The organism is Clostridium sp. (genome assembly GCF_051650885.1).
In the GTDB taxonomy this organism is placed as follows: Bacteria; Bacillota; Clostridia; order Clostridiales; family Clostridiaceae; genus Clostridium.
The window spans coordinates 1-57,671 of record NZ_JBOFRG010000301.1; the positions used below are offsets into that span (position 1 = coordinate 1).

Below are 57,671 nucleotides of genomic sequence, written 5' to 3' on the forward strand. Positions count from 1 at the left end.
AATTAGAAATCTCTCCTTTTACAGAGAGATTATTTAATATAAAATCATTTTCAGTGATTTTCTTTATATAATTATTAACCTCAGATACATCTAAAACTTTAATTTTCATATCTTTCTAAAGCCTCACAACTATTTTTAACTAACAATGCTGTAGTCAATGCTCCAACCCCACCTGGTACTGGTGTAATTAATTTTGCATTATTTTTAACAACTTCAAAATCTACATCTCCAGTTATTTTTCCATTTAAGCTTGAAGTTCCAACATCTATTATAATAGCATCTTTCTTTATATATTCATTAGTTATAAATTTAGGTTTTCCTATTGCCACTACTAAAACATCTGCCCTTTTACAGACTTCTTTTAAATCCTTTGTTTTTGAGTGACACACAGTTACCGTTGCATTTTTATTTAGTAATAATTGCAGAAGTGGTTTACCTACTATATTACTTCTTCCGATTATTACAACTTCTTTTCCTTCTAATTCTATATTGTATTTTTCTAATAGAGTTATAACAGACAGTGGCGTACATGGAATAAATGTGTCATCACCTAAATATAATTTTCCTACTGATTCATATGTTAAACAATCAATATCTTTTTTAGCTGAAATCTTATTTACTACATTTTTTTCATTTATTCCTTTTGGCAAAGGTAATAAAAGCACAATTCCACTTATACTTTTTTCATTATTTAAAAATTCAATTTTCTCTATAATGTCTTTTTCTTTTACATCTTTGCTCATTTGTATTTTTAGAAATTCTACACCTAATGAAGTAGCTACTTTTTCTTGACTATTTTGATAATATTTAGACCCCATATCATCTCCAACTAATATAGATGCTATTTTAGGAACAATTTTATTATTTTTCATTCTCAATTGTACATATTCTTCTATTTCATTTTTAATCTCTAGTGCTACTTTTTTCCCATCTATTATATTCTCCATTAAATACCACTCCTATTTTTCGTTTAATATTTTATCAAGAACTCCATTTACAAATGTTTTTGATTTATAATCAGAATACTTTTTAGTTAAATCGATTGCTTCATTTAAGGCAACTTTAGCAGGAACATCTTCTCTAAATTTCATTTCATATGTACCTAGTCTTAAAATTGCTAAGTTAACTTTAGAAATTCTATTTAATTTCCAGTTTTGAAGATTTTTTTCTAATAATTCATCTATGTAAGCCTTATTTTCTTCGATTCCTCTTAATACATCTTTAATGTAATCTAAATCTAACTCTTCAATATTCCCTTCATAATTATCAACAAATGTTTCTACTGCTTCGACATGACTATCCCCACTTAACATCATACTAAATACTAATTCCATTGCTTTTTCTCTTGATAATTTTCTACTCATTTCTTCCTCCTAGATTAGGCTACTTTTGTAGCACGCTTTTTGTTATATATTAAACAAGGAAACACCCTCTGTATAACAGAGGGTGATACTACTTTTCTTTTACTTCCTTGTCATGTTCTTTTTCAATGTAAATATTTTGTACATAAACATCTACAGTGCTTACTTCAAGACCTGTCATTGCTTCAACAGTTCTTTTAACATTCTCCTGAACTTGACCTATTACGTCTAATATTTTCACCCCATACTTTACAGTAACTGCAAGCTCTATTTTTGCTCTCTCTTCTTCTAGTGTAACTTTAACAGCTTTCCCAGAAGATTTCTTTTTTCCTTTAAGCATTTGTGAAATATTACTTGTTACTCCATGTTGAAATTCTAAAACTCCATCTATTTCTTCAGCAGCAATTCCTGCTATAACACTAACAACCTCATCAGAAATTTTTACTACTCCAACATTATTGTCATTTAATTTTTCCATGAAACCAAACCTCCTAAGTTCTGAAATTTCAAAACTATTTATCTTATGTTTATTATAACAAATATAAATTTACATTACAATGTATTATTTTTTTACCTCTATTGTTAAGTTTGTTATTCCAGCTATGTTTTGAACAACTTCTTTTATCTCTCTGCTTTGTTCTTGATTTATGCTTTCACCTTTTACATATATTTTAGCTTTATCACCTTCAATATAACAAAGCGCTTCTTTAAATCCTTTATTTTTAATATTAATTTCTATTCTATTTTCACTATCCTTAACTTTTGTTTTGTTTAATAATTCATTTTGTGCATTTTTCTTTACATCTGCTGCTGTATTTTTATCTTCTACTACAGCTGTTAAATTTGCGATAACTTCAGCATCTACTCTATTTCTCTCACTTATTGCACTATAGAAAAAATCTTCCTCAGTTTCTTTATTTACTTCTTTATCTGTATTTTTCTCTCCCTCTATTGCAGCAGCTGCTAAATCTTCTGGTGATCTTAACCCTTCTGAATTTAATTTAATTGATAAAAGCCCCACACAGATTACTAACCCCGCTAATGTAAAAATAATTCCAAATTGTTTTGATGACATTTTTATTCCTCCTTTTATTTTACTTATTAATTTATATGCTTATCTCCCATAGGATATACATTTACTTTATCAAAAGATAAATTATATAAATCAGAAACTGCTTTTTCAATATTATATTTTGTTTTACTATTCTCAGCACCCTCTGCTATTATCATTATCCCTTGTACTTTTGGCTTATATATTTTTGTTACAAATGGCTCATTCCCTCCATCACCACTTGACATAACTACTTTGCTCCCATCATTCTTTTGTTCATTTGTTCTTTTTCCCCCACTACTATCCTCTTCTTCTGTAACTGTAGTTTGTGTATTATTATCATATGCTGGAACTTTAACTTCCCCACTTTCAAAAGTAATAACAACATCCACCTTCCCAACACCATCCATTTTTTCTAAAATAGATACTAATTGCTCTTTTTGTTCTTTTTCATATGCGTCTTTGCTTAATACTGTGTCACTTTCATTTGCTTCTTTAGCATTCACATTTAAAGCACCATTTCCCACATCTTTCTTTCCTTCTTTTTTATCTAAGAATACTGATCCAACTAAAACTATTATCCCAAGCACTATTACGATAATAAGTAAATTATTAAATTTCTTATCTTTCATCATTTTTTTTAATTCATCTTTAACCTTTTTCAAATCCACTTTATACCCCTCCTTCATCTACCACTTTAATTTTCTCTTCTTTTATATCTAGTTCTTTAGATAAATACTTTCTGATGTTTTCATACTTTTTATCAGTTTTTACTTCACTTTTTTTATCTATTGTCACCTTTTCAACCTCTTTTATTTTTTTTACATCCCCTCCATCTCTTACATAAACAACTATACTTTTTATATTAAATTCTATTTTTTCAAAATCTACTTCGCATTCTATTTCATTTGAAAATTTATATTCATCAAATTCTTTTTCTAAAATACTATCTACATTCTTTGAAAGATTTTTTTCAAAGGCTTCTTTTTTCATATTATTTACATCATTAACTTTGTTTTTATCTTTTTCTTCCTTTATATTTTTGTTATCATAACTAACAATAGTTTGAATTATTGCATCTTCACCATTAGTTAAAAACTTTACGATAGGTGTTAAAATAACTCCTATTAACATAGTTCCTAATATAAACTTGCTATATTTTTTCATACTGTTATCTGGAAGTATTAATTCAACTGCTGTTATCAATACAATTGTACTAACTAATGTAATTACAAATTCTTTTATAATTTCCATAATACTATCCTCCAACTATAAATTTTCCAGCTGATGCCATTATACCTAGTAAAATAAAGAACATAATGCTTATACTAATTAAGCATGATGTTAAAAGCATTAAAGAATCTCCAGCCATAGCTAATGAACTTGTTATTCTTTTATCACTTATAGGCTCTATTAAAGATGCTGATATTTTATATATAAATGTCATTACAACTAATTTTACTATTGGATATATCAATATTAAAACTAATACTACTAGACCTATTCCTGTAATTGCATTTTTAATTATTAAGGAATATCCTGCCACTGAAGTAATGGCATCTGAAAAAGCTTTTCCCACAATTGGAATAAAGTTATCTATAGCAAATTTCGTTGTTTTTAATGCTACTGCATCCATTGTATCTGCAGTTATTCCTCTTATAGTAAGCATTGCTATAAATACTGTTATTATTATTCCTTGTATCCACAATACACTTTGACTTACAAGCTTACATAAATTATCTATTTTATGCTCATTTGATAAATTATTTACAAATTTCAATACAAAGCTCATTAATATAAGTGGTATAATTACAAATTTATATACTTGGGGTATCAAAACTACAGACCCTAACACAATTGGATCCATTGTGGCTGCTTGTACAAACCCACCCGCTATAGCTATCATTGTAACTAATATTGGTAGCAATGCACTCATAAAATCTGTTATACTCTTGATTGCTTCTAAGGCTACATCTATTGATATTAAAAAACTTCTTGATAAAATTATAATAAGCACTGAATAACACGCATAAAAAGCTATATTTGACACACTCTCATTTTTAAATGCATCTTCTAAATTTTTAAGAAGTGCACACAATATGGCTATTGCTACAACTGATATTACGAGTTTTAAAACAACCTTTACTTCTTTAAATAATAAATTTACTATCACTAAACCTAAGTCTTTTATTGTTAAGTTCCCTTGCCCTGTTTCTATATAGCTTTGAATAAATCCTTCTGGATCTAACTCATTTAAAAGTTCGTTATCAGTTTTCATATTATTTATATATTCATATAGTTTATTCAAATTCTTTTCTGACTCTTCTTTTATTTCTTCAGTTGACTCTATTTTTTCCCCTTCATTTGCAAAAGCAACTTCTATATTCACACTTATATGGAACGCCCCTAAAAGCATTACCAACAAAAAAATTTTCTTTAATTTTTTCATTCCACTATTTTTAAAATAGAATCTAGCACAGCCATTAATATTGGTATTGCTAAAAGAAGAATCCCTACTTTTCCTGCTAATTCTATTTTTCCTCCTATTGAATTTGCCCCTGCATCCTTACAAATTTCACTTGCAAAAGAAGTTAGAAATGCTATTGCAATTATTTTCATAATTATTCCTATATAAACAATATCCATTCCTGCTTTATTAGCTACATCTTTAAAGAATGTTATTACTTCTCCTAATTGCAAGATAACTATTCCTAAGATAGCTATTCCTGCAATTAATGAGATAAGTATTGCTATATCATCCCTCTTCCCCTTAAAGAAAAGAAACATAAAAAGAGCTACAAATGCAAATGCCACTATTTTTATTATTAGCATATCTTCCTCCTATAACATAAATGTAGTTTTTACAGTTTGAAATAATTCTCCAATCATACTTGCAGCCATAATCAACATAATTACTATCCCTATTAAATTGGTTATCATTGCTACATCATCTTTGCCACTACTTTTCAAAACTTTATCTAATACCACCATTAAAATTCCAATTCCACCTAATTTAAATAATAAACTTACATCTAACATATTTTCCTCCTAATTAAATTAAAAATATCACTAACATTGCTCCTATCAAAACTCCTAAATAACTGTACATTTTTGAATTTTTTTTTGATATTTCATCTGCTTCCTTAATATTTTTTTCTACATTTATTTTTGCCATTTCAAATATTTTTTCTTGACCATAGATTCCAGATTCTCCAAGTCCTCTTAAAAAATCCCCTATTACTTTTTCATCATCTTCTTCAAAATAAAAATTGTTTTTTTCATTTATATACACTTCTTTGAATGCATGATATACACTCTGTTTTTCACCTAATTTAAGTTCAGTAGATACTTTAGATAACACTAGCGAAAATGAATCTTCACTTTTTATGCTTATTTCAGCTAATGCTTCTGGAATTGCTGTATTTTTATATAACACTTCATTTTGTAGCATCACAATATACTTGTTAACATCTACTAAATTTCTATATCTTTTAAAGTATCTTCTTCCAATTTGAAATCCTGTGTAACTGCAAAAAATAAAAACTAAAATGAGCCACAAATACTTAAACACTTAAAATCGTCTCCTAACCTTACATAAACTTTATCAATTAAAAATTTATTTTTCTCACTCTTTAATGTAATTACTCTATCTATTATTCTTTCATTTAAAAGTGCTGCTATCTCTTTTTTCTTGTATATATCATCTAAGTCACTTCCATGAACTGAAAATACTAATTTCACTCCCGAATTAAAGGCATTTTTTATTTCTTTAACCTCATCTTCTCTTCCTATTTCATCGCATATTATAACCTCTGGTGATAATGACCTTACTGCCATAAGTATGCCCTCTTTTTTATAGCAGTTATCTAAAATATCAGTTCTTATTCCCACATTCATTTGTGGAATTCCCTCAAAGGATGCCCCAATTTCACTCCTCTCATCTATAACTACAACCTTTTTCCCTTTTAATCTAAAGTCTATATCTCCATTAGAAATCACTCTAGATAAATCTCTTAGTATTGTAGTTTTCCCACATTTAGGAGGTGAAACAATTATTGTATTTAACACCTCATTATCTACTACTATATGTGGTAATATCTTTTTACCACAGCCTAATATTTCTCTTGTTATTCTAATATTTATAGAACTTATGTTCTTTATAGTTCTAACCTTATCTCCATCCATAACACATTCACCTGCAAGCCCTACTCTATGCCCACCTTTAATTGTTATAAACCCTCGCTTTATCTCTTCTTCAAAAGCATATAGTGAATATGATGATATTCTTTTCAATATATATCTAATCTCATCTGCTTTTACAAAATAATCTAAAACTGCTTCTCCATCACCTTTATATACTATAAGAGGCTTATTAATTTTTAACCGTATCTCCTGAATATGTTCTCTTTTGTAATCTTTTAATTTTTCTCTAATTCCCTCTGGAAATATTGTCATAATCTCTTCTTTGTTATACAAACTCCATACAACCTCCTCTCCTGTAAATTTGTTTTTTATATTTTCTTATATAATTAATATTTCAATAGTTATGTAAATATTACTTTTTTTAAATTTATTTTCAAAAAAAAGAAACCTAATTTTAAATTAGGCTTCTTTTTACTTAAATATATTCTTTTTACAGTAAGGACACTTTACTTCCTCATTTTTTTCAATTACATCTTTTTCTATAAAAATTGGCTTCTGACAATGAGTACACTTAACTTCTTCATATTCGTCAGATACATCTTCTAAGTCTTCAAATGTTACTTCTTCAAATAATTCATCCTGAATTCCTGATATATCAGTATCCATAAATCTTATGTTTTCATCCATAGCTTCTTGATTAACTAGTATTTCCTCAACTTTATCTACTAATTTCTCTAAAACATCTGCGAACTTTAAACTTATATCATCATCTTTTTTTGATATCTCTTCTTTTATAAGCTTAATATCCTCTCTTATTTCTTTCATTCTTTTTCACTTCCTTATTAATAAAAATTGCTAAGTTCATACGAACTTAGCAATAAATACAACTTATTAAACTCTTTCCATGTAATCGCCAGTTCTAGTATCTACTCTAATTGTGTCACCTTCGTTTACAAACATAGGTACATTTACAATAGCTCCTGTCTCAAGTGTTGCTGGTTTTAAAGCGTTTGTTGCAGTATTTCCTTTAACTCCTGGCTCAGCGTGAGTTATTAATAACTCAACAAAGTTTGGTGCTTCTACTGAGAATGCATCACCTTTGTAGAATTTGATTATAGCAAACATATTTTCTTTTAAATATTTTATTGCCTCTTCTACTTTTTCAAGATTTAATGGAATTTGCTCGTAAGTTTCTCCATCCATGAAATAGTATAATTCACCATCATTATAAAGGTATTGCATTTCTTTTCTTTCAATTACAGCTTCTTGGAATTTAGCTGTTGGGTTAAAAGTTGTATCTGTAACAGATCCTGATATAACATTTCTTAATTTTGTTCTAACAAAAGCTGCTCCCTTTCCTGGTTTAACATGTAAAAAATCTACAACTGTAAAAACTTGTCCTTCGTTCTCAAAAGTTGTACCTTTTCTTAAATCTCCTGCTGATATCATAAAATATCCCTCCAAAAGTATAAATTCAAATCCAATAACATATTATATATCAATTATAATCATATTTTGGTTTCTTCTGACATAACAATGATATTTTATCAAAATCCTAACTTAATTGCAATTCCTAAGTAAGTTAATTTACTAGATATTTTTCTTTTTGATAATTAATCGTTAGTTTTGTAACTACTTATCTAATTATATTATCCCTTCTTTTCTTATTTTTTATACCTCTATTTTATCTCAATATTTACTTTTAATAATTCTTCTGAAAAAGAGATATCATAATCTATTATTTTATATTGCTCAATACTATTTATTTTATTTATAATATTATCTTTATGTCCAGTAATTTCAACTTCCCCAATAGTTTCATTTAAATTATTTTTTATCTCTAGAACCTTTATACCCTCATACCTCGCTAAAGTTTCATACATATCCGATACTTCACCTTTTTGCATTACCTCTACATATTCTACTTTTTTCTTATCATTTTTTATTATATATAATACTTGTAAAAACATTATCCCCATTAATATTATGCATATTTTATCTTTAGTCCCCATATTTTAGTCCTCTAACTTTTAACTTTGCAAGTTCTTCTTTTTCTAATTGTATATTATCTATTTCAAATTTATTTAACATTTCATTAATATTTTCTTTACTCACAATTATCTCACCTCTCCCTTTATCTATTCTTGCTTTTTCTACATTCTCATCTAGCTGTTCAATCCAACGAATCAAATTTTCTTTTTCATTATATTCAATTTGGATTTCTTCCTCTTTGTCTTTTTTATTAAATATAGCAACTACTCTAAAGGATATAATAATATTAATTACTAAAATAATTATTAATATACTATTCTCTTTTTTATCCTTTTCTTTTTTCTTCTTTATATAATTTTCTTTTGATATAAACTGCTTATATAACTTATCATTGATCACTAAATAATCTTTCCCCTTTCCCTAGTTATTACAAGTTTTCCCTCCTTAAAATTTTCTTCATTTATATCTGTATAAACTATGTTATTATCCACCCTTATATTATATTTTCTATCCATAAATCCAATCTTATAGCTTCCCTCTTCTTTCAAAATCTCTTTAATAAATATTTCTATAGGTAATACCTTCAAATTAACAAATCTTTCTGTTATTTTTTCTATTAACTCATTTGTTTTTATTGCATAAACTATAAATGAATTTTCCCCTCTTATTTTTTCAAAGTGTATTAAATACTGGCTATTATATTTCAAAAGCTCATCTTCTATAAATTTGTGCACTACCTCTATATTTTTTGTTTTCACTTTTTTAATGATTATATTTTTATTTAATATAACAAAAACCACTCTTTCTTTTTCTTTAATTACTTTACATAACTTTTCATATGTTGTTTTTTCTCGACCTAAAATCACCTCATTTTCCTTAATCAATACAATCTTTCTTTTAAACATTTTTCTTTACTCCTTTTTGTGGAATTAATATTATTTTTTCACTATCAAAATCACAAAATTCCTTTTCACATTCACACACCTTCATTTTCTCTCTATAAACCTTTATTTTTTGTACCTTTTTTGTATCTTTATTTCTATACCCTATCTCTGCAACTTTTCCTTTGTAGCTTATCTTTAAATTTTCCACCCTATATAAGCTCGCTAGTTCCAATTCTATTTCCTTATTTTTATATTCATATACCTTTTCTTCTTCCATATCTGTCATATTAGAATATTCTTGTAATACTTTTATTATTTTTTCTCTTTTTTCTTCAAATTCAATCCCACTTCTATATATAATTAAATCCTCCGTTCCATATATGCTATATTTTATCAGCTTAAAAATCCCACAAAAAAACACCAAACTCATGACTAAAAACACACTTGCTACCACCGTAATATTACCTTTCTTTTTATATGCATACATAAATTTTTTCTCCTTTTATACTAATCACTATATAAAGTGAATTTTCTTTTTTTACAATATTAAATTCATCAATATTATGAGAAAGAAGTGTTTCATATCCATTTATATTTCCTTCTTCTTCTCTAAAATATTTTAAGTATAATTTTTCATCAACAACATAAAGTTCATCCTTTACTGGTGATAAAGCATTCCCTAACCTTCTGTATATTTGTAATCTATTTTTTTCAATTCCATAATATAAGTTATTTTCTTCTATTAAATGCTTTTTTATATTTATCTCTACTCCCTTAGCAACATTCCTATTAAACACTTTTTCATTAGCCATCTTGGTTAAGTTCTCTATTTCTATAACCCCTTTCCCAATAAGAAGTATTATACTTAAACTTATACTCATACACACTAAGACTTCAATTAATGTATATCCCTTGCTCTTCCATCCATTTTTCTTTTTCAAATTCCTTTTCATAATCTCCCTTTATATATATAATTTTAAGCTTTAATCCTGTATTTAAATTTCCTTCTTTTTTTACTTCAATATCTTTAACCTTTTCACTAGCCATCTCTAGTATATCTTTACTTAATATTTCTTCTTGAAAAGATGTATTTGTATCGAAATATATACTTCCATTCCCTTTAAATTTCTCATTCAACTCACAAAGATTTGTTTCATATTTTAATTCCTTTTCTATTATTTCCAAAATATTTTCTACACTCTCTATATTTTTTTCTTCATTAATTATAAATACAAATTTATTAATCCCTATTCCTACAAGTACTAACGCCATTGATATTATTCCAAGTGCCACCATTACCTCAATTATTGAATTACCTTTTTTCTTCTCCATTCACATATATCCTTATCGTATTATTTCCAACTCCAATACGCATCTCATAGCTATTATTAGATTCTCTGCCTCGCCATTCTAAAGTCATAGATTTTAGATTCCCATTATTATCAATACTTAAATTTAAATGTTGCTCGTATCTAATTTCTTTTGGTACTTTTATTATTTTTTCTCCTTTTTTATCTCCATGTATATCAAATGAAATTTCCATAATCCCTTCGTTATTTTTAAAATCTCTTATTTCTCCTGGTTTATCTAGTGCTATGCACTTTTCTCTACCATAATTTATAAGACTGTATATCTCATTTAAAAATCCTTCTTCTATTGCTCTTATTCTATAGTCTTGTATATATTTAGTTCCAATGTCAATTGTAATTACACCTACTGCTAAAATGCTACAAACTACCATCATTTCTATTACTGTAAATCCTTTTTTCATCAATTTATAACTCCATAAACACTTTTAATTATTGGTACTATAAAAGTTACTACAAATAATAAGAAGAAAACTCCTACTGTAAGAATTGCTATAGGTTGTATACTATTCATCAACCTTTTTTCTATTTTCTTATTTTCCTCATCTAATTCTTGAACAAGCTTCTTTAATCTTTTATCTAAACTACCACTTTCTTCGCCTATATTAATTATGGCTAATGAATATTCACTTATTTTATTTGATTTTCTTAAAGCCTTTTCTATTGTCATTCCTTTTTCAAGTTCATCTCTAAAAATCACATAGGCTTCTTTCATTTCTTTATCTTCAGTCTCAATTAAATATTCGACTCCTACTTTAATATTTATTCCACTTTCAACTAAAACACTTATACTTACAAGAATTCTGTATTCTCTTCTTTTTTTTAAAATTTTAATTTTTTCCTTAAGAAAATTTTTTATTTCATCTTTTTTCAAATAAAATACACTTCCTGGTAATATAATCATTATCATTACTATATACATCAAACCTATTATTTTATTTTCATTTAAAAATTCTGATACGTTCAGTCCAACTTTTGTTATAACTGGTAATTCTTCAAAATTAGAAATCAAGTCCCCAACCATTGGAATAAGAAATAAAAACGTAGCTATTATTCCAAAAAATAAAAATATACAGATAAAAAGTGGGTATATTAAACTTTCTATAGTTTTTTGTTTGTACTCTTCTTTACTTTTATAATATTTCCCTAAACTCTCTAAAACCTTTTCAAGATTTCCTGTTTCTTCTCCAAGCTTTATCATTCTTATAAAAAAGCTTGGATATAATTCTCTTGACATAGAAAAGCTTTCACTAATGCCATTTCCTTTCTCTATACTTTTTTTTGCTAGTTTCAAACTTTCTTTATATCTTTTCTTTAATGGTAATTCCTCTAATAGTTCGAATGCTTTTACTATTCCAATACCATCTCTATATAATTTTGATAAATTATATGCTATTATCCAAAGGCTCTTATAAGATATTTTTCTATCCACTTATCCATCTTGCTCCTCTATAAACTCTAAATAATCTGAATATGCAATTTCTCCATTTTCTAAATATTCTAATGCCACTTCCTTCATCTCTAAATTAGAATAGTACTCTTTATTTTCTTCTAATTTAGAAAATTTAAAATCTCTATCTAATTTGTACACTTGTGATACTAAAACTCTTCCTTTATTACCAGTATATCCACAATCTATACAACCTTCTTTTTCATAAACTTTAATAATTCTATTATTAATTTTTATTTCTAATTTTCTTTTACACTTATCACATAATTTTCTAATAAGTTTTTGAGATACTATTCCAACTAAAGCTTGCCTTAATATTCCTTCTTCAATTCCTAAATCTTTTAATCTATAAAAAACCTCTAGTGCTGATATAGAATGTAGCGTTGAATATACTTTATGTCCTGTTATTGCTGACCTTACCGCTATTTTAGCTGTATCTTTATCTCTAATTTCACCAATCATTATAATATCTGGATCTTGTCTTAAAACCGATTTTAGAGAAGTTGTAAAATCTAATCCAATTTCTTTATTTAATTGAAGCTGTGTTATTCCTTCAATAGTTACCTCAACGGGGTCTTCTATAGTGGTTATATTAACACTTTCTTTTTTACTAACTTCTAAAATAGAATAAAGAGTTGTTGATTTACCAGACCCTGTTGGTCCATTTATAATTACCAATCCGTTTTTCTTTTTTACTATTTTATCTAAGACTTCTATTTGTTTTTTTACATTTATTAAATCTTTATAGTCTCCTTCTATAAGTGTATCTTTTAAAATTCTTATTACGACTTTTTCTCCATTAATAGTATTAACTATAGATACTCTTAGATTTATTTCTTTATCTAGAATTTCAAATTTAAGTTTTCCATCTTGAGCTCGTCTTTTTTCTGCAATATCTAAATTGCTTTTTATCTTTATTCTAGATAGAAATTTATTATAGTTTTCTTTAGATATTTTATATCTTAAGTTTAACAATCCATCGATTCTGTATTTTATGTTGACTCCTGTTTTCTCTATTTCACAATGTATATCGCTTGCTTCATCAAGAATAGCTCTTCCAATGATTTCATCTTCTAAATTTTCATTATCTATAAATATTATTTTACTTAAATTTTCAAACTCATTTTTTTCTATAAATTCTATTTCTATTTCATCAAAAATAAGTTCTAACTTTCTTTTAACTTCTTCATTCATTTCTTTACACAATATAATTACTTTTTTATTTCTTTCAATTGGAATCACTTCTAGTTCTCTACATTTCTCTAAAGTTAATTTTTCAACGTATTTAAAATTTATAAGTTTTATTTTTTCTCTCATAATCCCCTCCTATCTAAATTCTTGTCATTTAGATAAAAAATATACAAAAAAAAGACTAATTTTCTTAGTCTTTTTTTACAAATTCATATATTCCTTCTTTTTCTGTTATTAATTTTATTTCATTTTCTTTGTATTCATACACATTGTTTGTGTTATGCTCATTTCCAATAAATAAAATTCCCTCTTCCTTTGTTTTGCTTAAGCCTTTTTTCATATCTATTTTTCTAGGAAAATCATATACTAATCGTTCACTTATACCATCTTTATTTAATTTATATAAAGATTCACCATTTCCTCTTATATTTCCTAATAAAAAATATTCTTCTTTATTTTCTTCAATATCATAAACAAATTTAACTTCATTGCTTATCATTTCTGTATTTTTATTTTTTATATCAAATTCCTTTAATGATTTTTCTTCGTCTTTTTGCTCTAAAAAAATCACTTTATCTTTTATAACTTTTAAAAACTCTATATATCCTTCTTTTAATTCATATACAAGTGTTTCTCTTTCTTCCTTTAGATTATATGTAAATATCCCATTTTTATTGTCTTCTGATATTCCATAATAAACTAATGTATAGTCATCAATAAAATCAAAAAATGTTCCTGATACTCTAACCTTTGAATTTATTTCTTTTTCTCTATCATTTTCCACATCAATTATCTTTAAATTATATCCATCTTCATATACCATATATGCTAAATATGAACCATTAGCTGACAAATTTAAGCTATTATACTTTCCATCTGGAATTTCTACTTTTTTATTATTATATAAAATATAGTGTTTTCCCTCTTCAAATATTAACTGGCTTTTTAAAGTATCTTCTAGTACAACAACATTATCATTGTTTTTAGTATATTTTCTATCCTTTAAATTCAGATTATAATATTCATCTTTGTCTTTTTCAATTATAGCTCCATCTAAAACTTCTATTTTTTGAAAACTCTCTATCTTCTCTTTTTCTGCACATCCAAATAATGCAATACTACATATAGCCCCTAAAGCTAAAAATACAATTTTTCTTTTCTTCATTTTTAGTTCCTTCTATAATAGCTCCCCCTTGCATATATATTCTGCTGGTCCTATCATATATATTCCTTCTTCTTTTAATTCAATCTTCAATTTCCCACCTGGTAAGCTAACTTCAACATTATTATCTACTAATCCTAATGTATTTAGCATTTTTGCACTTGCACAAGCTCCTGTTCCACACGCAAGCGTCTCTCCTGCACCACGTTCCCAAGTTCTAACTACAATCTTTTCTCTATCTATTATTTTTATGAAATTTACATTTGTTCCTTCTTTAAATAAATCTAATTTTTCTATATTTTGTCCAAATTCTGTAGAAAACTTATCTTCATTATCTATTACTATAGTATGAGGTACACCAACTAAAACTGAATTTAGCTCAATGTCCTTTTCTTTTACAGTTACCTTATAATTAATAAGCCTATCTATAGAATCCTTTAGCTTTATATCTTTTCCATCAAAAGATTCTTTCCCCATAAATACTCTTATTCCTATAACTTCCTCATTCTCTATAGTAAGAATAATATCTTTTCTACCATCTCCAGTTTCTACTGAAAATTCCTTAGCCTGTACTATTCCTTTATCGTAAACGTATTTACTAAAGCATCTTATAGCATTTCCACACATATTAGGTATTGAACCATCACTATTTACTATAAGCATTTGTCTATCACATTCTTCTGATTTTCTAATTAAAACTAATCCATCAGCTCCAATTCCAAATCTTCTATGACAAACTTTTTTCGAAAGTTCACTTTCATTTTTTATTTTATTTTCTAAATCTTCTATTATTATAAAATCATTTCCTATTCCATGCATTTTTACAAAATTCATTTTCATCCCTCACAGTACTTTTATTGATAAATCATTCTATCTAATGTTATACTATCTTTACATATTCAAATAAGAAAGAAGGATAATATTATGGCATTAGATGGAATTTTTTTAAATAGTTTAGTTTCTAATTTAAAAGAATGTTTAATAGATGGAAAAATAGATAAAATAAATCAACCTGAAAAAGATGAGATAATTTTAACTGTACGTAAAAATCGTAAAAATTTAAAATTATTAATTTCTGCTTCTCCTAGGTTTTCTAGAATTCACCTTACTAACATTCAAAAGGATAACCCTTTAACTGCACCACTTTTTACAATGGTTCTTAGAAAATACCTTATTTCAGGTACAATCTTAGATATTACTCAAATAGAAGGAGATAGAATAGTTGAAATTCTTATATCCTCTAATGACGAACTTGGATTTAATAGCCAATATTCACTTATTGTAGAAATTATGGGACGACACTCAAATATTACTCTTGTTAGAAAAAGAGATAATAAGGTTATGGAGTCTATAAAACATATAACTCCTGATATAAATACTTTTAGGGTTTTATATCCAGGAACTTCATATGTATATCCCCCAAAATCTCAAAAATTAAATCCTTATAATTTTACTTTAGATGAATTTACTCCATTTGTAAATACTTTAGAAAACTTAAATGAAAACTTTTTTTCAGATATTTTTGCAGGAGTTAGTAAGCCTTTATCACATGAGCTTACAAAAAGATTATTAATTTCAAATATAGACTTTAAAGATATAAATTTATTATTTAATTTTTGTATAAATATATTTTTAGAACTTCAAAATTCTAAAGAATTTTATATCTTTACTGATTCAAATGGAAACTTTAAAGATTTCCATTCTATAAAATTTGAAGGATTTAATTATATTCCTTATGATGATGCTGGAGTTTTAATTGAAGATTTTTATTTCAAAAAAGATAAGCAAGATAGGCTTCATAATAAATCAAATGATTTATCGAGATTTATATCTACTAATATTGAAAGATGTTTAAAAAAAGAAAGAATCTTAACTAAACAAATAGAAGATTCGAAAGAAAAAGAAAAGTTCAAAATATATGGTGATCTTTTAACATCTTATATTTATTCAATAAAGGAAGGAATGAAAGAAATTACACTTCAAAACTTTTACTCTGAAAGCTTAGAAGATATAACGATTCCTTTAAAGATAAACAAATCTCCTTCTCAAAATGTTCAAAATTATTATAAAAAATATAATAAGATGAAAAAAGGAGAGGAAGAGGCTTTAATTCAACTTCAAAAAAATGAGGCAGAATTAGGTTATTTAAATTCAGTTTTAACAAACCTTCACAATATTGAAGATTATGGAGAAATTGATGAAATTAAATCTGAGCTTATGGAAACAGGATATTTAAAATTTAAAAAATTAAAAAAGACTAACAATAAAAAATCTAAACCTCTTCACTTTATTTCATCTGAAGGTATAGATATTTATGTTGGTAAAAATAATATTCAAAATGATTATTTAAGTCTTAAATTTGCAAAGAAAAGTTGGATTTGGATGCATACAAAGGATGCTCCTGGTTCTCACGTAATTCTTTGCACCGATGAACTTTTAGACAAAACTCTTGAAGAAGCTTCTGTTATAGCAGCCTATTATAGCAAAGCTAAAACTGGAACAAAGGTACCAGTAGATTATACTTTTGTTAAAAATCTAAAAAAACCAACTGGTTCTAAAATGGGTATGGTTATTTATCACACAAATTGGACTCTTTATACTGAACCTAGTGATTTTAATGCCCTTGAAATACAAAAATTATAACATTAAAAAGCCTAAGTAAAAATCACTTAGGCTTTTTTAAAAATTCAAATTCTAATTTTATTTAATTAGGCACTGCATAACAGTGTCTCCTGCGTTTTTAATTTTATCATTATGGAAATATTGATAGTAATAACATCTAAGTTTTCCATTATATAATTTTCTGTTTTTGCTTTCTTTAACTCCAAAAGTTTTATAGAAGTTTTCATAAGCTGTAAGTATATTAAATTCCCAAGTATCGTACTCTCTTTTAAGTCTTCCAAATTTTCTGTTTAACATTTCAACATCTTCTTTTTCACTTAATCTTTCACCATATGGTGGATTTGAGATTATGAATCCATATTTATGCTTATTAGAAAATTTATAAAAGTTGTTTTCTTGGAACTTAACCCACTTATCTACACCAGCTTTTATTGCATTATTTTTAGCAGTCTTAAGAACCCATTTATCTATATCATATCCTATAATGTCTAGCTCTTCGTCTTTTATGGCATTTTTAGCTTCTTCACGAACCTTTGCAACTACTTCTTTATCAAAAGTTGGCCATGTTTCACAAACAAATCTTCTTTTAAGTCCTGGTGCTATATTTTGCATTATCATACAGGCTTCAATTAGAATTGTTCCTGAACCACAAAATGGATCTACTAATGTATATTCTTTCTTCCATCTTGAAAGAAGTACCATTGCAGCTGCTAATGTTTCTTTTAATGGTGCCGCACCTGAGTTTTCTCTATATCCTCTTCTATGAAGTCCTATTCCTGAAGTATCAATACTTAAAGTTACCTTATCTTTTAATATGGCAACTTCTATTTTATAAATTGGTCCGTCTTCTGGAAATTCTGTAGTTCCATAAGCTTCCGTCATACTTGTTATTATAGCTTTTTTTACAATTGATTGACAATCTGGAACTGAATAAAGAGTTGATTTTATTGATTTTCCTGTTACATGCATCATTCCATTTTGAGGAATTAATTCATGCCATTTTACTTTTTTAGTTCCTTGGAATAACTCTTCAAAGCTTCTAGCTTCAAATTCTGCCATATTTATAAGAACTCTCTCTGCTGTCCTTAAATGAATGTTAGCTCTTGCTATATCTCTTTCATTACCTTTAAAGAATACTTTTCCATTTTCTGATTTTAAATTTTCATATCCTAAAACTCTAAGTTCTTTTGCTGTAATCCCTTCTATTCCAAAAGTTGTTGTTGCTATTAAATTATAGTCCATACATTTCTCCTTTTATTCTTTCTCGTATATTTTAACTGAGTCTTCTCCGTCAAATTCTTCTATTTTAACTCCAATTACCTCTTCTTTTGATGTTGGAATATTCTTCCCTACATAATCAGCCCTTATAGGAAGCTCTTTATGGCCTCTATCTATTAAAACAGCTAATTGTATTCCTATCGGTCTTCCTACATCTATAATTGCATCTATGGCTGCTCTAACAGTTCTACAAGTATATAAAACATCATCTACTAGTATAACTTTCTTATCCTTTATATTTACACCTAAATCTGTTCCTTTAAAATTAGGATTATCTAAGTTTGTAGTTAAATCATCTCTGTATAAAGTTATATCAACATATCCAACTTCAACTTTTATTCCCTCAATTTGTTCTATTTGCTTTGAGATTCTTTTAGCTAATGGATATCCTCTTCTTTTAATTCCTACTAAAACTAAATCCTCTACCCCTTTGTTTCTTTCTATAATTTCATGAGATATTCTTATTAAACTTCTTTTTATAGCTTTATCATCTAATAAATTAGCTTTTAATTTCAATTTTTACTCCTCCTAAACATTATCTTTTCTTAAATTTTCTAATAAAACTTTATAATTTTCAGGTAATTCTGTAGAAAACTCCATATATTCTCCTGTCCCTGGATGAATAAATCCTAATACTTTAGCATGTAGCATTTGTCCATCCTCTTTGAATTTCTGATTTTTGTGTCCGTATAAAGGATCTCCAACTAATGGATATCCTATAGATCCCATATGAACTCTTATTTGATGTGTTCTTCCTGTTTCTAATATACATTTTACAAGTGTTGTATTTTTAAACTTTTCAATAACTTCATAATGTGTTACTGCTTTTTTTCCATCTTCTGCAATTGCTATTTTAAGTCTATCTTTTTTACTTCTTCTTAAAGGTCTATCTATTGTTCCTTTATCTTTTGCTATTCTTCCTTGAACTAATGCATAATATTCTCTTTTGACACTATGCTCTTTTAACTGTTCTGATAACTTTACATGTGCTTCATCATTTTTAGCTACTACTAAAACTCCTGTTGTGTCTTTATCAATTCTATGAACTATTCCTGGTCTAATAACTCCATTTATGCTTGATAAATCAGTACAATGATATAATAATGCATTTACTAAAGTTCCTTCATAATTTCCTGGTGCTGGATGTACAACCATTCCTTTAGCTTTATTTACAACTATAATATCCTTATCTTCATAAATAATATCTATATCTATATTTTCTTTTTTTACTTCTAATTCAACTGGCTCTTTTATACTAGTTTTTACTATGTCTTTATTTCTTAACTTATAATTGCTTTTTACAGCCTTATCGTTAACTAATACAAATCCTTCTTCTATCATATTTTGTATGTATGATCTTGATTTTCCTTCCATAACTTCTGTTATGAATTTATCTATTCTTGTTCCTTTATTTTCTTCATTTATTACAAAAAGTTTTTCTTCCATTTCTTACACCTCGTTTTTTCTCTCTCAATTATAATATAATACACGTTTTCTCACAATAAAGCTATAAAAGGTTGACATTTTCTTTAAATGTCAACCTTACTTTTATCTTATTCTGCTTCACTTGCAAAAAAACTTTTTATTTCATCTAAATTATCTGTCTCTACAGCTTCATTAACTCTTTTTTCTTCTGCATAAGCCACTTCTTTTGGCATAAATTCTTCAACTGGTGCAACTATTGAATAACTTTTATTTAAATCTTTCTCTAAATCATCAAAAGTTTCTAATTGAGTATTCATAAAGTTTCTAAATTTAGCTCTAAATTTAATGAATTCTTGTTTTATTTTATCGAATTCATCATTTATTTGAATAACATCATTGTGAGCTTTATCAACTATTTTTTGTGCTGTTTCATTAGCATTTTTAACTATAAGTTCCGCTTCTTTTTGTGAACTATCTTTTGCTTGATCGGCAGCATTTTGAGCTAATAAAAGAGTATTTTGTATTGTGCTTTCTATTTTAGCATAGTGGTCTACTTGTTCTGATAAAACAGTTATTCTTTCTTTCATTTTAGAATTTTCTTTAAATAACTCTTCGTAATTTTCAATTACTTCATCTAAAAATTCATCTACTTCATCAGGATTATATCCTCTTAATCCTTTTTTAAATTCTTTATTATTTATATCCATTGGAGTTAACTTCATTTTTCTACACCTCTTATGTATATTTTTTTATAGTTATTTTTAATTTCCCACTTTTAGTATTTCCGCTTTTATCCCCTAATATATATTTTCCATATTTTCTTATTGTAATTCTATCATCTGTCTTTATTTCTTTACTTTTATCTCTAGATATAGAATAGTTTATTAAAACACTTCCATTTGATATTAAGTCTTCCGCAACACTTCTTGATTTTTTTGTAATTTTAGAAACAATTGAATCAAGTCTCATCGACTGGATATTTATTGTTTCTTCTGTAAAATTATGATTTATATCTAAGCCTTCTTCTAAAATATCTACTTCACAACTTGAACTAGACACTTTAGCTAAGTTCATTTCTATATAATTTGCAATATCTTCTAATACACAAACATAACAAAAATCATTTTCTACTATTAAATCACCCATTTTACTTCTTTTTATACCTAAATTCATTAAGCTACCTAAATAATCTTTATGTGTTAAATTTTTAAACTTTGACTTATTTTTTATTCTTAGAATTTTTATAGGGTACTCAATACTATAGATATTGTTAAAACTTATAATTCGTCTCTCTGCATCATTGAATATCCCAAAGCTTTCTATTTTAAAATCTTTTATCTTTATTTTTTCTTCTAACACTTTCCATATATTAGGTGTATAAAACTCTGTTGAAAATACAGGTATATCTTTATTTAAAGCTAAAGTTAATTTATTATAAACTGACATTGCTTCATTTCTATCTTCTTCTTTAAAGTTTTTTAAAAATTCATCTTTTTTCATTTTAAAATAATATCCTTAACAATAGATTTTTTAACAAATCTAATACTATTAATGCAAGTACTGGTGAAAAATCTACTTGTGTATACCCAAATATTTTTATAAGCAATATCCTAAAAGGTGCAAGTATTGGAGATACAATCGCTGAAATAAATTCTCGTATTCCACCTATATTTACATTTTTCAAAAAAGATAAAATAACATCTGCTAATATAAATATTTCTAATAAGTTAAATAACGTATCTATAAATGTAATTATTATTCTAGACACCTATCTCACCTACTTGCTCCAGTTAAATAAAGCTTTTGATGTTAATTCACTTTTTAATTCATTTGTTACTTCTACATTTGATGGTGATAAAATATATACACCCTTATCTATTTCTTGGAAATCACCTTTTAATGCATATGATGCCCCACTGATGAAGTCTAATAATCTTCTAGCTGTTTTATTTTCTAAATTTGCTGTATTAATAACAACAATTCTTCTATTTGTTAATGCATCACAAATTTCCATAGATTCTTCATATGATGTTGGCTTTGTAATTAAAACTTTAGCTGCTACATTGTTATGAATATTAACAACTTTATCTCGTCTTCCTCCACCAATTATAACAGGTTCATTTCCTTCATACCCATCATTTTCTTCTACTAATTCATTGTCCTCATATTCTCTTTCAAATCCTTCTATATCCTCGTCTTCATCCCCTAATCCGAAAAAGTTCTTCATTTTTGAAACCATGTTTGACATTTTTTATTCCTCCTAATTACTATAATCTCTTTCACCAAATATCCCAGTGCCAACACGAACAGTATTAGAACCTTCTTCTATGGCTATTTTATAATCATGTGTCATTCCCATTGAAAGTGTATCCATTACTATATTTTTGAATTTTCTTTCCTTTAATTCATCAAATAGTTTCTTAGTTTTTTTGAAATATTTTCTATTTGATTCATCATCTCCTTGTGGAATGATAACCATTAAGCCTTTTACTTTTACAAAATTGCATTTTTCTACTTCTTCTATTAATTCTTCTAATTCTTCTTCTAGTATTCCGCTTTTAGCTTCTTCTCGCCCTATATTTATCTGAATCAAAAGATTTGCTATTTCATCTTCTTCACCAAATTTTTTTTCTATCATTTGTAATAATTTTATACTAGATAATGAATGTATCAAACTTACTTTTCCAACTATATACTTTACCTTATTCGTTTGAAGCTTTCCAATTAAATGCCAATTTACATCTTTATGAAAGTTTTCTTCTTTGTATATTAGTTCTTGAACTTTATTTTCAGCAAAATCTCTTTCACCTACTTCATAAGCTTCTTCCATTTCTTCTAAACTTCTTGTTTTAGATACAACTAATAGTTTTACATCATCGCCTATTTCTTCTTTTATTTTAAATATATTTTCTTTTATACCCATATCTAAGCCTCCATAGTTATGACCTTAAATTATATATTCTCTATAAACTCCTAAATCCCTTTATTTATAATTAAATTTTATTCTATTTTTTATTATTTTTCTACAATTCCTTGCATATAATTATTTTTTTTAACATTTGTCATTGCAGGCATTTTTATTTTATCTTTTTTTTCAATTTTTACATCTAATTCTCTAAGCTCTAATTGCTTTATATGACTTTCTTCTGATAATATTGCTGCCTCTAATTCATCCGGATTCCCAATTACATAAAAACTAAATGGTGCATATTCCGTATGATCATCTTCAAATATAATAAATGGTCCATTACAAGATAACCCTGAGTTTGCTGTTAATCGATAATCATTTATCATTATAGCCTCTGCCCCAGCTTTTCTAAACTCATTTATAACTAGCTGAACATCTCTATCATGAAAAATTTTATTAGAAATTTCTATATTAGTGTTTTCTTTATTATGAATATCCCCATCATTTATAGTAACTTTAAGACCCGGTCCTTCAACTTCACGACTTCCATCTAACATTCCAAAATCATCTATCTGTTCCTTCATAAGTGCCAACACTTCTTCTTCATTTCTGTCATTACCATTATAAGAATCTATTAATTCTTTTGTTTTTTCATTAGCTTTAGTTAAATTTTCAATTTCTTTATACAACGTGTTTTTCTCTAATGCTGCATCATTATATTCTCTATAACTTAATGAAAAATATTTTTTAATTCCATCAAAATTTGAATTTAATGAAATTAGAATACCTAATAATATAGATAAAATAAAAATAACTAATTTTCCTCTCACATTTTTCATCATTTTACCCTATCTACCTCTAAACTTTTCTAATAAAAGCCTTCTTATAGTTGCAAAGTTATCAAATATTCTACCACCAAATACTATTACAGCGGCAATATAAATAGGAATCCCTAATTTATCTCCTAAATATGCAAGTCCTGCTGCAAGCAATGCATTACCAAAGAAACCCGAAACAAAAATATCTGTTCTAAAATTCTTAGATAAATTCGCTCTTAATGCACCGAAAACAGAATCTAAACATGCAAGAATTGCAACTGACATATATGGTGAATATTTATCTGATATATTCAAATCTAATGCAAATCCTAAAAAAACACCAATCATTAACCCTATTATTGGAACCATTATTTTTCCTCCCCTTCTTTTAAACCACTTAAATAATCTGTTTTTAAATTTTGAGTAGTTTTCTCAATTACAATTTTATCTTTTTCCTCAACTGTACAATCATAATTTTGAAGTGCTCCATAATCTATTCCACCTGGGAAATTTAATGCTACTTTTAATCTTGCTTTGTCTCCAATTGCTTTTATTGTTATCTTTTGTTCTGGACTAATTTGTCCTGCATTTCCAATCCAAATATAATTTTTCGAATTTTTTATACCTGTTTGTGGCGTTAATCTATATCCATTTATAGATATAGCCTCTGCCTTAGTAAAACGTAGAAGATTAACGATATGAACAATTTCTTCCTCTGTAATCAAACTACTTCCCATTTCACTATTTGATGAAAATATAGATGTTTTAGGTGTTATTGTTATTTCTACCCCTTGTCCCTCAACATCTACAAGTCCTAATATCATTCTAGCAGTATCTAAACGATTTTTAATCTCTAATCCAACATCACCATTTTTAGTTGCTGCATCTTCTAATTCTTTTAATTTTTCATTTAAATTTTTATTTGTTTTTTCTAGTTCATCTTTTTGCTTTTTTAATCCCTCTATTTGTGTTATCATATCACTTTCATCATAACTATTATTCGTTCCTTTAGTTAAAATCTTTAACTGATGTGTTAAAAGAAATCCTAAAATTATACATACTATAGCTATTGAAAGTTGTGAAACAACCCTTCTCATTTAACCTTCCCCTTTTACATTTCTATTGATTACTGGTGCACCATTAAAACTTAAATCTATGTACCCACTATCCATCTTTAAGTTTTTATCTTCAAGGATGTTTAAAGAATCATTTATTTTTTTTACAAAATCTCGTCCATCTCCAACCCTTACTTCAACTTGCCCAATCCAAATTTTTATATTTGATAAGTTTGAAAAGTCTACTTTTGATATCTTATGCTTAGTTTTATTTACTTTTTTTATTTTATAAATGTCCTCGCATATTCCTTCAATAATCTTTTCCTCTGTGGATACTAAATAATTTCCTATTTCAATATTTTTCCCACTTATGCCCACTATTTCAACAAGATTTTTGATATCCTTATTCAAATTTCCATTGTTATTTTTTTCTAAAACTCTTAATGTACTACTTAAAATATAAGCATTTTTCCCTTTTCCTATATAAAATGCAACATCACTTTCTTCCACATCTACTCTTATAGTACTTGGAAATTTTTTAGACACATTAACATTTTTAATATATGGATTTTCTTTTATTTTGTCTTTTACATCATCTGGTTTTACGAACAATAGATTTTGACCTAAAAAAAACTTTCCTTTTTCATCTAAACTTTGCTTTAGCGCTAAATTTTCACCTTCAACTAAAACTTCCTTTATATTAAAAAAAGTTGATTTTGTTAAAAATAAAATTAAGCCTATCCCTAAAAAAGAAAAAATACATATTCCTTTTAAAAAGGTATTCCCTTTTTTCCTTTTTTTCTTTTGACCATATTTTTTTGTCATCTCTCTTAAATCCCCTATTTTTTATTCTCCTTAATATAATATCATCTTTACATATTTTTTTCATCACAATTTAATTAATAATATATTAAAAAAATGTACACAGTTTATTTTTTATTTAAATTTAAAAAGCCTTATAAAGGAACTCCTCTATAAGACTTTTTATTTTATGCTTCTTTATTTTTTTGTCTTGATATATTTAACAAAATTCCTACTGCTGCTAAATTTATGACTAAGGACGATCCTCCATAACTTATAAAAGGAAGTGGAACCCCTGTAACTGGCATTGAACCTGTTACAACTGCAATGTTTATTAAACATTGAATTCCTATAATTGCAGTTATTCCAATTGCAATTAATGATCCATAGCTATCCCTAGCTTCCATAGAGATTTTTATTCCTCTCCATATAAAGAAGATAAATAATGAAATTACCACTAAGCATCCAATATATCCAAGTTCCTCACCTATTATAGAAAAAATAAAATCATTATGTGGTTCAGGCATATACATTGTTTTTTGTCTTGATTGCCCAAGCCCAAGTCCAGTTATTCCTCCTGAACCTAATGCATATAAGGATTGAATAAGTTGATATCCATTTCCTGCTGGATCTGCCCAGGGATTTATAAAATTTGTAAGTCGATCGTATCTATAGCTAGAACTTACAGTAAATAAAAATGCTGCAGAGGCTAAAGCTGGCGCTATAACTCCAAACATGTGTTTAAACTGGGCTCCTGATATATATATCATAGCAAATGAAACCATCATAGTTACTGATGCTATACTTAAATTTTTCTGACTTAATATAATCCCTGCAATAAGTCCTGCATATCCAAGTGCTGGTACAACACCCTTCCAGAAATTTTTTATTCCTTTTCCCATCTTTGTTAATTTATATGCTAAAAATAATACGACTGTATATTTAGCTAATTCTGATGGTTGAAATGATATCCCTGGAAGTTTAATCCACCTTTGTGCTCCCTTTGTTGCCGGGAAGGCAAATACTGCTAAAAGTAAGATTATTGTTACACCATATAAAATATACATTATTTTTTTATTTCTAAAATTATGATAGTCTATCCTGCTCATTATAAATAATGCAATTAACCCAAGTATTGCCCACATAAATTGCTTTTTAAAAAATACAGTACTATCATTACTTTCAAACATTGAAAAATATGAACTTGCAGAGTATACCATAACTACTCCAATTGATAATATTGTTACTGTTACAGCTAATAACCATATATCAATAGGCTCTTTTATTTTTCTTTTTTTACTAAGCTTTTTTCCTCTCATTTAAATTCCTCCACTATTTTACTAAAGTGAAATATACCCTATTATACAAAGTACTACAGTTATTAATGAAAATACTGTTACTACTTTTACCTCACTCCATCCAAGTTGTTCAAAGTGATGATGTACTGGTGCCATTTTAAATACTCTTTTTCCTCTTGTTTTAAAAGAAATAACTTGTATTATAACCGATAGTGCTTCAAAAACATAAATCCCACCAACAATAATAACTATTAATGGCATTTTTAATAGTAATGCTATACTTCCTATAGCCCCACCTAAAGCAAGGGAACCAGTATCTCCCATAAAAATTTTCGCTTTAAATTTATTGTATTTTAAGAAACCTAATAAAGCTCCTATTAACCCAATACAAAATACTGTTATATCGCTTTTTCCTTCTTTAACTGAAACTATTGTAAAGAATATTAATACTATAATCGTTACTGTAGTTGCAAGCCCATCTAATCCATCAGTTAAGTTTACAGCATTAGTTGTTGCTGCATAATATACTATTACTAAAGGAATATACACTAATCCTAAATTAAGATGTAATGATGTAAATGGTATACTTATAGTTGTTCCTACATGAACATATGCATAATATGCCATTGCAATTGAGAAAAGAAGTAATAGAATCATCTTTTGCCATGCTCTAAGGCCTAAATTGTTTCTATGAATAATTTTTAGCATATCATCTAATAAACCAATGAATCCAAATGCTACCATCGAATAAAGAATTATCATTCCTTCTGATGAAATATGGTATCTCATAGACACCATTACCACAATTATAGAAAGGATAAAAATTATCCCTCCCATTGTTGGTGTTCCTGCTTTTTTCAAATGACTTTGTGGTCCATCTTCTCTTATATTTTGACCAAATTTAAACTTGTGTAATAATGGTATAAATACCGGACCTAATATTAATGAAATTATCAATCCCGTTCCTAATGCAAAAAGCATCGTCGGACTGATTAAATTTGCTAAATCCCCCATAATTTTTCCTGGCTACTAGTGTTTCTAGTAGCACACCTCCTTTGTTTAATTAGATATTTTTTAATTCTTTTACTATATCTTCGTATTTTTCACCTCTTGAAGCTTTAACTAAAATATTATCATTTTCTTTTATAACATTTTTCAAATCTTCTATAAGGTCCACTTTAGTATTATATAGTTTTATACTATCTTTTTCAAAGCCTTCTTTAAAATCTTCTTTGAAGTCTCCTGTTACTATTAATAAATCTGCAATATCTTTTGCATATTCACCTACTTCTTTATGTGCTTTATGCCCTTCAGTTCCTAATTGTAACATTGTTCCAAGTATTGCAACTTTTCTTCCTTCTTTCATTTTTAAAACATCTAATCCTGCTCTCATAGAATCCGGACTTGCATTATAACAATCATTTATTATATTTACAGTCTTTCCATCTATAAATTCTAATCTCATTGATGTTGCTTCAAGATTTGAAAGCCCTTTTTTCATTTCTTCAATTGTTAATCCTAGCTTAAATCCTGCTTCTATTCCAAGTAAGGCATTTAAAACATTGTGCTTTCCTACCATATCTAACGATATTCTAGTTTTTGTACCTCTATAGTTTAATGTAAATTCAGTTTTTTCTAAAGTTGCTTCAATCTCTGTTGCATAACATTCATATTCTGAATTATAACCAATTTTTACAACTTCATACCCTTTAGATTCTACACCTGATAGCTTATCATCTTCAGCATTTACAATTAGTGTATTTTTTTCATTAAAGAAATCTGTTATTTCCATTTTTGCTTTTAATATATTGTCTCTAGTTTTTAAGTTTTCTATATGTGATATTCCTATATTTGTTATTAATGCTAAATCTGGTTTTGCACATTGAACTAAATTGTGAATTTCATTAAAATCACTCATTCCCATTTCTAATACTGCAATATCATATGTGCTATCTAATTGTAGTATCATAAGTGGCATTCCTATTTCATTGTTAAAGTTTCCTTTTGTTTTAAATACTTTATATTTTCCACTTAAAAATGCTGTTGTTAAATCTTTTGTGCTTGTTTTACCTGTTGATCCAGTTATTCCAACCACTTTAATTCCTAATTTTTCTCTATATCCATTAGCAATATCTAATAAGGCTTTTTTTGTATCTTCAACCTTTATTATTGCCTTGTTTTTGTATTTTTCTACATCAAATAGTACTTCATCTATTATACAAACAGTTGCTCCTAATTCAAAAGCTTTTTCTATATATTCATTCCCATTAAAATTAGCTCCTTTTAATGCAAGGAATACATCTCCCTCTTTAATCTTTCTAGTATCTGTAGATAATTCTTTTATATCTACTTCTGTAGTTTCTGTTAAGAATTCACCTTTTGCATATTCTTTTATCTCTTTTACATTTAATTCCATTTATAACACCTCTAGTTTTTCTTTAATATCTCTTCAATAACTTCTCTTTCATCAAAGTGAATTTTTCCACTTTTAAGTATTTGATATGTTTCATGTCCTTTTCCAGCTATTAAGATAACATCATCCTTTTCTGCTATTTCTAACGCTTTCTTTATAGCCTCATATCTATTAGTAATTTTTATATAATTATCTTTTTCTATACCTTCTAAGATATCTTTTATTATTTCCTCTTCATCTTCTGTTCTTGGATTGTCTGATGTTATTATTGCAATATCTGAAAGCCTTGTTCCTATTTCACCCATTTCTGGTCTCTTTACCTTATCACGATCTCCACCACAACCAAATACAGATATTAATCTTCCCTTTGTAAACTCTCTGCAAGTTTCTAGAATATTTAATAAACCATCTGGAGTATGTGCATAATCAATTAGGATTTCATAAGGCAGATTAAATTCTCTTCCTGTTCTTTCACATCTTCCTGGTACTAACACATCATTTAAACCAAGTTTTATTTCATTTAAACCTAGTCCTGCCATTTTACATGCTATTATAGCTCCTAATGAATTATATACATTGTAATTCCCTGGAATTGGAAGAGTCATTTTTTCTTTTTCCCCATTAGGAAATTCTACTAAAAATTCAGTATCCATACCGATTTCTTTAATATCAGTTGCGACTACATCTCCTTTTTTTAAAGAGAAAGTGGTATATTTTTTATCTCCTAACTTTTCTAAGTCTTCTACTACTCTTTCACCATAGCTATCATCTATATTTATTATTGATTCTTTACATCTTTCAAATAATTTAAACTTCGCTTTATAATAATTTTCAAAAGTTTTATGGAAATCTAAATGATCTCTTGTAATATTTGTGAATATTCCACTTTCAAACTCTAGCCCATAAACTCTATCTAATTCTAATGAGTGTGATGATATTTCCATTACACAAAACTCTACGTTATTATCTACCATTTCTCTAAATAATCCGTGTAATTCTAATGACTCTGGTGTAGTTCTTTCTGTTTCTATTTCTTTGTCTCCAATATAATTTGCAACAGTACCTATAAGTCCAACCTTTTTATTAGCTTTTTCTAAAATTTTCTTTATCATAAAAGCAGTTGTAGTTTTTCCGTTTGTTCCTGTTATTCCTATAATCTTTAACTCACTTTTAGGATCACCATAAAAGTTTGATCCAATTACAGCTAATGCTTTTCTAGTATCTTCAACTTGTATTAAAGTAATTTCTTCATCTGTTTCTATTATATCTTCACAAACAATATATTTTGCACCATCATAGATGGCTTTCTTTGCAAATTTATGTCCATCACTAGTAAATCCTTTTACACATACAAATAAATCATTTTCTTTTACTTTTCTACTATCATAATTTACATTACTTACTTCGCCTTCTAATTCCCCTTTTATTATCTTATAGTTTAATCCTTCTAAAAGCTTTTTTAGTTTCACTAAAATCAACTCCTCTTAAAATTTTATGCACCTACATCTAATAAGATTACATATTTTTTATTAAAAATAGCATGTAAGAATATCCTACATGCTATAATAATTTACTATATTTAAGAATCTAAAGTTAAGTTTACAGTTGTCCCTTTATTTATAAGTTCTCCCTTTGGAATGCTTTGCTTTTTAACAATTCCTTCACCGCTAAAATTATAGCTAATTCCAAGCTCACTTAAAACTTTACTTGCTAATTCTTTTGTATATCCTTCAACATTTGGCATAATAACTGCATTTTTCTTTGTGCTATTTTCCTCTGTGTAGATATTTATTTTAGTATTTTCCTTTACAGCATATCCTGGATACGGACTAACACCAATTACAGTATCACCATTTCCTTGTATATTATAATCTATTTTTTCTTTTTTTAATATAGTTTTTGCTTCTTCTAAATTCTTGCCTCTTATTTCTGGAATTATAACATTCTTTATTATAGCAGAATTATTTTCTTTAGAAAAACTATTTTCCATATAATTAAATATATCTGTAAATACTGATTTTGCTACAGGTCCTGTTACTGCCCCTCCATAATACTGTCCATTACTTGGTTCATCAACAGTTATCATAATTGTTACTTTAGGATCATCAACAGGTGCCATTCCAACAAAAGATGAAATATATTTACCTTGTGCATATTTCCCATCAATAACCTTTTGTGCTGTTCCTGTCTTCCCTGCCACTCTATATCCTTCTACAGCTGCACTTTTCCCTGATCCATAAAGAACAACTCTTTCAAGATATTCTCTAAGCTTTGCTGCAGTTTCTTTTGAAATAACTTGCTCCTCAATAGGATTAAATGTTTCTACATTTATTTTAACCCCATCTTCATCTTCTCTAGTTATTTCTTTCATTACATGCGGTTGTATTCTTTTTCCACCATTAGCTATAATATTTATAGCAGTAGTAAATTGTATCGGTGTTGCCGTATTAGTTTGACCAAAAGAAATTGTTGCTAAATCTGTTTCTGATGTATTTTCAGGTTTTTTCATAATCCCTTTTGCTTCTCCTGGTAAATCAATTCCATTTAATCCACCTAAGCCAAATTTTCTTGCGTATTCATATAATTTTTCTTTTCCAACTCTTTTTCCAAGTTCCATAAATCCTACGTTACATGAATTTTGCATTATTTCTGGGAATGTTAATGTTCCATGCCCTGAAGTCTTCCAACACTTGATTCTTCTTTTTCCATAATTCAATCCCCCAGTACATACAAAGGTTTCAGTTTCTTTTACTACACCTTCTTCCATTGCTGCTGCTGCTGTTATAATTTTAAAAATCGAACCTGGCTCAAAAGTATCACTTACAACTCTATTTCTCCACATTTTTTGAACTTTATCAAACTCTGTTTTTCCATCAAATTTCTCTGCACCTTCAAATGGTTTATTTGGATCGAAATCATTTTTATTAACCATAGCTAATATTTCTCCATTTTTAGGATTTGAAATTGTTATGGAAACATTCTTTGCTTTATGATCAATCAATGCCTTTTCAGCTGCTTTTTCTGCTGCATATTGTATATTTTCATCTATAGTTAAGAATACATCACTACCATTAACTGGTGGTGTATATTTAGATATAGTATATGGTAAATCCGTACCATTCTTATCTATTTCAGAAATTTTCATTCCTGGAACTCCTGATAACTGCTTATTATATTGAAGCTCTATTCCAGTAAGACCTTGTCCATCAATATTTGTACTTCCTAATACATGAGATGCAAAATTATCATTTGGATAATATCTTTTTGTATCAGGTGAAATCATAACTCCTGGTATCTTTAATGCTTTCACATTATCTGCTTGCTCTTTTTCTATTCTTCTTGCAAGAGTTGCAGAACCTGCACTTTTTCCGCTTGGTAATTTCGTATTCAACTTCTTTAAAACTACTTCTTCATCAATATTAGTGGCTTTAGCTATCTTTCCTGAAATATCTTCCATTTTCATCTCATTATTTTTAAGATAATTTCTTATAGTATTTAAATCAAAATCCACTCTATATACGTTTGCCGAAACAGCAAGTTCCATACCATTTCTATCTAATATTTTTCCTCTTCTTGCATCTATTCTTACTTCACTTGTCCATTGTTCCTCTGCCCCTGCTGCTAACTTTTCATGTTGAAAAATCATTACATAAGCAAGTCTTCCTGATAAAAAGGCAAACAGAATAATTACCACTAGGAAAAATTGTCTACTTCTTTTTCCCTGTAATGCTCTATCTACTAAATTTCTTTTTTTCAATTCCCAATCCCCCATTTAATTACTAATCTTTTACTTATTATTCATTAATTCACCTAAATGATTAGTCGTTAAATCTACATTAACTTTAGTTCCATTTTTAGCTTCGACCATATTTACTTTTTTCTTTGCATTTTCTTCAATTCTTTTTAGGGAAGAATTTTTAAGAAGTTCTACCTTTATTGCCTCATTTTCTGCATTTAAGACTCCTATTTCTTTTTTTATTTCTCCCATACTTTTTTGAGCTGAATAAATCCCTGCACTTCTATGAATTATAATAAGTCCTAAAGCTAAAGTTACCACAGCTACTTGAATTATCGCTAACCCTCTTCTCGCTTTTTCTTTTTTCTTTAAAGCCTCGCGTCTAAGCTTTGCTTTTAAGTATTTTTCGTAATTTATTTCTCTCTCTTTTTCTCTAATTTTTCTTTCTGGTTTTACAGCTGTATTTCCATTTATATACTTATATTCCCTCTCTATCACTTTATTCAACCCCTTTTATTTTTATACCATAAGTTTACAGTTTTTCTATTATTCTAAGTTTAGCACTTCTACTTCTTGGATTTACTTCCACTTCTTCTTTGCTTGGCTCTATTGCCTTTCTCTTTAAAAGCTTAACTGTTGGAACTTTTCCACAGTTACATATTGGAAACTCTCTTGGACATGTACATGGATCTGCTAATTCTCTAAACTTAAGCTTAACTATCCTATCTTCTAATGAATGGAATGTTATAATACACATTCTTCCACCTTTATTAAGCTTTTTAACCCCATCTTCAATTGTCTTATTTAAAATTTTAAGTTCGCTATTTACTTCTATTCTTATTGCTTGGAAAGTTCTTTTTGCTGGATGTGGACCTTCTCTTCTTGCTTTTGCTGGTATTGCATTTTTAATTACTTCTACTAGTTCTAATGTTGTTTCTATCGGCTTTTCTTCTCTTCTTTTAACTATAAAGTTTGCAATTCTTTTTGCAAATTTATCTTCACCATAATCTTTTATTATTTTCCATAACTCTTCTTCTGAATAGCTATTTACTATGTCATATGCTGAAAATTCATCATCTCTATTCATTCTCATATCTAATGGTGCGTCATTCATATAACTGAATCCTCTTTCTGCATTATCTAATTGATATGAGGATACTCCTAAATCCATCAAAATTCCATCAACACCATCTAACCCTAATTCTTCAATTACTTCACCTAATCTATAAAAATTACTATGTACTAATTTTTTATTGTCATAGTTTTCTAATCTCTTTCCAGCTGCTTTTAATGCATCTTTATCTTGATCTATCCCAATTAAAGTTCCTTTTTCTGATAATCTTTTTATTATCTCTGATGAATGTCCTGCACCACCTAATGTGCAGTCTACATAAATCCCATCTTCTTTTATATTTAATCCTTCTATGCACTCATCTAAAAGTACTGATACATGTTTAAATTCCATTCTTTTGTCTCCTTCTTAAATACCTAGACTATTCATACTTTCCGCAATAGAATCAAAATCCATATCGGAACTATTATATTCATTCCAACTTTCCTTGCTCCATATTTCTATTCTAGTTAATACTCCTATACTTACTATATCCTTCTCTATTTTAGCATATTCTTTCAAATTTTGCGGTATTAATCCTCGACTTTGTTTATCTAATTCAATTTCACATGCTCCAGAAAAGAAAAATCGTACAAATGCTCTTGCATTTTTATCAGTAAGTGGTAAGTTTTTTAGTTTTTCCTCTAGTTTCTCCCATTCATTTATAGGATATACATATAAACAATGATCTAAGCCCTTAGTTATTACAAATCTTCCTTGTAGGCCTTCTCTTAGCTTAGCTGGTACATTCATTCTGTTTTTATTATCTAAACTATGTTGGTATTCTCCTATAAACATTTTTTCATCCTTCCTTCTACTTTTATCCACTTTCCTCCACTTTTACCCACCTATATTAAATTATTCTACCACTTTTTAATATTTCCTCTTTTTTTATGAACTTTTTTTAAACTCATTTGACTTTCTTTTTTTTATTATGTACAATAAAAAAGTCGTGGGAGTAGATAAGTCCTGGTGGGCTTACCGGTCTTCAACACCGTGTTGTGGTGCTAAGACCATCACGGGTAGGTTCAATTCCTACATATTCCCGCCAAAAGTTACCTTTTTAGGTAACTTTTTTTATTTCAAAATAAAAAAGAGCCTTTTGGCTCTTTTTTAATAAGGATATATTATACGTTAAATCTGAAGTTTACTACATCTCCATCTTTCATAACATATTCTTTTCCTTCTAATCTGAATTTTCCTGCTTCTTTAGCAGCTGCTTCTGATCCACATTCTACTAAATCATTATAAGCCACTACCTCAGCTCTTATGAATCCTCTCTCTATATCAGAGTGAATTTTACTAGCAGCTTGTGGAGCTTTTGTTCCTTCTTTTATAGTCCAAGCTCTAACTTCTTGAACTCCTGCTGTAAGATAACTTATAAGACCTAATAATTTGTAACTTGCTTGGATAAGTTTATCTAGTCCTGACTCTTCTAGACCATATTCACTTAACATTTCTTCTTTTTCTTCATCATCAAGCCCTGAAAGTTCTTCTTCTAATTTTGCACTTACAACAACTGTTCCTGAATTTTCTGTTTTTGCAAATTCTTGAACTTTTTTTACATATTCATTTTCAATATTTCCACTCATCATATCATCCTCTGATATATTACAAGCATATAATACTGGTTTTGATGTAATTAACATAAAGCTTTTAACTAACTTTTCTTCGTCTTCAGTTACCTCTAAAGTTCTTGCTGGCTTATTTTCTTCTAAGTGTGCTTTTAATTTTTCCATTAAAGCATACTCAGCCTTTGCATTCTTGTCTCCTGATCTTGCAAGCTTTGCACCTTTTTCCATTCTTCTTTCAAGAACATCAAGATCAGCAAAGATTAACTCTAAGCTTATTGTTTCAATATCTCTTATTGGATCTACTGACCCTTCTACGTGAACAACATTTCCATCATCAAAACATCTAACAACGTGAACTATAGATTCAACTTCTCTTATATGTGATAAGAATTTGTTTCCAAGTCCTTCACCTTTAGATGCTCCTTTAACAAGTCCTGCTATATCATAGAATTCTATCGCAGTATATATTTTTCTTTTTGTATTATACATTTTTTCTAAAACATCTAATCTTTTATCTGGAACACTTACAACTCCTACATTTGGTTCTATTGTACAGAATGGGTAGTTAGCAGATTCTGCTCCTGCTTTTGTTATTGCATTAAATAACGTACTTTTACCTACATTTGGTAATCCGACAATTCCTAACTTCATCTATGTACATTCCTTTCTTTTTTAAACTATACTTATAGATTATACTAGACTCTATCTCTTATTTCAAGCTACCACATACTCTAATCTTTAATAATAGAGTAATATTTCCACGTTTATTTAATTTTTTATTTTACATACTAATATTAAAGGAGGTTTTTCTAATGAAAAATAAAAAACTTTTTTTAATTGGTTTAAGTTTAATTCTGTTTATTATTTTTATCCCTGTAAAATATGTTTTTTCTCATTCAAACTCTGAACACAGTTGGTATTTTATGCCTAATGGCAAAGCTGCTCCTCCATCTCCACCAAGAGAGACAGAAAATTTTTTAGCTCATAACAATGCTTACTTTCTTGGCAACTCAAGTTCTAAAGACATCTTTCTTACATTTGACGAAGGATATGAAAATGGAAATACAAATAAAATCCTTGATATTTTAAAAGAAACAAATACACCTGCAGCTTTTTTTGTAGTTAAACCTTATATTGAAAAAGAGCCTGCTCTAATCAATAGAATGATATCAGAGGGACATTTGGTTTGTAATCATTCCTCTAAACATCTCTCTATGCCAAGCTTAGACTATAATACTTTTACAAAAGAATTTAAAGAGGTTGAAGATTCATATAAAGCTTTAACTGGAAAGGATATTCCAAAGTTTTTCAGACCGCCAATGGGAAAATATTCTGAGGATTCTTTAATTAAAACCAAAAATCTTGGCTATAAAACTATTTTTTGGAGTTTTGCTTATAAAGATTGGCTTATTAACGCACAGCCTTCTCCTGAAGAAGGTTTTAAGAAAATCACATCTAGTGTTCATCCAGGTTGTATTTTACTTTTGCACGCCGTTTCTGATACAAATGTAAAGATATTAAAAGATGTTATTATTCATCTTCAAAAAGAAGGTTACACTTTCAAACCTTTAACTGATTTATAATTAAAAAAGGTGGCTATTTTAGCCACCTCTTACATTACTTCTTTATTAACCAATACTTCAATTTCTTTTTTCTTTTCATCAGAAATTTTTATTATTTCTTCAATTTCTTTTTGCACATTTTCTTTTACCTTTTTATCATTAAAAAATTTCAAGTTTATTCTAACATTTAACACTGCACTTTCTATTGCACTATTTAATAAAATATTAGCTACTCCTGCATCTGTTATCAGTCCTTTATTTCCATATTCAGCTGCAAATTTTATATTTTCATAAAATCCTACCCCAAGCTTAGCCATTTTTAAAGGAGCATTCATTGCATCATACGTTAATTTTTGAAGTTTCTCTTTTCTACCTTCTTCGTCCTTAGGAATCTTATACCCTTCCATTAAGGCTTTAAATGCACTTCTATCCTCTTCCATAAGCTTTAGCGAGTCTTTTATGAAACTTTCTCCCTCTAGGTTGAATTTTTCTAATTCAGCCTTTTTATCATCATTTAGTATATGGAAGCTTTTCTTTCCTATTGTTAATGAATACACCATTTTATTTAAACTACCTGCTAAAGCTAAAACTAAGGCACTTGTACTTCCACCACCTGGTGCTTCTAAGTCTGACCCAAGCTCATCTAAAAACTTCTCTATTGTATAATTCTCAAATTTCATTATGCCACCTCTTTTATTTTCTCTATTTCTTATCTAAAAATTTTCTTATTTTTATTACTATTTCATCGTCTTTATTTAATTTTTCAGCTATTTCTAAATGTAATTTTGCTTCTTCTATTTTCCCTAAATTTATATAGCACATAATTAAATTAGTACAAATTTCAACTTCTTTTGACGCTTCAAATGCTTTTCTTAAGTATTTAGAGGCTTCTTCATAGTCACCTAAACATGCATAGTTAATTCCAAGTTCATTTACTACTTCTAATATCCCACTATCAATTCTTAAGCTTTCTAAAAGATATTCTATAGCTTTTTCATTTTTCCCTATTTTTCTATACCCCACACCTAAGTAATAGTACATTAATGGATTATCATCAAATTTTTCGACTAAATCTAATAATATTCCTATTGATTTTTCAGTATTCTTATCTAATAGTTCTATAGCCTCTTCATAAGATGTTATATTTTCAATATCTTTCATTAATAGTTCTATTTCTGGTGTTTGTTCTCCACCTCTTCTTAAGTACTCATTTACCTCAACTCTTGCTCCTTGATAATCTCCTAAATCTCTGTATATTATACTTTTATAAAGATATGGTTCCTTTAATTTTTCATAATTTTTCTTAGCTTTTTCAATATCTTCTAACAAGATATCTTCAAAGTCTCTATTTTCTTCTCTTATACTTGTTCCTATTAATAATAATTTTTTAACATATTCTTCATCATCAAATATTAATGATAATCCTTTTAATATTAAATAACCATCAACTAACTCATTAGAATTTACCTTTTTAAATACTAATGACTTACCACACTCTTCTGCTTCAGGTATTTGTCTTATAAGCTTTATATAATCATTCTTAAATTTTATATCCTCATCTGCTCCAAGTGTTAATAAAACACCTTCTATTATGTAATATATAGGTATATTTTTTATTTTTAATTTATCTCCAATATTTTCAGTTAAGTATTCTGATGATATTGGTAAAAATAACTCTTTTTCTTCAAATTCTATGTATTCTGGTATTTGTACCATCTTTTTGAATCCTTCTTTTTCAACCTCTATAAATAGTAGTTTTCCTAATTTTTCTTTAAATAAACTTCTGTAATTCATATTTTCACCTCATAAAAATTATTGCTACTATCTTTAAAAGATAGCAGCAATATTAAATTATTTTAAATTTTCATTTATTACAGCCATAACATTTTCTTTGAAAGCTTCCATATCTTTTATTGCCCCTTGGACACTAGTTCCTTTTACTGCAAGATATACCTTCATTTTTGGCTCTGTTCCTGATGGTCTAACTACAAATGATGATCCATTGTTTAATATAAACTTAAGAACATTTGATTTTGGAAGATTTATTTCTTTTTTAGATTCCTCTTCAAAATTCTCTTCTGTGCTTAATTTATAATCTAATTTTAAGTTTACTTTTGCATCACTTATATTTCTTATTTCTTTATTTCTTAGATTATCTATACATTTAGCAATTTGCTCTTGACCTTCTTTTCCTTTTAGCTCAATTGATACTAAATCTTCTTTGAAGAATCCAAATTTATTATAAAGATTATTTAAACCTTCTGCAAGACTTAATCCTTTTTCTTTATAATAAAGGGTCATTTCTGCAATTAACATTCCTGCTATTACTGCATCTTTATCACGTACAAAGTCACCTGCTAAATATCCATAGCTTTCTTCAAAACCAAATAAATATTTTTTCTCTCCTGATTCATTGTACTCTCTTATTTTTTCGCCAATATATTTAAATCCAGTTAAAACATCCATTATTTCAACACCATAATGGTTTGCTATCTCTCTTGCACCTTCTGTTGTAACAATAGTTTTTATAACTAAACCATTTTCAGGTAGCTTTCCAGTTTCCTTTAAACTATTTAAAACATAATCAGTTAAAAGTAATCCTGTTTGGTTTCCTGTTAATACAGTATACTCTCCTGAATTCTCTTTTACAACTACCCCGATTCTATCACAGTCAGGATCTGTTCCAAATATTATATCTGGATTTTCATTTTTTGCCATATCTAATGCAATTTGGAATACTCTAGCATCTTCTGGATTTGGATATGGTGCTGTCGGAAAGTTTCCATTTGGCTCTTCTTGTTCTTTTACAACAGTAAGATTTGTATATCCAAGTTCTTTTAAAACTCTTCTTACAGGTACATTTCCACTTCCATGGATTGGTGTATATATTATTTTTAAATCTTTTGCTTTTTCTTTAACTAATTCTTCTCTTATAGTTAAAGATTTTACATTTTCTATATATGTTTTTAATACATCTTCTCCAATGTATACTAATAAATTATCTCTTATAGCTTCTTCTTTTTCAGCCTTTTTTATACTGCTAAAATCTTTTACATTTTGAACACATGTTATTATTTTATTCGCCTTTTCGTCAGTTACTTGTCCACCAAATTCATCATAAACTTTATACCCATTATACTCCTTTGGATTATGAGAGGCAGTTATAACTACTCCACCTTGACAATCTAAATGTCTTACTGTATATGATAGTACAGGTGTTGGCTCTAAGCTTTCATATAAATAAACCTTTATATTATTTCCTGCAAGAGTCAAAGCTGTTGCTTCTGCAAATTCTTTTGACATATTTCTTGAGTCATATGCAATAGCCACCTTTGGACTTTCAAAGCTTTCATTTAAATAATCTGCAAACCCTTGTGTTGCTTGTGATACAGTATAAATATTCATTCTGTTGCTTCCTGCACCAATAATTCCTCTTAAGCCACCTGTTCCAAAGTCTAAATCTTTGTAGAATCTATCTTCTATTTCTTTTTCGTCATTTATACCTTTTAATTCTTCTTTCACTTCTTGTGAAATCATATTTGATGTTAACCATTCATTATATTTTTCCTTATAATTCATCTGTAGACCTCCTAAAATTCTGTACAAGGTTTATTATACTATATCCTCTAATAAATAGAAATATTTTATTATTTACTTATTTCTATTTATTTCTTTAAAAAAGAAAAAGAGATTCTTTTTTTCTTTAAGAATCTCCTAGAGTTATTATTTTTCATCAGTGTTTTTATCAATTTCCACCATGTCTTCTACTACTTCTACATTAATTTTTTTCTCATTACTTACTGATGCAATAACAGCTTCCATATTATCTACTATAGATATTTCTTCTCCAATTTCTAAATCTGAATATTTGAATACTGAGCCAGCTACTCCTCTTGAAACATCTACTTTTATACTTTTAGGTAATTTGTCTACTGCACAACTAACTTTAACTGAATCTTTTTCTTTTTGAAGAATTGTTCCATTATTTAAAAGTTTTCCTTCACCAACATATTGTATCGCTACATCTGTCTGGATTTCATTACATTCTCCTACCTCATTTAAATCTATATGAACTATTTTATGTGTTACAGGATCCCTTTGAACTTCCTTTATCAATGCTTTTTTCTCTTCATTTCCTAAAGTAAAGTCTAATATTCCATGTTCTCCTTTTTCTATAACCTCTCTATTAAGTTCGAGCTCTGAGAATTCACACATAAAATTTAAAGCTTCTTTTCCATAAAATATTCCTGGCACCTTTCCTTGTTTTCTACACTTTCTAGCGCTTTTACACCCTTTTTCTCTTTTCTCTGCATTTAAGCTATTCATTAAATAAAAACCTCCTTAAAATTTTAAAAGTCTTCTTTATTATTTCTATAAAAAACTTTTTTTATTCATTTTAAGGAAATTTTTTTATTTTATCTCTTCTTCTGATACTATTTTCAATCCTTTTTCTTCAAGTAATCTAGCAGTAATGCCTTTTCCTTTTATCTTTTTTCCAGTAAATGTTCCATCATATACTTTTTTCACTCCACAAGATGGACTCCCTTCTTTTAGTATTGCCATTTTTGCTCCTACCAAAGTTGCAATTTTCTCTGTTTCTTTTGCACCTTTTAAAAATTCTGTAGTCACATCTTTAAAATTTTTATCTAGAATCTTTTCCCCTCTTATTTCTGCTGGAATTCTTGGTGTAGTTAACCCTCCTAATTGCTCTGGACATACAATCATATATTCCTTACCTTTTAAGAAATTTATCACATTTTTATTCAAATTATTTTTACCATTATACTTGCAATCAACTCCAACTAAACATGCACTTACTAAAATCATATCTTCACCTCCATACTTTATATCTTTTTATATTATAACAAAAAACTCCCCTCAAATTTTTGAGAGAAGTTCCTTATTGTTAAATTTCAGTTTCAAACCACTTCATTTTATTTAAATAGTATTCAACATAATCTTCACACATTTTTGGATTTATTGTTTCTTCATGTGAAATTGTAACAATTGACATAGCTATTGCATATTTAACGGTGTCTCTTAAAGACATTTCTTTCATATATCCATATCCAAGCCCTGCAACAAAGGAATCTCCTGCACCTGTTGTATTTTTAACCGTTACATCAACCGCTTTTATTTTTCCTTCTTCTTTATCATTAAGATAATATATCCCATCTGCATCTAAGCTTATGAAAACATTTTTTACACCTTGGTCTAAGAAATATCTTCCTGCTTTTTTTAAATCTTCATCATTTTCAATTTTAAATCCACAAAGAATTTCTGCTTCAAACCTATTTGGTTTTATAGTATGGAAATACTTTACTAAATGTGGTAATTTTTCAGCCTTTACAGCTGATACTGGATCTAGAACAAACTTTGTTTGTCCTTCATATGTTTTTAATATGTGCTCTAGAAGCTCTGCATCGTCTGCATCTAATATAGTATATTCAGCATTTTTAATTTTTTCTGCTTTTGAATCTATGAAATCTTTATCCATAGCTCCTAAGCTTTCCATATCAACTACTGCTGAAATCATCTCTCCTTTTTCATCTAAAATTGCCATATAAGTTGGTGTGCATCCACAATCTATAATAAGAGAATCTTTCATATCATATCCAATCATTTTTGAATTTGCTAAAATTCCTCTTCCATTTTCATCATCACCAATTATTGATATAAATTTTGTATTTACTCCAACTCTTGCAAGATTTTCTGCAATATTTCTACATACACCGCCTAATGAAATTTTTATATTTCCTGGTATAGAATCTTTTTGCTTATAATTATTTTTACAAAAACCTAAAATATCAACTATCGAAGCTCCCATTACTAGTATGTATGAATCATTGTTTATCATTTTATTAATCGCTCACTTTCATTCCCTATTTTCAAAAACATATAAATATTATAATTTACATACAAAAAAAAATAAAGTTTTTTCTACATTTTTCTCTTCTTTTTTACATTTTCTTTTAAACAAAATAAAAAAACACGAATTTTTTCGTGTTTTTTCAACTTTTCTTTACTTTAAATTAACGATAGTAACTCCATCTCCACCTTCACCATAAACTCCCAGTCTATAGTCTTTGACATGTGGATGTCTCTTAAGCATATCATTTATAGCTTTTCTTAAAACTCCTGTTCCTTTTCCATGAACAATTGTAACTTCTCCTAAATTGCATCTATAGGCATCATCTAAATACTTATCAGTTTTATAGCATGCTTCTTCAGCATCTAATCCTCTTAAATCTAATCTACTTTCTACACTTCCTATATTAAGTTTTACTTCTCTTTTCTTTTTAGCTTTTATTTCTTTTTTATTTTCTACTTCTCTTAAATCTTTTGCCTTAACTGAAATTTTCATAATTCCAGCTTCAACTTGAACCTCACCTCTATTATCTGGAAGTGATAATAAAACTACATTTTGATTTAATGAAGGCAAGAATACTTCCATTCCTAAATTAAATTTATTTATTTCTTTTCCTTCTGCTTTTTCTCTTTTTATTTTATTTTCTTTTTTTTCTAAGCTATCTTTAAGCTTTCTTCTTTCTTCTTCTAATCTATTTCTTCCACCATTTGAAATACCGAGCTTTTCAAGTTCTCTCATTGCTTTTAATATTTCATCCGCTTCTTCTTTTGCTTCTCTTATAACATCTTTTGCTTTTATTCTAGCATCTTCATAAGTATTTTCTCTTACTACTTCTATTCTCTTTAACTTTTCTTCATATTTTGCTTTAAGGCTCTTAGCTTCATTTTTCATATATTCAGCTTCTTTAGCATCTTTGTTTGCCTTAATACTTTTTTCTTGAAGTTCACTTATAAGTTCTTCAAATTTTCTATTATCTTCTGAAACAAAGCCTTTTGCTTTATTTATTATTTCTTCACTTAAACCTAATCTTCTTGAAATTTCAAAAGCATTTGATTTACCTGGTATACCTACAATTAATCTGTATGTTGGCTTTAAGGTTCTTACATCAAACTCAACTGATGCATTTATTACATCTTCTGTTTCTAATGCATATCCTTTAAGTTCACTATAGTGAGTTGTTAATGCAATCTTAACTCCTCTACTCTTAAGCTCTTCTACTATTCCCATTGCAAGTGCAGCCCCTTCAATAGGGTCTGTTCCTGAACCAATCTCATCAAAAAGAACAAGATCTCCAAGCTTTGCTTCTTCTAAAATTCTAATAACACTTTTCATATGTGATGAAAATGTTGATAAATTTTGCTCTATACTTTGTTCTTCTCCAATAGCTGCATAAATTTTTTCAAACATTCCAATTGAAGATCCTTCTGACACTGGAATTAATATTCCACTCAAAGCCATCATATGCATAAGACCAATAGTCTTTAATGTTACAGTTTTCCCTCCAGTATTTGGTCCTGTAATCATAAATGCATTTATCTCTTTATTCATATAAATATCTGATTCTACAACAACTTTTTCATCTATTAAAGGATGTCTTGCATCCATTAAGTTAAAACTTCTGTCTTCATTTATTTTAGGCATACTTCCTTTTATATCTCTTGCATAAGCTCCTTTTGCAAAAATAAAATCTAAAATACCTAGTATTTTATTATCTGCCTTTAAAACCTCTTTATTATCAGAAATTTTCATTGAGAATTCCTTTAAAATACGGTTTATCTCAGCTTTTTCTTTTAAAGATAACTCTTTTATTTCGTTATTTAAGTTTACAATTTCCATAGGCTCTATAAAAACTGTTGCACCTGTAGAACTTTGATCATGTATTATACCATTTACTTTATTTTTAAATTCTGCACGAACTGGTAATACATATCTGTCCCCTCTCATTGTATATAAATTTTCTTGTAAATACTCTGATGTGCTTTTTACATAACTATTTATTTTATCTCTTACAGAATAATTTCTTGATTTTAACTCTTTTCTTATTTTATAAAGAGTATTACTTGCGGAGTCACTTATTTCATCTTCCCCTATAATAGCCTTTTCTATCTCTTCTTCTAAGCTTTTTATAGAAACTAATATAGATGCTAAATCTTCTATTTTTTCATGTTTTATTCCTTCTTCTTTAAAGCTTGCATATTCTTTAAATTCTCTAGTTACTCTAAGCATACTTCCTATATGAAGAATCTCTTCTATACTTAAAGTTCCACCTTTAGATGCTCTTAAAATAGCTTCATAGCAATCTCTAAGTCCTTCAAAAGGTGCCTTTCCTTTTATTTCTATAATATTTAAGGCTTCATTTGTTTCTATTAAAACATTACTTGCCTCATATTTATTGTTATAGGGTGCTAAGTTTTGGATTAATCTTTTACCACCTGTTGTTTTTGCATAACCTTTTAGTATTTCTAATACTTTATCAAATTCTAATGCTATACTAGCTTTATTATTCATTTATTATTCTACACCTCTTCTATAATGTCCTTTAGTGAATTTTTCATCTTCTGGAATTTCCATCCCATCTAAGTAATCTAAAACTTTTTTTGTCTCATTAAAATTTTCATCAGTAAATTCTAATCTTAATATATCCACTCCTAGACTTTTTATATCATCTTTTTCGTTTATTAAGTTTATAGGTAAATTATTTAATATATGACTTCTACAGAATATATCTGTTTTTATATTAAATCTTTCATTCATTCTATCGATAAGAGTATAATTTTCTTTTTCACAAGGCTTACTACATTCACATTTAGAATTTTTCCCTCCAAATGTACTACCTATTGGACAATACTCACTTATCATGACTTCTGGCTTTCCATAAATAACATATGCAGCCTTTCCTCTTTTCTCTTTTAAAACTTCTTTAATTTCTTTTCTATTTAACTCTTCACTTATAGTTATTACATCCATGTCCTCTGTATAGAACTTAAACGCTTTTGAATTATATATATTAAGCTTATAATCACCAATTATCTCTAATTCATTCTTGTAAAGATTTATAATTCCTAAGTTAGCTGTAAGAATTCCTTTTATATAAGGCTTATATTCTTCTATTTTCTTCACTACTGTTTCAAACTCAGCTTTAACTATGCTTGGTAATGCTAAATAAACATTATTAGTCTCACTTAACTCTTTTATATGATTTAATCTTAAGCTTTCTCTATTTCTATTAAAAACATCTACTGCAATATTTTTTACTCTATGACATACTGCTTCTAATTGTTCTACTTTAGAAATTCTAACTAAAATATCTAAATCAGTTCTATCTTTAATTTTTATATCTCTTATTTCTTCAACATTGTCTCTTCTTCTTCTATATTTAGAACACTCAGTTTTCATTATTTTCAAGAAAAGCTCTCTTCTTAGCTCATTTAATTCTCCAACTCTCATAAATCCATCATTAAACTCTTCAAATATTACTCTATCTATTCTGTATGGATAATCTCCTGATTTGAATAAAGCTTTTTGTATTCTTTCCATATCTAATGGGCTTTTTGATGCAAGTTGAACTTCGCTCCCTTCAACTTCATACTCAGTTCCATTAAAAGTAGCTTTTAATTTTACATTTTCTAAAGCTTTAAAATAAACTTTTACCTCTAAAGGAAGTTTTTTATAGTATGGCTTTACAGTTAAACTTAAATCATCAGTTAAAACCTTATTAGACATTCTATAAATTAAATCACCCTTTTTATATTGGGCTGGGAATAACTTAACTTTTTCTCCCTTTTTAGCCGTTTTTACTTCTTCTCCATTTCTAACTATCTTACTTAATGAAAATCCTCCATCATTAACTCTCATTCCATCCCCTAAGTTAATATCTTCCTGGAGTAATATTTCTCCGCTCTTTTCTATCTTTCCTACAAACATTCCAGTATTTCTAGGGAAAGAATAACTCATCATATCACTACCTACATTTTTCTTTAAGTAAGCTTTTGAGAATCCACCTCTGTTAAATAATTGTAGAAGTTCTTTTTTTCCTTTTTCAGCATCAAAATTTTCTTTTTTAAGTTCTTTATCAACTGCTTTTCTATAATTTCTAACAACTCCAGCTACATATTCTGGTCTTTTCATTCTTCCTTCTATTTTTAAAGAATATGTTCCACTGTTTATTATTCCTTTTACATCTTCTAAAGTACACATATCCTTTGGTGATAAAAGATACCCCTTCTTCTCATCAGGGTTCACATCTCCCTTTAATGTATATTCCATTCTACAAGGCTGTGCACATCTTCCTCTATTTCCACTTCTTCCGCCTATCATAGAACTCATTAAGCATTGTCCTGAATAAGAAACACAAAGTGCTCCATGTACAAACATCTCTGTTTCTATTTTTAAATCTGTTGAGATATGTTTAATTTCATCTAATGAAAGTTCTCTTGATAATACAATTCTATGGAATCCTTTATCGTTAAAATAAACTGCTCCTTCACCATTATGAATACTCATTTGTGTTGATGCATGTATTTCAAAATCTTTATATTTTTCTCTAATCATTTCATAAAGACCTAAATCTTGAATAATTAAAGCGTCTACCCCAATCTCATAAAGATATCCTACATACTTAATCGCCTTTTTAAGCTCCTCTTCCTTCATAAGAGTATTCATAGTTACATAGATAGATACTCCATAACTGTGAGCATAATCTACAGCAAGCTTCATTTTTTCATTATCAAAGTTTGATGCATAAGCTCTTGCTGAGAATTTATCTCCTCCTAAATATATTGCATCTGCTCCATTATTTATAGCAGCATAAAGACTTTCCATACTTCCTGCTGGTGCTAAAATTTCTACTCTATTCATTTTTCTTCTCCTGTTTGTTTATATTTTTACTATTTATTTTTCTACAACTATTTCTTCTTAAGTAATGCTGGCTGACCTTTACTTTTTTCTACAGCTAGTTCTATACTCTTTTCTCTTAATTTATTTTCTAAATCAACGGCTTTATATTTATATGTTTGAAGTTTCTCTCTCATTTCTTTTCCCGATTCAAAGAGATTTTTTCTATCATTTTTAAGCTTATCTACACCTTCTTCTAAAGCCTTTATTTCTTCATCTTTATCTCTTATTTCTGCTTGTATTTTTTTTATTTCTCTTTTATTATTTTCTCTTTCTAATAACTTTTGATTTATTTCATTTTCTAACTGAACTTCTAAATCATCCATTTTACTTTTCATCGAATTATTATTTTCTTTTAAGCTTTCTAATTCTCCAAGTAAATTCTTATTCTTTTTACCTAAATCATTTAATTCAGAATTTAATATCTTTATTTCATTTTTATTTTTTGAGATAGTTTCTTCACATTCTGTAATATAAGAATTAGACATTTCTACTTCTCTCTTAAGTTCGTCTTTTTTAGCTAGTATCATATCCATCTCATCTTTTAAAGATGCTTTTGATGTGTTTAAAACTTCTATTTCACTTTCTAACTTTTGAACTTCCTTATTAGTCTCATCTACTTCTTTGCTTAACACAGTTATTTTATAATCTTTTTCTTCAATGTTTTTCATTAATTCCTTTAAGTTTGTATTTTTCTTTTCTTCTTCTAACTTAAAGTTTCTTTCCATTGATGTTACTTGTTCTTCTAGTAATTTCTTACTTTCTTCTTTATTTTTAATTTCTTTTTCTTTTAAGCTTAATTTTTCATTATATTCTCTTGCTAAAGCTTCTACTTTTCTCATATTATCATTTTTTAATTCTTCTATTTTCTTTTCTTTTTCTAGTTTTAAATTTCTTATTTCATTTTCTTTTAAAACTGTTATACTCTTTACTTCGCTTTCTTTTTCAAACTTCAATTTACTTACTTGTCTTTCTTTTTCTTCTCTTAATAACTTCAATTCTTTCTCTTTAGCATCTTTCATTTCCTTAAATTCAAGTTCTTTTTTATTTTTCATTTGAGCTGCTTCTAATCTTAAACGTTCTTCTCGCTTCTTTGCTTCTTCTATATTAGAAGACTTTATCTTTATAGTGTTTTCTTTTTCTATAAGACTTTTTTCTTTTATTAAAACTTCATCATTTAATTTTAATATCTTATTTGTTTTATCTTCATTTTCCTTTATTAAATTCTCTTCATTTTTTCTATATTTAGAAAGCTCTTTTAATAATCTTTCCTTTTCACCTTCTAAAACAATTTTAGTATTAGTTAAAGCCTTTACTTCTGCTTCTTTATTTTTAACCTTTCCATCTAAAGCTTCTTTTTCTTTTTTTATATTTTCAACTTGATTTTTAACCTCTTCGTTTTTCTTTAATAAATCTTCTCTATCCTTTTTAAATCCCATTAATTGATTTTCTTTTGTCTTTTTTAAATTTGCATTTTCTTCTTTCAATTCATCTATATCTTTTTTTAAATCATCAATGGATTTAAAAAGCGTAGTCTTTTCATTATTTAAATTTTTATTTGTACTTAAAAAATCAATAAGCTTTTTATCTAATTTATGTAATTCATCTGCCATATTTACACAAGCTAGTACTGATGCTTGTGATGTACTTAGCACTGGATTAACCCCTAGTACCTCTTTTATTTTCCCATCTACATAAGATGCTATTTCTCTTAGATATTCTTCATTTTCCTTTCCTTTTAAATTATACTCTACCCCATTTATGTTAACAGTTATTCTTTTCATCCCTGATACTCCCTCAATATAAATTTATTCTACTTTTAATTATATTGTAATTTTACTCTTTTAACAATTATGTTAAGTAAATTTTAATTTAAAATTGGAAAAAACCATCCAAAATCTTGGATGGTTTAATCATTATCTTAAAGTAGCACCTAATTTGTACTCTAAAGCTTTTAATATTTTATCATGAACTTTATTAACATCTTTGTCTTTTAAAGTTTTTTGAGCATCTCTATACCAAATTGCATATGCAATACTCTTTTTACCTTCTGGGATTTGCTCTCCCTTATAGATATCAAATAATTCAACCTTTTCAACAAGGTTTCCACCAGCTTTAACAATAGCATCTTCTATATCTTGAACTAATACTTCATCATTAACTAAAAGGGCTATATCTCTAGTTACTGCTGGGAATTTTGGAAGTGGTGCATATTTTTTATCTGTTACAGAATTATCATATATTGCATCTAAATCTAATTCAGCTATATAACAAGGCTTATCAATACCAAAGTTTTCATTTACATCTGGATGAACTTCTCCAAATACTCCTGCTTCAGTTTTTCTTCCTACTATAAGTTTAGCTGTTTTTCCTGGATGGAAGCTGTTATTTTCACTTTCTCTTAAGAATTTAACACCTTTAACACCTAATCCATCTATAAGATTTTCAACTACTCCTTTTAAATTTAAGTAATCCACATCTCCATACATTCCTATAGTTAAAATATTTCTTTCTGTTGGAATATCCTCTTCATTTTCTGCTTTTATATACACTTTTCCTATTTCAAAAAGTAAAGCTTCACTATTATTTCTATTGTAGTTTCTCTCTAAAGATTCCATCATTGAAGCTATGGTAGTTGTTCTCATTATACTATAATCTTCTCCTAATGGATTTTTGATCTTAACAGCTTCTCTTTTCGTATCATCTTCTGAAAGGCAAATTTTATCAAAAGCTTTTGGTGAAATAAATGAGTAACTAATACTTTGATTTAATCCACTAGCTGTCATTATTTCTATAACATTTCCATTTAATATTTCATTTCTATATTTAGGTTCTCTTTCAGTTTGAACTTTAAATATAGTTCCTTCTACATTATTGTATCCAAAGATTCTTACAACTTCTTCTGCAATATCTTCTTTTATATTTAAATCTACTCTAAATGTTGGAATAGTTACAACTAAATTATCCCCATCAATTACAGTATTTTGATCTAAAGAATCTAAACATTTCTTCATTTCTTCTTTTGAAATATTTGTTCCTAAAAATTTGTTTATCCATTTAGAATCTACTGTTATAGTTTTTTCTTCTTTTACTTCATTATATACATCAATAGTACCAGTACAAACTTCTCCAGCTTCTAATTCACAAATTAATGCACATGCTCTATCAATAGCTAACTCTGCTAAGTTTGGATCTATGTCTTTTTCAAATCTTGATGAACTTTCTGTTCTTATTCCTAAGTTTTTAGAGTTTACTCTTATATTAGTTCCTTCAAAGTTTGCACATTCAAGGATTATTTCAGTTGTATCTTCTTTAACCTCTGAATTTAATCCTCCCATAATTCCTGCAAGAGCTATTATTTCAGTACCGTCTTTTATACATAATGTATTATTTGTTAATGTTCTCTCTATTTCATCTAAAGTTGTAAATTTAGCCCCATCATTTGCTTTTTCTACAACAATTTCACCAGACTTTATAAATCTTCTATCAAATGCATGCATAGGTTCCCCTGTTTCAAGCATAACAAAATTAGTTATATCAACTATATTGTTTATAGGTCTTACACCAGCTTCTAGAAGTCTATCTTGCATCCATTTAGGTGAAGCTTCTATTTTTACATTTTTAATCATTCTAGCCATATATCTTCTACATAACTTATCATTAACAGTAACTTTTAAAGCATCATTTATATCATCTAAATTTTTTACTTCGAACTCTAAATTTGGCATTTTATAACTTGTTCTAAGTGTTGCTGCTGTCTCTCTAGCCATACCTATCATACTTAAACAATCTGGTCTATTTGATGTAATATCAAAATCTAAAGTTTCCTTTTTAAGACCTAAATATTCTTTTATTTCTTTTCCAATTGGCGCATCTTGATCTAAAATCATTAAACCATCAACTTCATCTTCACCTTTAAGACCAAGTTCTGCTTCTGAACAAAACATTCCATTTGAAACTATTCCACGAAGTTTACCTTTTTTTATTTCAGTTCCATCTGCAAGTGTTGATTTATGAAGTGCTACAGGCACCTTATCATTAACCTTCATATTTGTTGCAGCTGTTACTATTTGAAGTAATTCTTCTTCTCCAATATCAACTTGACAAACGCTTAGTCTTTCTGCTTCTGGATGTTTTTCTATTTCTTTAAATTGACAAACAACAACTCTGTTTATTTTGTCTCCTTGAACTATTATTCCTTCTAATGCTGAACCAGATAATGTTAATAAATCACCTAATTCTTTAGCATCCACATTTATATCTGCATAATCTTTTAACCAACTATATGGTACTTTCATATTTTTCCCTCCAAACTTTAATTATTAAAATTGATCTAAAAATCTCATATCACTTTCATATAATAATCTTATATCATCTATTCCGTATTTAAGCATTACCATTCTATCTACACCAAATCCAAATGCAAATCCTGAGTACACTTCTGGATCAATATTACAATTTCTTAAAACCTCAGGGTGAACCATTCCACAACCTAAAATTTCAATCCATCCACTTCCCTTACAAACTTTACAACCTTCTCCACCACAAACAAAGCAAGTTGCATCCATTTCTGCTGATGGCTCTGTAAATGGGAAGTGATGTGGTCTAAATTTAGTTTTAACGTTATCTCCAAACATTTTTTTAGCAAATAATTCTAATGTTCCTTTTAAATCTGCAAAAGTTACACCCTTATCAATAACTAATCCTTCCATTTGGTAGAATATAGGTGAGTGAGTAGCATCTACATCATCTGATCTATAAACCTTTCCTGGTGATATCATTTTTATAGGTAAGCTTTGCTTTTCCATAGTTCTAACTTGAACTGGAGAAGTTTGTGTTCTTAATACTAAATTATCATTTATGTAGAAAGTATCTTGCTCACTTCTAGCTGGATGATCTTTTGGTATATTTAAAGCTTCAAAATTATATTTATCAAATTCTATTTCAGGACCTTCTTCAATAGTGAATCCCATAGACACAAATATATTTTTCATATGTTCTAAAGTTAAATCAAGAGGATGTCTTTTTCCTACCTTTGATTTTTTTCCTGGTAATGAAATATCTATAATTTCATTAGCTAATTTTTCATTTTTTTCTTTATTTTTTATAACTTTTAAATTTTCTTCAAGGCATTCTTCTATTTCAGCTTTAACCTCATTAACCATTTTCCCTACTAGAGGTCTTTCTTCTGCTGAAACATCCTTCATACCTCTTAATATAGTTGTAAGTTCACCTTTTTTTCCAAGATATTTTACTCTTATTTCTTCAAGTTCATTTGAAGATTTAGCACTTTTAATTTGCTCTAAAGCTAACTCTTTAATATTGTTAAGTTTTTCTTGCATTTTAAAACTCCTTTCTTAATTAACCATATTTTTGCATAAAAAAAACCGTCCCTTATAAAAAAGGGACGGAGAATCCGCGTTACCACCCTAATTAGTTTACAAAAATATTTATAAACTCATCTCGTATAATTTAACGGTTTCCCGCTAGCTACTACTTTTTTTCACAGCTAGAGCTCAAGAGTGAACTTCAGTATAGCTTCACTTAAAAAAACTTCCAGTCAAAGGTTTTTTCTCCCTTAAAGCTAAACAATACCTACTTTCTCTATCATTGCTTTTTTTTATTATATTTTACTAAATAAATTATACATTCCTTTTTATATAATTTCAAGAAAATATTTTTACTTAATTAGGTTTTGTCTAAGCTTCTCATATAAAATAATAGATGTAGCAACTCCTACATTTAAAGATTCTGATCCTCCTGGCATAGGAATTTTAACTTTTAAGCTTGCTAAATCAAAAATTTCTTTAGAAACTCCGTTTCCTTCATTTCCAACTGTCAAAACAACATTTCCGCTTAAATCAGCTTTAAAAAAGTCATAGCTCTCTTCAAGGGAAGTTGCTATAATTTCATATTCCTTTTCTTTCAAGCTTTTTATCATTGTAAAATTATCATCATCCATATATATATTCACATAAAACATTGAGCCCATAGTTGACCTTACAACCTTTTCATTGTATATATCAACAGTCCCTTTAGTTAAAATAATTCCCGAAACTCCTACTGCATGTGCCGTTCTAATTATAGTTCCTAAATTCCCTGGATCTTGAACCTTATCACAAAGTAAATAAAAGCCTCCATCTAAGTCAATTTCCTTCTTTTGTATTTTAACTACACCACCAATTCCTTGTGGCGTTTCAGTTCCACATATATCTAAAAATAGAGTTTTTGTCATTTCAAAAACTCTACCTTTATAATTATATTTCTCTAAAATTTCAAGGACTTTTTCATGAGCTTCATTTATATATACAATTGCATCTAATTCTACTTTAGCTTTTAGTGCTTCCTCTACAAGTCTAAAGCCTTCAATAAAATATTTGTTTAATTTATTTCTATTTTTTCTTTCCTTAAGCTTTTTAGCTTCTTTATAGAAATTATTTTCTTTACTTTCTATATAAATCAAAGTCTCACCTCTAGTCTTAATTTAATTTTATAATCATCCCTTCTAATCTGCTTAGATCTTCTGCCGATCCTATAGCAACTAGAATATCTTTTTCATGAATTATATCTTCTGGTGCAGGAGATAAATTTATGTCATTTCCGTTTTTGATAGCCATAACATTTATCCCATATCTACTTCTAAGCTTTAGCTCACCAACACTTTTATCATGCCATTCTTTTAAGGCTTGAATTTCCATTATACTATAATCTGGTGATAATTCAATAAAGTCTAGTATACTCTCCGATACTAAGTTATGTGCAACTCTAACACCCATATCCTTTTCTGGTAAAATTACTCTATCTGCACCTATTTTATATAAAACCTTTGCATGTAAATCACTATTACCTTTTGCTATAATATATTTTATTCCAAGCTCCTTAACTAAAAGAGTTGCCATAACTGATGCTTGAATATTTGATCCAATAGTTACTACTGCTACATCAAAATTTCTAAGCCCTAAGCTTCTTAATGCATTTTCATCTGTTGCATCTAATTGTACTGCATGAGTTACCTTATCTGATATGTCTTGAATTAAATCTTCATCTTTATCTATTACCATTACTTCGTGTCCAACACTACATAAAGTTTCTGCAACTGATGAACCAAATCTTCCAAGTCCAATGACTACAAATTGTTTTCTTGCCATAATCTACTCTCCTCTAACCTATCAAAATTTTACCTTCTGGATATTTATGAGTTTGTTTTATTTTATTTCTAACTAAAGCTAACACTACCGTCATAGGACCTACTCTTCCTAAATACATAGTTATCATAATAATAATTTTCCCAATCGCATTAAGTCTTTGAGTAACACCTGTTGTAAGACCTACCGTTCCAAAAGCAGAGGTTGCTTCATATAAAAGATCTATAAAGTTCTCCTTTGGTTGAGTAATTGCAAGTAACATCGTTACAACTATTACAAGTAATGCTCCTATCATTAGTAATGCAAATGCTTTATATACTAAATCTTTTGAAAATCTTCTACCAAATGCTTCTGTATCTTCTCTTCCCTTTATAACACAAATAACTGTCAATATAATTATCCCAAAAGTTGCCGTTTTAAGTCCACCTGCCGTTGAGCCTGGTGATCCACCTATAAACATAAGAAGTATAGTTGTAAATTTACCTGACGTAGTCATAGCATCAGTTGAAATACTATTAAACCCTGCTGTTCTTGGTGAAACTGATGCAAAAAATGAATTGAGCCACTTTCCACCTGCTCCCATGGTTCCTATGGTTTCATTATTATTCATTTCAAATAAAAACATTAGTACAGTTCCAAGTACTATTAATATAACTGTAACTAATATTACAATTTTAGTGTGAACAGAAAATCTTTTTACCCCTTTATAGTTATAAATCTCTAACCATATTGTAAATCCAAGTCCACCAATTATAATTAATGCACTTATTGTTAATATAATTACCGGATTATATGCATAACTTGTTAAACTACTAAAGTGTCCAAACAAATCAAATCCAGCATTACAAAAAGCTGATATTGAATGAAATATACTAAAATATATCCCCTTCAATATACCGAATTCAGGTATAAATTGAGTTGATAATAGAAGAGCTCCAAAAAACTGTACCGCAAAAGTAAATCCTAAAACATACTTTACCATTTTCACAAGCCCTTGGATGCTAAAAGTATTCATAGCCTCTTGAACTAAAAGTCTATTTCTCAAAGTAATTTTCTTTCCGAGTAACACTGCTATAAAAGTAGCAAAAGACATAAATCCAAGTCCGCCAATTTCTATTAATAACATTATTACGATTTGTCCAAAGGTATTAAAATATGTCCCTGTATCTAATGTAACAAGCCCTGTAACACATACTGCTGATGTGGATGTAAAAAGTGCATCTAAGAAATTTGTCCCCTCTCCACTTTTCGATGATATTGGTAAGCTTAATAATATTGCTCCTACAAGAATTACAATAGCAAAACCTAAGGATAAAACTTGCACTCCACTCAAATTAATTTTTCTAATAACCTTTTTTTCCATTCACTCACCTCAAGGTTTAATCTATTTTTTCATTTTATTCATAAAAATTTAATTTAAAAAAATATAAAGAAAATGCGACCTAAGTCGCATTCCTGTATAATTAAGCGTTTATATGTTTCTTAGCTAATTCTACTAAATCTGCAAATGCTTTTGCATCATTGATAGCTATTTCTGATAACATTTTTCTGTTTATGTCAACACCAGCTAATTTGATTCCGTTCATGAATCTTGAGTATGAAAGACCATTCATTCTTGTAGCTGCATTTATTCTTGCAATCCATAATCTTCTGTAGTCTCTCTTTTTTAATCTTCTTCCAACATATGCATTTCTTAATGCTCTGATAACTGATTCGTTAGCAGTTTTGAATAACTTGCTCTTTCCACCGTAGTATCCTTTTGCAAGTTTTAAAACTTTTTTATGATTCTTACGAGCGTTTATTGCTCTTTTTACTCTTGCCATTCTTTAAAAACCTCCTGTTTCCTAATCTTATAAGTATGGTAATAATTTCTTCATTACTTTTTCTTGTGTACTATCTACGTATCCACCTTTTCTAAGTTTTCTCTTAGTTTTTTGGCTTTTCTTAGTTAGTATGTGGCTTCTGAAAGCTTTTCCTCTTTTTAACTTTCCAGTACCTGTCTTTCTAAATCTTTTTGCTGCACCTCTATGTGTCTTCATTTTTGGCATGATAAAAATCCTCCTCTCAAGTGTTATGCCTTTTTAGGGGCTAAAACCATTGTCATATTTCTTCCTTCTTTTTTAGGATGCTTTTCGATGATACAAACATCTTCAAGCTTTCCAAGGAAGTTATCTAGAATTCGCTGACCTATGTGAGTTAATTCCATTTCTCTTCCTCTAAATCTGACAGTGATCTTTACCTTATCCCCATCTAATAGGAACTTTCTTGCATTCTTAGCTTTTATTGCAATATCATTTTCTTCAATTGTAAGACTGCATCTTACTTCTTTTATGTTAATGATTTTTTGCTTCTTCTTTGCTTCTTTTTCTTTCTTTGATTGCTCATAGATGAATTTACCTAAATCCATTATTTTGCAAACTGGTGGATTAGCATTTGGTGATATCATCACTAAATCTAATTCTTCATCATATGCTTTGCTTAAAGCATCTTTTACTAACATTATTCCAAGCTGCTCTCCAGTACTTGAGATAACTCTAGCTTCTTTTCCTCTTATCTCTTCGT

The 57,671-nt window shown here is 28.0% G+C and carries 64 protein-coding genes, 1 tRNA gene and 1 other annotated feature (1 of these 66 running past the window's edge); of the genes, 3 read left to right on the forward strand and 62 right to left on the reverse strand.

Translation table 11 applies throughout. From position 1 onward, the window contains the following. Positions 1 to 98: 98 nt before the first annotated feature. The 24 genes from ACRC28_RS14170 to dapF all read right to left on the reverse strand — a co-directional run bounded on the left by ACRC28_RS14170 (position 99) and on the right by dapF (position 15,435). Complete coding sequence (locus tag ACRC28_RS14170; protein ID WP_438544095.1) at positions 99 to 947, reverse strand: bifunctional 5,10-methylenetetrahydrofolate dehydrogenase/5,10-methenyltetrahydrofolate cyclohydrolase; 849 nt, start codon at positions 945 to 947, stop codon at positions 99 to 101. Between the two features lie 12 nt (positions 948 to 959). Next, positions 960 to 1,364, reverse strand: a complete 405-nt coding sequence (gene nusB / locus ACRC28_RS14175) for a transcription antitermination factor NusB (protein ID WP_438544096.1) — start codon at positions 1,362 to 1,364, stop codon at positions 960 to 962. Positions 1,365 to 1,452: 88 nt separating this feature from the next. Further along, positions 1,453 to 1,839, reverse strand: coding sequence for an Asp23/Gls24 family envelope stress response protein (locus tag ACRC28_RS14180; protein WP_438544097.1), 387 nt, complete (start codon positions 1,837 to 1,839; stop codon positions 1,453 to 1,455). 84 nt (positions 1,840 to 1,923) lie between these two features. Beyond that, positions 1,924 to 2,436 carry a SpoIIIAH-like family protein gene (locus tag ACRC28_RS14185; protein ID WP_438544098.1) on the reverse strand — a complete coding sequence of 171 codons (513 nt, stop codon included), beginning with the start codon at positions 2,434 to 2,436 and terminating at the stop codon, positions 1,924 to 1,926. Between the two features lie 26 nt (positions 2,437 to 2,462). Then, positions 2,463 to 3,083 carry a stage III sporulation protein AG gene (spoIIIAG, locus tag ACRC28_RS14190; protein ID WP_438544099.1) on the reverse strand — a complete coding sequence of 207 codons (621 nt, stop codon included), beginning with the start codon at positions 3,081 to 3,083 and terminating at the stop codon, positions 2,463 to 2,465. Between the two features lies 1 nt (position 3,084). Beyond that, on the reverse strand, positions 3,085 to 3,666 hold the full coding sequence (gene spoIIIAF, locus ACRC28_RS14195; protein ID WP_438544100.1) for a stage III sporulation protein AF: 582 nt from the start codon (positions 3,664 to 3,666) through the stop codon (positions 3,085 to 3,087). 4 nt (positions 3,667 to 3,670) lie between these two features. Next, on the reverse strand, positions 3,671 to 4,861 hold the full coding sequence (spoIIIAE, locus tag ACRC28_RS14200; RefSeq protein WP_438544101.1) for a stage III sporulation protein AE: 1,191 nt from the start codon (positions 4,859 to 4,861) through the stop codon (positions 3,671 to 3,673). Beyond that, positions 4,858 to 5,244, reverse strand: a complete 387-nt coding sequence (gene spoIIIAD, locus ACRC28_RS14205; RefSeq protein ID WP_438544102.1) for a stage III sporulation protein AD — start codon at positions 5,242 to 5,244, stop codon at positions 4,858 to 4,860. The genes spoIIIAE and spoIIIAD overlap by 4 nt, the downstream gene beginning before the upstream one ends. Before the next feature lie 9 nt (positions 5,245 to 5,253). After that, entirely contained in the window at positions 5,254 to 5,451 is a 198-nt protein-coding gene (gene spoIIIAC / locus ACRC28_RS14210) for a stage III sporulation protein AC (protein WP_438544103.1), read from the reverse strand. Positions 5,452 to 5,464: 13 nt separating this feature from the next. Then, complete coding sequence (locus tag ACRC28_RS14215) at positions 5,465 to 5,983, reverse strand: stage III sporulation protein SpoIIIAB (protein WP_438544104.1); 519 nt, start codon at positions 5,981 to 5,983, stop codon at positions 5,465 to 5,467. Continuing rightward, positions 5,956 to 6,888, reverse strand: coding sequence for a stage III sporulation protein AA (gene spoIIIAA, locus ACRC28_RS14220; protein ID WP_438544105.1), 933 nt, complete (start codon positions 6,886 to 6,888; stop codon positions 5,956 to 5,958). The genes ACRC28_RS14215 and spoIIIAA overlap by 28 nt, the downstream gene beginning before the upstream one ends. Positions 6,889 to 7,026: 138 nt before the next feature. Continuing rightward, positions 7,027 to 7,380: a CD1247 N-terminal domain-containing protein gene (locus tag ACRC28_RS14225; RefSeq protein ID WP_438544106.1), complete on the reverse strand. Its 354-nt coding sequence runs from the start codon at positions 7,378 to 7,380 to the stop codon at positions 7,027 to 7,029. 66 nt (positions 7,381 to 7,446) lie between these two features. Next, the gene (gene efp, locus ACRC28_RS14230) at positions 7,447 to 8,004 is read right to left on the reverse strand and encodes an elongation factor P (protein WP_438544107.1); all 558 of its coding nucleotides are present in this window, start codon (positions 8,002 to 8,004) and stop codon (positions 7,447 to 7,449) included. A 230-nt stretch (positions 8,005 to 8,234) separates the two neighbouring features. Next, positions 8,235 to 8,567 (reverse strand): hypothetical protein, encoded by a 333-nt coding sequence (locus ACRC28_RS14235; protein WP_438544108.1) that lies wholly within the window; start codon positions 8,565 to 8,567, stop codon positions 8,235 to 8,237. Beyond that, complete coding sequence (locus tag ACRC28_RS14240) at positions 8,557 to 8,946, reverse strand: hypothetical protein (RefSeq protein ID WP_438544109.1); 390 nt, start codon at positions 8,944 to 8,946, stop codon at positions 8,557 to 8,559. The genes ACRC28_RS14235 and ACRC28_RS14240 overlap by 11 nt, the downstream gene beginning before the upstream one ends. After that, complete coding sequence (locus ACRC28_RS14245; protein WP_438544110.1) at positions 8,946 to 9,452, reverse strand: hypothetical protein; 507 nt, start codon at positions 9,450 to 9,452, stop codon at positions 8,946 to 8,948. Before ACRC28_RS14245 ends, ACRC28_RS14240 begins: the two co-directional genes overlap by 1 nt. Beyond that, on the reverse strand, positions 9,445 to 9,918 hold the full coding sequence (locus ACRC28_RS14250; protein WP_438544111.1) for a hypothetical protein: 474 nt from the start codon (positions 9,916 to 9,918) through the stop codon (positions 9,445 to 9,447). Before ACRC28_RS14250 ends, ACRC28_RS14245 begins: the two co-directional genes overlap by 8 nt. Continuing rightward, a complete protein-coding gene (locus ACRC28_RS14255; protein WP_438544112.1) occupies positions 9,905 to 10,372 on the reverse strand; it encodes a prepilin-type N-terminal cleavage/methylation domain-containing protein in 468 nt (155 codons plus the stop codon). Before ACRC28_RS14255 ends, ACRC28_RS14250 begins: the two co-directional genes overlap by 14 nt. Continuing rightward, positions 10,326 to 10,763, reverse strand: a complete 438-nt coding sequence (locus ACRC28_RS14260; RefSeq protein ID WP_438544113.1) for a hypothetical protein — start codon at positions 10,761 to 10,763, stop codon at positions 10,326 to 10,328. Before ACRC28_RS14260 ends, ACRC28_RS14255 begins: the two co-directional genes overlap by 47 nt. Next, the gene (locus tag ACRC28_RS14265; RefSeq protein WP_438544114.1) at positions 10,744 to 11,202 is read right to left on the reverse strand and encodes a pilus assembly FimT family protein; all 459 of its coding nucleotides are present in this window, start codon (positions 11,200 to 11,202) and stop codon (positions 10,744 to 10,746) included. Before ACRC28_RS14265 ends, ACRC28_RS14260 begins: the two co-directional genes overlap by 20 nt. Next, positions 11,202 to 12,230, reverse strand: a complete 1,029-nt coding sequence (locus ACRC28_RS14270) for a type II secretion system F family protein (RefSeq protein ID WP_438544115.1) — start codon at positions 12,228 to 12,230, stop codon at positions 11,202 to 11,204. Before ACRC28_RS14270 ends, ACRC28_RS14265 begins: the two co-directional genes overlap by 1 nt. After that, positions 12,231 to 13,565: a GspE/PulE family protein gene (locus ACRC28_RS14275; protein ID WP_438544116.1), complete on the reverse strand. Its 1,335-nt coding sequence runs from the start codon at positions 13,563 to 13,565 to the stop codon at positions 12,231 to 12,233. Between the two features lie 64 nt (positions 13,566 to 13,629). Beyond that, the gene (locus ACRC28_RS14280) at positions 13,630 to 14,604 is read right to left on the reverse strand and encodes a hypothetical protein (protein WP_438544117.1); all 975 of its coding nucleotides are present in this window, start codon (positions 14,602 to 14,604) and stop codon (positions 13,630 to 13,632) included. 12 nt (positions 14,605 to 14,616) lie between these two features. Continuing rightward, positions 14,617 to 15,435 (reverse strand): diaminopimelate epimerase, encoded by an 819-nt coding sequence (dapF, locus tag ACRC28_RS14285; RefSeq protein WP_438544118.1) that lies wholly within the window; start codon positions 15,433 to 15,435, stop codon positions 14,617 to 14,619. Between the two features lie 90 nt (positions 15,436 to 15,525). Between dapF and ACRC28_RS14290 the strand changes: the two genes are divergently transcribed. Continuing rightward, positions 15,526 to 17,244, forward strand: a complete 1,719-nt coding sequence (locus ACRC28_RS14290; protein ID WP_438544119.1) for an Rqc2 family fibronectin-binding protein — start codon at positions 15,526 to 15,528, stop codon at positions 17,242 to 17,244. Between the two features lie 57 nt (positions 17,245 to 17,301). On the opposite strand, the gene ACRC28_RS14295 is transcribed toward ACRC28_RS14290, so the two are convergent. The 20 genes from ACRC28_RS14295 to mraZ form a co-directional block, all read right to left on the reverse strand. Continuing rightward, on the reverse strand, positions 17,302 to 18,465 hold the full coding sequence (locus ACRC28_RS14295; RefSeq protein ID WP_438544120.1) for a THUMP domain-containing class I SAM-dependent RNA methyltransferase: 1,164 nt from the start codon (positions 18,463 to 18,465) through the stop codon (positions 17,302 to 17,304). Positions 18,466 to 18,477: 12 nt separating this feature from the next. Then, complete coding sequence (gene pyrR / locus ACRC28_RS14300; protein WP_438544121.1) at positions 18,478 to 19,017, reverse strand: bifunctional pyr operon transcriptional regulator/uracil phosphoribosyltransferase PyrR; 540 nt, start codon at positions 19,015 to 19,017, stop codon at positions 18,478 to 18,480. A gap of 12 nt (positions 19,018 to 19,029) precedes the next feature. Then, positions 19,030 to 19,947: an RluA family pseudouridine synthase gene (locus tag ACRC28_RS14305; protein WP_438544122.1), complete on the reverse strand. Its 918-nt coding sequence runs from the start codon at positions 19,945 to 19,947 to the stop codon at positions 19,030 to 19,032. Between the two features lie 107 nt (positions 19,948 to 20,054). Next, positions 20,055 to 20,648, reverse strand: coding sequence for a DivIVA domain-containing protein (locus tag ACRC28_RS14310; RefSeq protein WP_438544123.1), 594 nt, complete (start codon positions 20,646 to 20,648; stop codon positions 20,055 to 20,057). Positions 20,649 to 20,661: 13 nt separating this feature from the next. Further along, positions 20,662 to 21,426 (reverse strand): RNA-binding protein, encoded by a 765-nt coding sequence (locus ACRC28_RS14315; RefSeq protein ID WP_438544124.1) that lies wholly within the window; start codon positions 21,424 to 21,426, stop codon positions 20,662 to 20,664. A 1-nt stretch (position 21,427) separates the two neighbouring features. Further along, entirely contained in the window at positions 21,428 to 21,694 is a 267-nt protein-coding gene (locus ACRC28_RS14320) for a YggT family protein (RefSeq protein WP_438544125.1), read from the reverse strand. 9 nt (positions 21,695 to 21,703) lie between these two features. Then, a complete protein-coding gene (locus ACRC28_RS14325) occupies positions 21,704 to 22,174 on the reverse strand; it encodes a cell division protein SepF (protein ID WP_438544126.1) in 471 nt (156 codons plus the stop codon). 12 nt (positions 22,175 to 22,186) lie between these two features. Next, positions 22,187 to 22,849: a YggS family pyridoxal phosphate-dependent enzyme gene (locus ACRC28_RS14330; protein ID WP_438544127.1), complete on the reverse strand. Its 663-nt coding sequence runs from the start codon at positions 22,847 to 22,849 to the stop codon at positions 22,187 to 22,189. 92 nt (positions 22,850 to 22,941) lie between these two features. Further along, positions 22,942 to 23,673, reverse strand: coding sequence for a DUF881 domain-containing protein (locus ACRC28_RS14335; RefSeq protein WP_438544128.1), 732 nt, complete (start codon positions 23,671 to 23,673; stop codon positions 22,942 to 22,944). 9 nt (positions 23,674 to 23,682) lie between these two features. Continuing rightward, complete coding sequence (locus tag ACRC28_RS14340) at positions 23,683 to 24,021, reverse strand: small basic family protein (RefSeq protein ID WP_438544129.1); 339 nt, start codon at positions 24,019 to 24,021, stop codon at positions 23,683 to 23,685. Further along, positions 24,021 to 24,749: a DUF881 domain-containing protein gene (locus ACRC28_RS14345; RefSeq protein WP_438544130.1), complete on the reverse strand. Its 729-nt coding sequence runs from the start codon at positions 24,747 to 24,749 to the stop codon at positions 24,021 to 24,023. Before ACRC28_RS14345 ends, ACRC28_RS14340 begins: the two co-directional genes overlap by 1 nt. Continuing rightward, positions 24,750 to 25,532, reverse strand: coding sequence for a cell division protein FtsQ/DivIB (locus ACRC28_RS14350; protein ID WP_438544131.1), 783 nt, complete (start codon positions 25,530 to 25,532; stop codon positions 24,750 to 24,752). It lies immediately after the preceding gene. A gap of 164 nt (positions 25,533 to 25,696) precedes the next feature. Continuing rightward, positions 25,697 to 26,827, reverse strand: a complete 1,131-nt coding sequence (ftsW, locus tag ACRC28_RS14355) for a putative lipid II flippase FtsW (RefSeq protein ID WP_438544132.1) — start codon at positions 26,825 to 26,827, stop codon at positions 25,697 to 25,699. A gap of 21 nt (positions 26,828 to 26,848) precedes the next feature. After that, complete coding sequence (gene mraY / locus ACRC28_RS14360; protein WP_438544133.1) at positions 26,849 to 27,820, reverse strand: phospho-N-acetylmuramoyl-pentapeptide-transferase; 972 nt, start codon at positions 27,818 to 27,820, stop codon at positions 26,849 to 26,851. Between the two features lie 49 nt (positions 27,821 to 27,869). Next, positions 27,870 to 29,222, reverse strand: a complete 1,353-nt coding sequence (locus ACRC28_RS14365; RefSeq protein ID WP_438544134.1) for a UDP-N-acetylmuramoyl-tripeptide--D-alanyl-D-alanine ligase — start codon at positions 29,220 to 29,222, stop codon at positions 27,870 to 27,872. A gap of 11 nt (positions 29,223 to 29,233) precedes the next feature. Further along, positions 29,234 to 30,688 carry a UDP-N-acetylmuramoyl-L-alanyl-D-glutamate--2,6-diaminopimelate ligase gene (locus ACRC28_RS14370; protein WP_438544135.1) on the reverse strand — a complete coding sequence of 485 codons (1,455 nt, stop codon included), beginning with the start codon at positions 30,686 to 30,688 and terminating at the stop codon, positions 29,234 to 29,236. A gap of 110 nt (positions 30,689 to 30,798) precedes the next feature. Further along, positions 30,799 to 32,976 carry a stage V sporulation protein D gene (locus tag ACRC28_RS14375; RefSeq protein WP_438544136.1) on the reverse strand — a complete coding sequence of 726 codons (2,178 nt, stop codon included), beginning with the start codon at positions 32,974 to 32,976 and terminating at the stop codon, positions 30,799 to 30,801. Between the two features lie 30 nt (positions 32,977 to 33,006). After that, complete coding sequence (locus tag ACRC28_RS14380) at positions 33,007 to 33,453, reverse strand: hypothetical protein (RefSeq protein ID WP_438544137.1); 447 nt, start codon at positions 33,451 to 33,453, stop codon at positions 33,007 to 33,009. 34 nt (positions 33,454 to 33,487) lie between these two features. Further along, the gene (gene rsmH, locus ACRC28_RS14385; RefSeq protein WP_438544138.1) at positions 33,488 to 34,420 is read right to left on the reverse strand and encodes a 16S rRNA (cytosine(1402)-N(4))-methyltransferase RsmH; all 933 of its coding nucleotides are present in this window, start codon (positions 34,418 to 34,420) and stop codon (positions 33,488 to 33,490) included. Positions 34,421 to 34,435: 15 nt separating this feature from the next. Further along, positions 34,436 to 34,864, reverse strand: coding sequence for a division/cell wall cluster transcriptional repressor MraZ (mraZ, locus tag ACRC28_RS14390; RefSeq protein WP_438544159.1), 429 nt, complete (start codon positions 34,862 to 34,864; stop codon positions 34,436 to 34,438). A gap of 156 nt (positions 34,865 to 35,020) precedes the next feature. On the opposite strand from mraZ, the gene ACRC28_RS14395 reads away from it, so the two are divergent. Next, positions 35,021 to 35,117: transfer RNA gene (locus tag ACRC28_RS14395), tRNA-Sec, on the forward strand. 76 nt (positions 35,118 to 35,193) lie between these two features. Here ACRC28_RS14395 and ychF read toward each other — a convergent pair. Further along, entirely contained in the window at positions 35,194 to 36,291 is a 1,098-nt protein-coding gene (gene ychF, locus ACRC28_RS14400; protein WP_438544139.1) for a redox-regulated ATPase YchF, read from the reverse strand. A 161-nt stretch (positions 36,292 to 36,452) separates the two neighbouring features. On the opposite strand from ychF, the gene pdaA reads away from it, so the two are divergent. Beyond that, positions 36,453 to 37,223 (forward strand): delta-lactam-biosynthetic de-N-acetylase, encoded by a 771-nt coding sequence (pdaA, locus tag ACRC28_RS14405; protein ID WP_438544140.1) that lies wholly within the window; start codon positions 36,453 to 36,455, stop codon positions 37,221 to 37,223. A 29-nt stretch (positions 37,224 to 37,252) separates the two neighbouring features. Here the strand turns inward: pdaA and ACRC28_RS14410 are convergent, their stop codons facing one another. From ACRC28_RS14410 to infC, 17 genes are all read right to left on the reverse strand, one after another. Continuing rightward, positions 37,253 to 37,882: a cyclodeaminase/cyclohydrolase family protein gene (locus tag ACRC28_RS14410; RefSeq protein WP_438544141.1), complete on the reverse strand. Its 630-nt coding sequence runs from the start codon at positions 37,880 to 37,882 to the stop codon at positions 37,253 to 37,255. Between the two features lie 22 nt (positions 37,883 to 37,904). After that, entirely contained in the window at positions 37,905 to 38,996 is a 1,092-nt protein-coding gene (locus tag ACRC28_RS14415) for a tetratricopeptide repeat protein (protein ID WP_438544142.1), read from the reverse strand. 57 nt (positions 38,997 to 39,053) lie between these two features. Further along, on the reverse strand, positions 39,054 to 40,781 hold the full coding sequence (locus tag ACRC28_RS14420; RefSeq protein ID WP_438544143.1) for a phospho-sugar mutase: 1,728 nt from the start codon (positions 40,779 to 40,781) through the stop codon (positions 39,054 to 39,056). Positions 40,782 to 40,925: 144 nt separating this feature from the next. Further along, complete coding sequence (locus ACRC28_RS14425) at positions 40,926 to 41,528, reverse strand: 50S ribosomal protein L25 (RefSeq protein WP_438544144.1); 603 nt, start codon at positions 41,526 to 41,528, stop codon at positions 40,926 to 40,928. A gap of 84 nt (positions 41,529 to 41,612) precedes the next feature. Continuing rightward, entirely contained in the window at positions 41,613 to 42,029 is a 417-nt protein-coding gene (locus ACRC28_RS14430) for a DUF523 domain-containing protein (RefSeq protein WP_438544145.1), read from the reverse strand. A gap of 79 nt (positions 42,030 to 42,108) precedes the next feature. Beyond that, positions 42,109 to 43,059 carry a carbohydrate kinase family protein gene (locus ACRC28_RS14435; RefSeq protein WP_438544146.1) on the reverse strand — a complete coding sequence of 317 codons (951 nt, stop codon included), beginning with the start codon at positions 43,057 to 43,059 and terminating at the stop codon, positions 42,109 to 42,111. Positions 43,060 to 43,224: 165 nt separating this feature from the next. Continuing rightward, positions 43,225 to 45,579, reverse strand: coding sequence for an endonuclease MutS2 (locus tag ACRC28_RS14440; protein WP_438544147.1), 2,355 nt, complete (start codon positions 45,577 to 45,579; stop codon positions 43,225 to 43,227). A 3-nt stretch (positions 45,580 to 45,582) separates the two neighbouring features. Next, on the reverse strand, positions 45,583 to 47,928 hold the full coding sequence (locus tag ACRC28_RS14445) for a DUF3656 domain-containing U32 family peptidase (RefSeq protein ID WP_438544148.1): 2,346 nt from the start codon (positions 47,926 to 47,928) through the stop codon (positions 45,583 to 45,585). 47 nt (positions 47,929 to 47,975) lie between these two features. After that, positions 47,976 to 49,748: a cell division protein ZapA gene (gene zapA, locus ACRC28_RS14450; RefSeq protein WP_438544149.1), complete on the reverse strand. Its 1,773-nt coding sequence runs from the start codon at positions 49,746 to 49,748 to the stop codon at positions 47,976 to 47,978. A 132-nt stretch (positions 49,749 to 49,880) separates the two neighbouring features. After that, entirely contained in the window at positions 49,881 to 52,262 is a 2,382-nt protein-coding gene (gene pheT / locus ACRC28_RS14455; protein ID WP_438544150.1) for a phenylalanine--tRNA ligase subunit beta, read from the reverse strand. Between the two features lie 24 nt (positions 52,263 to 52,286). After that, entirely contained in the window at positions 52,287 to 53,306 is a 1,020-nt protein-coding gene (gene pheS / locus ACRC28_RS14460; protein WP_438544151.1) for a phenylalanine--tRNA ligase subunit alpha, read from the reverse strand. Positions 53,307 to 53,364: 58 nt separating this feature from the next. After that, positions 53,365 to 53,584: a binding site (T-box leader), on the reverse strand. Positions 53,585 to 53,644: 60 nt separating this feature from the next. Continuing rightward, positions 53,645 to 54,427 carry a TrmH family RNA methyltransferase gene (locus ACRC28_RS14465; RefSeq protein ID WP_438544152.1) on the reverse strand — a complete coding sequence of 261 codons (783 nt, stop codon included), beginning with the start codon at positions 54,425 to 54,427 and terminating at the stop codon, positions 53,645 to 53,647. Positions 54,428 to 54,443: 16 nt separating this feature from the next. Further along, positions 54,444 to 55,112: a potassium channel family protein gene (locus ACRC28_RS14470; RefSeq protein WP_438544153.1), complete on the reverse strand. Its 669-nt coding sequence runs from the start codon at positions 55,110 to 55,112 to the stop codon at positions 54,444 to 54,446. A gap of 13 nt (positions 55,113 to 55,125) precedes the next feature. Next, a complete protein-coding gene (locus tag ACRC28_RS14475; RefSeq protein WP_438544154.1) occupies positions 55,126 to 56,472 on the reverse strand; it encodes a TrkH family potassium uptake protein in 1,347 nt (448 codons plus the stop codon). 100 nt (positions 56,473 to 56,572) lie between these two features. Further along, a complete protein-coding gene (gene rplT / locus ACRC28_RS14480) occupies positions 56,573 to 56,932 on the reverse strand; it encodes a 50S ribosomal protein L20 (protein WP_438544155.1) in 360 nt (119 codons plus the stop codon). 27 nt (positions 56,933 to 56,959) lie between these two features. Next, positions 56,960 to 57,157 (reverse strand): 50S ribosomal protein L35, encoded by a 198-nt coding sequence (gene rpmI / locus ACRC28_RS14485; RefSeq protein WP_438544156.1) that lies wholly within the window; start codon positions 57,155 to 57,157, stop codon positions 56,960 to 56,962. Positions 57,158 to 57,180: 23 nt separating this feature from the next. Continuing rightward, positions 57,181 to 57,671, reverse strand: the 3' portion of a protein-coding gene (infC, locus tag ACRC28_RS14490) for a translation initiation factor IF-3 (RefSeq protein WP_438544157.1). 31 nt of this gene lie beyond the right edge of the window; only the last 491 of its 522 coding nucleotides appear in the window; the start codon falls outside the window, past its right edge — the gene reads right to left on this strand; the stop codon is at positions 57,181 to 57,183.

Coding starts and splice junctions, on each gene's coding strand:
- rsmH (WP_438544138.1), bottom strand. CDS start 34,420: ATGGAATTTAAACATGTATCAGTACTTTTAGATGAGTGCATAGAAGGA.
- ACRC28_RS14350 (WP_438544131.1), bottom strand. CDS start 25,532: ATGACAAAAAAATATGGTCAAAAGAAAAAAAGGAAAAAAGGGAATACC.
- pdaA (WP_438544140.1), top strand. CDS start 36,453: ATGAAAAATAAAAAACTTTTTTTAATTGGTTTAAGTTTAATTCTGTTT.
- nusB (WP_438544096.1), bottom strand. CDS start 1,364: ATGAGTAGAAAATTATCAAGAGAAAAAGCAATGGAATTAGTATTTAGT.
- ychF (WP_438544139.1), bottom strand. CDS start 36,291: ATGAAGTTAGGAATTGTCGGATTACCAAATGTAGGTAAAAGTACGTTA.
- ACRC28_RS14315 (WP_438544124.1), bottom strand. CDS start 21,426: ATGAAAAAAGATGAATTTTTAAAAAACTTTAAAGAAGAAGATAGAAAT.
- spoIIIAF (WP_438544100.1), bottom strand. CDS start 3,666: ATGGAAATTATAAAAGAATTTGTAATTACATTAGTTAGTACAATTGTA.
- ACRC28_RS14445 (WP_438544148.1), bottom strand. CDS start 47,928: ATGAATAGAGTAGAAATTTTAGCACCAGCAGGAAGTATGGAAAGTCTT.
- ACRC28_RS14435 (WP_438544146.1), bottom strand. CDS start 43,059: ATGATAAACAATGATTCATACATACTAGTAATGGGAGCTTCGATAGTT.
- efp (WP_438544107.1), bottom strand. CDS start 8,004: ATGATATCAGCAGGAGATTTAAGAAAAGGTACAACTTTTGAGAACGAA.
- ACRC28_RS14330 (WP_438544127.1), bottom strand. CDS start 22,849: ATGGGTATAAAAGAAAATATATTTAAAATAAAAGAAGAAATAGGCGAT.
- ACRC28_RS14310 (WP_438544123.1), bottom strand. CDS start 20,648: ATGAAGTTAACTCCAATGGATATAAATAATAAAGAATTTAAAAAAGGA.
- pheT (WP_438544150.1), bottom strand. CDS start 52,262: ATGAAAGTACCATATAGTTGGTTAAAAGATTATGCAGATATAAATGTG.
- ACRC28_RS14185 (WP_438544098.1), bottom strand. CDS start 2,436: ATGTCATCAAAACAATTTGGAATTATTTTTACATTAGCGGGGTTAGTA.
- ACRC28_RS14345 (WP_438544130.1), bottom strand. CDS start 24,749: ATGAGAAGGGTTGTTTCACAACTTTCAATAGCTATAGTATGTATAATT.
- ACRC28_RS14295 (WP_438544120.1), bottom strand. CDS start 18,465: ATGGACTATAATTTAATAGCAACAACAACTTTTGGAATAGAAGGGATT.
- ACRC28_RS14265 (WP_438544114.1), bottom strand. CDS start 11,202: ATGAAAAAAGGATTTACAGTAATAGAAATGATGGTAGTTTGTAGCATT.
- ACRC28_RS14260 (WP_438544113.1), bottom strand. CDS start 10,763: ATGGAGAAGAAAAAAGGTAATTCAATAATTGAGGTAATGGTGGCACTT.
- rplT (WP_438544155.1), bottom strand. CDS start 56,932: ATGGCAAGAGTAAAAAGAGCAATAAACGCTCGTAAGAATCATAAAAAA.
- ACRC28_RS14180 (WP_438544097.1), bottom strand. CDS start 1,839: ATGGAAAAATTAAATGACAATAATGTTGGAGTAGTAAAAATTTCTGAT.
- ACRC28_RS14335 (WP_438544128.1), bottom strand. CDS start 23,673: ATGAAAAATGTGAGAGGAAAATTAGTTATTTTTATTTTATCTATATTA.
- ACRC28_RS14280 (WP_438544117.1), bottom strand. CDS start 14,604: ATGAAGAAAAGAAAAATTGTATTTTTAGCTTTAGGGGCTATATGTAGT.
- ACRC28_RS14245 (WP_438544110.1), bottom strand. CDS start 9,452: ATGTTTAAAAGAAAGATTGTATTGATTAAGGAAAATGAGGTGATTTTA.
- spoIIIAD (WP_438544102.1), bottom strand. CDS start 5,244: ATGCTAATAATAAAAATAGTGGCATTTGCATTTGTAGCTCTTTTTATG.
- ACRC28_RS14440 (WP_438544147.1), bottom strand. CDS start 45,579: ATGAATAATAAAGCTAGTATAGCATTAGAATTTGATAAAGTATTAGAA.
- spoIIIAC (WP_438544103.1), bottom strand. CDS start 5,451: ATGTTAGATGTAAGTTTATTATTTAAATTAGGTGGAATTGGAATTTTA.
- ACRC28_RS14475 (WP_438544154.1), bottom strand. CDS start 56,472: ATGGAAAAAAAGGTTATTAGAAAAATTAATTTGAGTGGAGTGCAAGTT.
- spoIIIAE (WP_438544101.1), bottom strand. CDS start 4,861: ATGAAAAAATTAAAGAAAATTTTTTTGTTGGTAATGCTTTTAGGGGCG.
- mraZ (WP_438544159.1), bottom strand. CDS start 34,864: ATGTTTATAGGAGAATACCAACATAGTTTAGATAATAAAAACAGAATG.
- ACRC28_RS14235 (WP_438544108.1), bottom strand. CDS start 8,567: ATGGGGACTAAAGATAAAATATGCATAATATTAATGGGGATAATGTTT.
- ACRC28_RS14290 (WP_438544119.1), top strand. CDS start 15,526: ATGGCATTAGATGGAATTTTTTTAAATAGTTTAGTTTCTAATTTAAAA.
- ACRC28_RS14365 (WP_438544134.1), bottom strand. CDS start 29,222: ATGGAATTAAATGTAAAAGAGATAAAAGAATATGCAAAAGGTGAATTC.
- ACRC28_RS14430 (WP_438544145.1), bottom strand. CDS start 42,029: ATGATTTTAGTAAGTGCATGTTTAGTTGGAGTTGATTGCAAGTATAAT.
- ACRC28_RS14250 (WP_438544111.1), bottom strand. CDS start 9,918: ATGTATGCATATAAAAAGAAAGGTAATATTACGGTGGTAGCAAGTGTG.
- ACRC28_RS14410 (WP_438544141.1), bottom strand. CDS start 37,882: ATGAAATTTGAGAATTATACAATAGAGAAGTTTTTAGATGAGCTTGGG.
- ACRC28_RS14470 (WP_438544153.1), bottom strand. CDS start 55,112: ATGGCAAGAAAACAATTTGTAGTCATTGGACTTGGAAGATTTGGTTCA.
- zapA (WP_438544149.1), bottom strand. CDS start 49,748: ATGAAAAGAATAACTGTTAACATAAATGGGGTAGAGTATAATTTAAAA.
- dapF (WP_438544118.1), bottom strand. CDS start 15,435: ATGAATTTTGTAAAAATGCATGGAATAGGAAATGATTTTATAATAATA.
- ACRC28_RS14420 (WP_438544143.1), bottom strand. CDS start 40,781: ATGAATTATAAGGAAAAATATAATGAATGGTTAACATCAAATATGATT.
- rpmI (WP_438544156.1), bottom strand. CDS start 57,157: ATGCCAAAAATGAAGACACATAGAGGTGCAGCAAAAAGATTTAGAAAG.
- pheS (WP_438544151.1), bottom strand. CDS start 53,306: ATGCAAGAAAAACTTAACAATATTAAAGAGTTAGCTTTAGAGCAAATT.
- ACRC28_RS14340 (WP_438544129.1), bottom strand. CDS start 24,021: ATGGTTCCAATAATAGGGTTAATGATTGGTGTTTTTTTAGGATTTGCA.
- ACRC28_RS14325 (WP_438544126.1), bottom strand. CDS start 22,174: ATGTCAAACATGGTTTCAAAAATGAAGAACTTTTTCGGATTAGGGGAT.
- ACRC28_RS14225 (WP_438544106.1), bottom strand. CDS start 7,380: ATGAAAGAAATAAGAGAGGATATTAAGCTTATAAAAGAAGAGATATCA.
- ACRC28_RS14305 (WP_438544122.1), bottom strand. CDS start 19,947: ATGGAAGAAAAACTTTTTGTAATAAATGAAGAAAATAAAGGAACAAGA.
- mraY (WP_438544133.1), bottom strand. CDS start 27,820: ATGGGGGATTTAGCAAATTTAATCAGTCCGACGATGCTTTTTGCATTA.
- ACRC28_RS14275 (WP_438544116.1), bottom strand. CDS start 13,565: ATGAGAGAAAAAATAAAACTTATAAATTTTAAATACGTTGAAAAATTA.
- ACRC28_RS14415 (WP_438544142.1), bottom strand. CDS start 38,996: ATGAATTACAGAAGTTTATTTAAAGAAAAATTAGGAAAACTACTATTT.
- ACRC28_RS14425 (WP_438544144.1), bottom strand. CDS start 41,528: ATGAATAGCTTAAATGCAGAGAAAAGAGAAAAAGGGTGTAAAAGCGCT.
- ftsW (WP_438544132.1), bottom strand. CDS start 26,827: ATGAGAGGAAAAAAGCTTAGTAAAAAAAGAAAAATAAAAGAGCCTATT.
- ACRC28_RS14170 (WP_438544095.1), bottom strand. CDS start 947: ATGGAGAATATAATAGATGGGAAAAAAGTAGCACTAGAGATTAAAAAT.